The 57,274-nt window shown below is 37.9% G+C and carries 63 protein-coding genes and 4 pseudogenes (2 of these 67 only partly in view); 30 read left to right on the top strand and 37 right to left on the bottom strand.

Annotated elements, in window-relative coordinates:
- The 3 genes in view from WIW72_RS01255 to WIW72_RS01245 are tightly spaced (at most 32 nt apart) and all read left to right on the top strand, a layout consistent with a single transcriptional unit that may run on beyond the window.
- Positions 1-157: the final stretch of a molybdopterin-binding protein gene (locus WIW72_RS01255; RefSeq protein WP_337701913.1), read on the top strand. The gene continues 1,481 nt to the left of window position 1, outside the view; only the last 157 of its 1,638 coding nucleotides appear in the window; its start codon lies beyond the left edge, outside the window; its stop codon occupies positions 155-157.
- Positions 158-189: 32 nt separating this feature from the next.
- Positions 190-1,125, top strand: coding sequence for a homoserine kinase (locus WIW72_RS01250; protein ID WP_337701912.1), 936 nt, complete (start codon positions 190-192; stop codon positions 1,123-1,125).
- Entirely contained in the window at positions 1,109-2,230 is a 1,122-nt protein-coding gene (locus WIW72_RS01245; protein WP_337701909.1) for an aminotransferase class I/II-fold pyridoxal phosphate-dependent enzyme, read from the top strand. Before WIW72_RS01250 ends, WIW72_RS01245 begins: the two co-directional genes overlap by 17 nt.
- On the opposite strand, the gene WIW72_RS01240 is transcribed toward WIW72_RS01245, so the two are convergent.
- Together WIW72_RS01240 and WIW72_RS01235 are read right to left on the bottom strand one after the other, a co-directional pair.
- Positions 2,223-2,537 (bottom strand): hypothetical protein, encoded by a 315-nt coding sequence (locus WIW72_RS01240; RefSeq protein ID WP_337701907.1) that lies wholly within the window; start codon positions 2,535-2,537, stop codon positions 2,223-2,225. The two genes, WIW72_RS01245 and WIW72_RS01240, sit on opposite strands and share 8 nt — an antisense overlap.
- On the bottom strand, positions 2,516-3,061 hold the full coding sequence (locus WIW72_RS01235; RefSeq protein WP_337701905.1) for a hypothetical protein: 546 nt from the start codon (positions 3,059-3,061) through the stop codon (positions 2,516-2,518). Before WIW72_RS01235 ends, WIW72_RS01240 begins: the two co-directional genes overlap by 22 nt.
- Before the next feature lie 143 nt (positions 3,062-3,204).
- Between WIW72_RS01235 and WIW72_RS01230 the strand changes: the two genes are divergently transcribed.
- Together WIW72_RS01230 and WIW72_RS01225 are read left to right on the top strand one after the other, a co-directional pair.
- Positions 3,205-4,197, top strand: coding sequence for a DUF1152 domain-containing protein (locus WIW72_RS01230; RefSeq protein ID WP_337701903.1), 993 nt, complete (start codon positions 3,205-3,207; stop codon positions 4,195-4,197).
- Between the two features lie 64 nt (positions 4,198-4,261).
- On the top strand, positions 4,262-4,798 hold the full coding sequence (locus tag WIW72_RS01225; RefSeq protein WP_337701988.1) for a hypothetical protein: 537 nt from the start codon (positions 4,262-4,264) through the stop codon (positions 4,796-4,798).
- On the opposite strand, the gene WIW72_RS01220 is transcribed toward WIW72_RS01225, so the two are convergent.
- From WIW72_RS01220 to WIW72_RS01200, 5 genes are all read right to left on the bottom strand, one after another.
- On the bottom strand, positions 4,772-5,314 hold the full coding sequence (locus tag WIW72_RS01220; protein ID WP_443294740.1) for an RNA-processing protein: 543 nt from the start codon (positions 5,312-5,314) through the stop codon (positions 4,772-4,774). The genes WIW72_RS01225 and WIW72_RS01220 overlap by 27 nt on opposite strands.
- Positions 5,292-6,083, bottom strand: coding sequence for a serine protein kinase RIO (locus WIW72_RS01215; protein WP_337701899.1), 792 nt, complete (start codon positions 6,081-6,083; stop codon positions 5,292-5,294). Before WIW72_RS01215 ends, WIW72_RS01220 begins: the two co-directional genes overlap by 23 nt.
- Before the next feature lie 4 nt (positions 6,084-6,087).
- Complete coding sequence (locus WIW72_RS01210; protein ID WP_337701897.1) at positions 6,088-6,414, bottom strand: translation initiation factor aIF-1A; 327 nt, start codon at positions 6,412-6,414, stop codon at positions 6,088-6,090.
- 43 nt (positions 6,415-6,457) lie between these two features.
- Positions 6,458-7,645: a thiolase family protein gene (locus WIW72_RS01205; RefSeq protein ID WP_337701895.1), complete on the bottom strand. Its 1,188-nt coding sequence runs from the start codon at positions 7,643-7,645 to the stop codon at positions 6,458-6,460.
- An 81-nt stretch (positions 7,646-7,726) separates the two neighbouring features.
- Positions 7,727-8,950 carry a tRNA (N(6)-L-threonylcarbamoyladenosine(37)-C(2))-methylthiotransferase gene (locus WIW72_RS01200; RefSeq protein WP_337701893.1) on the bottom strand — a complete coding sequence of 408 codons (1,224 nt, stop codon included), beginning with the start codon at positions 8,948-8,950 and terminating at the stop codon, positions 7,727-7,729.
- Between the two features lie 177 nt (positions 8,951-9,127).
- Between WIW72_RS01200 and WIW72_RS01195 the strand changes: the two genes are divergently transcribed.
- The 7 genes from WIW72_RS01195 (at position 9,128) to WIW72_RS01165 (ending at position 16,298) form a co-directional block, all read left to right on the top strand.
- On the top strand, positions 9,128-9,481 hold the full coding sequence (locus WIW72_RS01195; RefSeq protein WP_337701986.1) for a translation initiation factor IF-2 subunit beta: 354 nt from the start codon (positions 9,128-9,130) through the stop codon (positions 9,479-9,481).
- Complete coding sequence (locus tag WIW72_RS01190) at positions 9,478-9,777, top strand: DUF424 domain-containing protein (protein WP_337701891.1); 300 nt, start codon at positions 9,478-9,480, stop codon at positions 9,775-9,777. The genes WIW72_RS01195 and WIW72_RS01190 overlap by 4 nt, the downstream gene beginning before the upstream one ends.
- A 1-nt stretch (position 9,778) precedes the next feature.
- Complete coding sequence (locus WIW72_RS01185; protein WP_337701889.1) at positions 9,779-10,489, top strand: 60S ribosomal export protein NMD3; 711 nt, start codon at positions 9,779-9,781, stop codon at positions 10,487-10,489.
- Positions 10,486-11,118 carry a ribonuclease HII gene (gene rnhB, locus WIW72_RS01180; protein ID WP_337721215.1) on the top strand — a complete coding sequence of 211 codons (633 nt, stop codon included), beginning with the start codon at positions 10,486-10,488 and terminating at the stop codon, positions 11,116-11,118. Before WIW72_RS01185 ends, rnhB begins: the two co-directional genes overlap by 4 nt.
- Positions 11,108-12,184: a TGS domain-containing protein gene (locus tag WIW72_RS01175; RefSeq protein ID WP_337701886.1), complete on the top strand. Its 1,077-nt coding sequence runs from the start codon at positions 11,108-11,110 to the stop codon at positions 12,182-12,184. Before rnhB ends, WIW72_RS01175 begins: the two co-directional genes overlap by 11 nt.
- 447 nt (positions 12,185-12,631) lie before the next feature.
- Positions 12,632-14,527, top strand: coding sequence for a type II secretion system F family protein (locus WIW72_RS01170; RefSeq protein WP_337721214.1), 1,896 nt, complete (start codon positions 12,632-12,634; stop codon positions 14,525-14,527).
- 34 nt (positions 14,528-14,561) lie between these two features.
- Complete coding sequence (locus tag WIW72_RS01165; RefSeq protein ID WP_337701882.1) at positions 14,562-16,298, top strand: type II/IV secretion system ATPase subunit; 1,737 nt, start codon at positions 14,562-14,564, stop codon at positions 16,296-16,298.
- Here WIW72_RS01165 and WIW72_RS01160 read toward each other — a convergent pair.
- The 5 genes from WIW72_RS01160 to WIW72_RS01140 form a co-directional block, all read right to left on the bottom strand.
- Positions 16,279-17,460, bottom strand: a complete 1,182-nt coding sequence (locus tag WIW72_RS01160; RefSeq protein WP_337701984.1) for a glycosyltransferase — start codon at positions 17,458-17,460, stop codon at positions 16,279-16,281. The genes WIW72_RS01165 and WIW72_RS01160 overlap by 20 nt on opposite strands.
- A gap of 102 nt (positions 17,461-17,562) precedes the next feature.
- Positions 17,563-18,081, bottom strand: coding sequence for an inorganic diphosphatase (gene ppa, locus WIW72_RS01155; RefSeq protein ID WP_337701880.1), 519 nt, complete (start codon positions 18,079-18,081; stop codon positions 17,563-17,565).
- A gap of 27 nt (positions 18,082-18,108) precedes the next feature.
- Positions 18,109-18,645: an HD domain-containing protein gene (locus tag WIW72_RS01150; protein WP_443294738.1), complete on the bottom strand. Its 537-nt coding sequence runs from the start codon at positions 18,643-18,645 to the stop codon at positions 18,109-18,111.
- A 5-nt stretch (positions 18,646-18,650) separates the two neighbouring features.
- On the bottom strand, positions 18,651-20,000 hold the full coding sequence (gene thiD, locus WIW72_RS01145; protein WP_337701876.1) for a bifunctional hydroxymethylpyrimidine kinase/phosphomethylpyrimidine kinase: 1,350 nt from the start codon (positions 19,998-20,000) through the stop codon (positions 18,651-18,653).
- Positions 19,978-20,685: a MoaD family protein gene (locus WIW72_RS01140; RefSeq protein WP_337701874.1), complete on the bottom strand. Its 708-nt coding sequence runs from the start codon at positions 20,683-20,685 to the stop codon at positions 19,978-19,980. Before WIW72_RS01140 ends, thiD begins: the two co-directional genes overlap by 23 nt.
- Positions 20,686-20,722: 37 nt before the next feature.
- Here WIW72_RS01140 and WIW72_RS01135 point away from each other — a divergent pair, with 37 nt between their 5' ends.
- Both WIW72_RS01135 and WIW72_RS01130 read left to right on the top strand, forming a co-directional pair.
- Positions 20,723-21,181: a hypothetical protein gene (locus tag WIW72_RS01135; protein ID WP_337701873.1), complete on the top strand. Its 459-nt coding sequence runs from the start codon at positions 20,723-20,725 to the stop codon at positions 21,179-21,181.
- A gap of 54 nt (positions 21,182-21,235) precedes the next feature.
- The gene (locus tag WIW72_RS01130) at positions 21,236-21,697 is read left to right on the top strand and encodes a CoA-binding protein (protein ID WP_337701982.1); all 462 of its coding nucleotides are present in this window, start codon (positions 21,236-21,238) and stop codon (positions 21,695-21,697) included.
- Here WIW72_RS01130 and WIW72_RS01125 read toward each other — a convergent pair.
- Positions 21,690-21,845: a hypothetical protein gene (locus WIW72_RS01125; RefSeq protein WP_337701870.1), complete on the bottom strand. Its 156-nt coding sequence runs from the start codon at positions 21,843-21,845 to the stop codon at positions 21,690-21,692. The genes WIW72_RS01130 and WIW72_RS01125 overlap by 8 nt on opposite strands.
- The gene (locus WIW72_RS01120; RefSeq protein ID WP_337701869.1) at positions 21,835-22,251 is read right to left on the bottom strand and encodes a hypothetical protein; all 417 of its coding nucleotides are present in this window, start codon (positions 22,249-22,251) and stop codon (positions 21,835-21,837) included. The genes WIW72_RS01125 and WIW72_RS01120 overlap by 11 nt, the downstream gene beginning before the upstream one ends.
- A 138-nt stretch (positions 22,252-22,389) precedes the next feature.
- On the opposite strand from WIW72_RS01120, the gene WIW72_RS01115 reads away from it, so the two are divergent.
- Positions 22,390-22,584, top strand: coding sequence for a hypothetical protein (locus tag WIW72_RS01115; RefSeq protein WP_337701866.1), 195 nt, complete (start codon positions 22,390-22,392; stop codon positions 22,582-22,584).
- A 98-nt stretch (positions 22,585-22,682) separates the two neighbouring features.
- Positions 22,683-24,362: a thermopsin family protease gene (locus WIW72_RS01110; protein ID WP_337701864.1), complete on the top strand. Its 1,680-nt coding sequence runs from the start codon at positions 22,683-22,685 to the stop codon at positions 24,360-24,362.
- 2 nt (positions 24,363-24,364) lie between these two features.
- Here WIW72_RS01110 and WIW72_RS01105 read toward each other — a convergent pair whose 3' ends face one another.
- Positions 24,365-25,768 (bottom strand): MFS transporter, encoded by a 1,404-nt coding sequence (locus tag WIW72_RS01105; protein ID WP_337701862.1) that lies wholly within the window; start codon positions 25,766-25,768, stop codon positions 24,365-24,367.
- A gap of 148 nt (positions 25,769-25,916) precedes the next feature.
- On the opposite strand from WIW72_RS01105, the gene WIW72_RS01100 reads away from it, so the two are divergent.
- Complete coding sequence (locus WIW72_RS01100) at positions 25,917-26,357, top strand: GNAT family N-acetyltransferase (protein ID WP_337701860.1); 441 nt, start codon at positions 25,917-25,919, stop codon at positions 26,355-26,357.
- Position 26,358: 1 nt separating this feature from the next.
- Here the strand turns inward: WIW72_RS01100 and WIW72_RS01095 are convergent, their stop codons facing one another.
- The 3 genes and pseudogenes from WIW72_RS01095 to WIW72_RS01085 all read right to left on the bottom strand — a co-directional run bounded on the left by WIW72_RS01095 (position 26,359) and on the right by WIW72_RS01085 (position 28,779).
- Complete coding sequence (locus tag WIW72_RS01095) at positions 26,359-27,246, bottom strand: spermidine synthase (protein WP_337701859.1); 888 nt, start codon at positions 27,244-27,246, stop codon at positions 26,359-26,361.
- Positions 27,247-27,423: 177 nt separating this feature from the next.
- A pseudogene (locus tag WIW72_RS01090) lies at positions 27,424-28,451 on the bottom strand (ISH3 family transposase).
- Between the two features lie 100 nt (positions 28,452-28,551).
- Positions 28,552-28,779 (bottom strand): annotated as a pseudogene (locus tag WIW72_RS01085) (hypothetical protein).
- A 520-nt stretch (positions 28,780-29,299) separates the two neighbouring features.
- Here WIW72_RS01085 and WIW72_RS01080 point away from each other — a divergent pair.
- The 3 genes from WIW72_RS01080 (at position 29,300) to WIW72_RS01070 (ending at position 31,557) form a co-directional block, all read left to right on the top strand.
- Positions 29,300-29,812, top strand: coding sequence for a hypothetical protein (locus WIW72_RS01080; protein ID WP_337720588.1), 513 nt, complete (start codon positions 29,300-29,302; stop codon positions 29,810-29,812).
- Between the two features lie 784 nt (positions 29,813-30,596).
- On the top strand, positions 30,597-30,890 hold the full coding sequence (locus WIW72_RS01075) for an antibiotic biosynthesis monooxygenase family protein (protein WP_337720587.1): 294 nt from the start codon (positions 30,597-30,599) through the stop codon (positions 30,888-30,890).
- 523 nt (positions 30,891-31,413) lie between these two features.
- Positions 31,414-31,557 carry a hypothetical protein gene (locus WIW72_RS01070; RefSeq protein WP_337702908.1) on the top strand — a complete coding sequence of 48 codons (144 nt, stop codon included), beginning with the start codon at positions 31,414-31,416 and terminating at the stop codon, positions 31,555-31,557.
- 255 nt (positions 31,558-31,812) lie between these two features.
- Here WIW72_RS01070 and WIW72_RS01065 read toward each other — a convergent pair.
- From WIW72_RS01065 to WIW72_RS01045, 5 genes and pseudogenes are all read right to left on the bottom strand, one after another.
- A pseudogene (locus tag WIW72_RS01065) lies at positions 31,813-32,621 on the bottom strand (transposase); the annotation flags it as partial.
- Between the two features lie 746 nt (positions 32,622-33,367).
- Complete coding sequence (locus WIW72_RS01060) at positions 33,368-33,691, bottom strand: hypothetical protein (protein WP_337702909.1); 324 nt, start codon at positions 33,689-33,691, stop codon at positions 33,368-33,370.
- A gap of 127 nt (positions 33,692-33,818) precedes the next feature.
- Positions 33,819-34,439 (bottom strand): hypothetical protein, encoded by a 621-nt coding sequence (locus WIW72_RS01055; RefSeq protein ID WP_337702910.1) that lies wholly within the window; start codon positions 34,437-34,439, stop codon positions 33,819-33,821.
- 92 nt (positions 34,440-34,531) lie between these two features.
- Positions 34,532-35,566: a hypothetical protein gene (locus WIW72_RS01050; RefSeq protein WP_337702912.1), complete on the bottom strand. Its 1,035-nt coding sequence runs from the start codon at positions 35,564-35,566 to the stop codon at positions 34,532-34,534.
- Between the two features lie 37 nt (positions 35,567-35,603).
- Entirely contained in the window at positions 35,604-37,094 is a 1,491-nt protein-coding gene (locus WIW72_RS01045) for a cytochrome ubiquinol oxidase subunit I (protein ID WP_337702914.1), read from the bottom strand.
- Positions 37,095-37,760: 666 nt separating this feature from the next.
- Here WIW72_RS01045 and WIW72_RS01040 point away from each other — a divergent pair.
- Positions 37,761-38,227: pseudogene (locus WIW72_RS01040) on the top strand (IS110 family transposase); the annotation flags it as partial.
- A 363-nt stretch (positions 38,228-38,590) separates the two neighbouring features.
- On the opposite strand, the gene WIW72_RS01035 reads toward WIW72_RS01040, so the two are convergent.
- Positions 38,591-38,959: a hypothetical protein gene (locus WIW72_RS01035; RefSeq protein ID WP_337702916.1), complete on the bottom strand. Its 369-nt coding sequence runs from the start codon at positions 38,957-38,959 to the stop codon at positions 38,591-38,593.
- 682 nt (positions 38,960-39,641) lie between these two features.
- Between WIW72_RS01035 and WIW72_RS01030 the strand changes: the two genes are divergently transcribed.
- Complete coding sequence (locus WIW72_RS01030; RefSeq protein WP_337702918.1) at positions 39,642-40,049, top strand: hypothetical protein; 408 nt, start codon at positions 39,642-39,644, stop codon at positions 40,047-40,049.
- Here the strand turns inward: WIW72_RS01030 and WIW72_RS13210 are convergent.
- Both WIW72_RS13210 and WIW72_RS01025 read right to left on the bottom strand, forming a co-directional pair.
- Complete coding sequence (locus WIW72_RS13210; RefSeq protein WP_443294737.1) at positions 40,024-40,239, bottom strand: glycosyltransferase; 216 nt, start codon at positions 40,237-40,239, stop codon at positions 40,024-40,026. The two genes, WIW72_RS01030 and WIW72_RS13210, sit on opposite strands and share 26 nt — an antisense overlap.
- A gap of 140 nt (positions 40,240-40,379) precedes the next feature.
- Entirely contained in the window at positions 40,380-40,715 is a 336-nt protein-coding gene (locus WIW72_RS01025; RefSeq protein WP_337702920.1) for a hypothetical protein, read from the bottom strand.
- A 474-nt stretch (positions 40,716-41,189) separates the two neighbouring features.
- Here WIW72_RS01025 and WIW72_RS01020 point away from each other — a divergent pair, with 474 nt between their 5' ends.
- On the top strand, positions 41,190-42,899 hold the full coding sequence (locus tag WIW72_RS01020) for a hypothetical protein (protein ID WP_337702922.1): 1,710 nt from the start codon (positions 41,190-41,192) through the stop codon (positions 42,897-42,899).
- Position 42,900: 1 nt separating this feature from the next.
- Here WIW72_RS01020 and WIW72_RS01015 read toward each other — a convergent pair whose 3' ends face one another.
- The 11 genes from WIW72_RS01015 to WIW72_RS00965 form a co-directional block, all read right to left on the bottom strand.
- Positions 42,901-45,888 carry a hypothetical protein gene (locus WIW72_RS01015; protein ID WP_337721213.1) on the bottom strand — a complete coding sequence of 996 codons (2,988 nt, stop codon included), beginning with the start codon at positions 45,886-45,888 and terminating at the stop codon, positions 42,901-42,903.
- A 76-nt stretch (positions 45,889-45,964) separates the two neighbouring features.
- Positions 45,965-46,318 (bottom strand): DsrE family protein, encoded by a 354-nt coding sequence (locus tag WIW72_RS01010; RefSeq protein ID WP_337702926.1) that lies wholly within the window; start codon positions 46,316-46,318, stop codon positions 45,965-45,967.
- Complete coding sequence (locus WIW72_RS01005; protein WP_337702928.1) at positions 46,311-46,583, bottom strand: hypothetical protein; 273 nt, start codon at positions 46,581-46,583, stop codon at positions 46,311-46,313. The genes WIW72_RS01010 and WIW72_RS01005 overlap by 8 nt, the downstream gene beginning before the upstream one ends.
- Positions 46,584-46,586: 3 nt before the next feature.
- Complete coding sequence (locus tag WIW72_RS01000; protein WP_337702982.1) at positions 46,587-47,810, bottom strand: YeeE/YedE family protein; 1,224 nt, start codon at positions 47,808-47,810, stop codon at positions 46,587-46,589.
- A 17-nt stretch (positions 47,811-47,827) separates the two neighbouring features.
- Positions 47,828-48,079, bottom strand: a complete 252-nt coding sequence (locus WIW72_RS00995; protein ID WP_337702931.1) for a sulfurtransferase TusA family protein — start codon at positions 48,077-48,079, stop codon at positions 47,828-47,830.
- A 72-nt stretch (positions 48,080-48,151) separates the two neighbouring features.
- A complete protein-coding gene (locus tag WIW72_RS00990) occupies positions 48,152-48,715 on the bottom strand; it encodes a TQO small subunit DoxD (RefSeq protein ID WP_337702933.1) in 564 nt (187 codons plus the stop codon).
- Entirely contained in the window at positions 48,712-49,629 is a 918-nt protein-coding gene (locus tag WIW72_RS00985) for a hypothetical protein (protein ID WP_337702935.1), read from the bottom strand. The genes WIW72_RS00990 and WIW72_RS00985 overlap by 4 nt, the downstream gene beginning before the upstream one ends.
- Before the next feature lie 10 nt (positions 49,630-49,639).
- On the bottom strand, positions 49,640-50,842 hold the full coding sequence (locus WIW72_RS00980; RefSeq protein ID WP_337702936.1) for a YncE family protein: 1,203 nt from the start codon (positions 50,840-50,842) through the stop codon (positions 49,640-49,642).
- A gap of 91 nt (positions 50,843-50,933) precedes the next feature.
- Complete coding sequence (locus tag WIW72_RS00975; protein WP_337702938.1) at positions 50,934-51,269, bottom strand: sulfur reduction protein DsrE; 336 nt, start codon at positions 51,267-51,269, stop codon at positions 50,934-50,936.
- A complete protein-coding gene (locus WIW72_RS00970; protein ID WP_337702942.1) occupies positions 51,266-51,616 on the bottom strand; it encodes a hypothetical protein in 351 nt (116 codons plus the stop codon). The genes WIW72_RS00975 and WIW72_RS00970 overlap by 4 nt, the downstream gene beginning before the upstream one ends.
- A 54-nt stretch (positions 51,617-51,670) precedes the next feature.
- Entirely contained in the window at positions 51,671-52,627 is a 957-nt protein-coding gene (locus WIW72_RS00965; protein ID WP_337720060.1) for a sulfurtransferase TusA family protein, read from the bottom strand.
- 65 nt (positions 52,628-52,692) lie between these two features.
- Between WIW72_RS00965 and WIW72_RS00960 the strand changes: the two genes are divergently transcribed.
- The 7 genes from WIW72_RS00960 to WIW72_RS00930 all read left to right on the top strand — a co-directional run.
- Positions 52,693-52,917 (top strand): sulfurtransferase TusA family protein, encoded by a 225-nt coding sequence (locus WIW72_RS00960; RefSeq protein WP_337702946.1) that lies wholly within the window; start codon positions 52,693-52,695, stop codon positions 52,915-52,917.
- A 427-nt stretch (positions 52,918-53,344) separates the two neighbouring features.
- Entirely contained in the window at positions 53,345-53,506 is a 162-nt protein-coding gene (locus tag WIW72_RS00955; protein ID WP_337702949.1) for a hypothetical protein, read from the top strand.
- A gap of 189 nt (positions 53,507-53,695) precedes the next feature.
- Entirely contained in the window at positions 53,696-54,181 is a 486-nt protein-coding gene (gene sixA / locus WIW72_RS00950) for a phosphohistidine phosphatase SixA (protein ID WP_337702951.1), read from the top strand.
- Entirely contained in the window at positions 54,178-55,434 is a 1,257-nt protein-coding gene (locus tag WIW72_RS00945; protein WP_337702953.1) for a Ppx/GppA phosphatase family protein, read from the top strand. Before sixA ends, WIW72_RS00945 begins: the two co-directional genes overlap by 4 nt.
- Positions 55,428-56,072 (top strand): dTMP kinase, encoded by a 645-nt coding sequence (gene tmk / locus WIW72_RS00940; protein ID WP_337702955.1) that lies wholly within the window; start codon positions 55,428-55,430, stop codon positions 56,070-56,072. Before WIW72_RS00945 ends, tmk begins: the two co-directional genes overlap by 7 nt.
- A complete protein-coding gene (locus tag WIW72_RS00935; protein ID WP_337702957.1) occupies positions 56,054-56,689 on the top strand; it encodes a dTMP kinase in 636 nt (211 codons plus the stop codon). Before tmk ends, WIW72_RS00935 begins: the two co-directional genes overlap by 19 nt.
- A protein-coding gene (locus WIW72_RS00930; RefSeq protein WP_337702959.1) for a CHAD domain-containing protein crosses the window boundary here: on the top strand, positions 56,686-57,274 show its 5' portion. The gene runs 35 nt beyond the window's last position; the window shows 589 of its 624 coding nt (coding positions 1-589); the start codon lies at positions 56,686-56,688; the stop codon falls past the right edge of the window. Before WIW72_RS00935 ends, WIW72_RS00930 begins: the two co-directional genes overlap by 4 nt.

The raw sequence follows: 57,274 nt of genomic DNA, 5'->3' as shown, positions 1-57,274 counted from the left end.
TGTAAAACTAAGGTATCCCTCTTCAGCCCTCAACTTCTTAGGGAAGGCTAAAATATTCGTACCCCACACGATATTAAATCAAGGGAAAGTCGTTGCTAAAGAGAAACTGAAAATTTTCTTAAGAAATACTGAAGTTAGAAAGTACTTAATAACATAATTCTTTATTAGTAATGTGTCAGCATTACGCCTATGCAAGAAAAAATTGTAATTGCTAAAGCCTATTCTTCCTCAGCAAATTTGGGTGCTGGTTTTGACATTTTGGCTATGGCCCATGACGCTTTTCACGATATAGTTGAGATAAGCTCACAACCCTCGTCCTCCCTTCAAGTTCAAGTAGAAGCCAACGGGGTACCTAAAGAACCGGAACGTAACTCCGCGAGTTTTGCTCTCATGAAGATGCTGGAAGAGTTCGGCATTAAGGCTAAAGTGAAGGTAAAGGTAAACAAGGGTGTACCGCCAGGGTTGGGGATGGGAAGTAGCGGGGCTTCCGCTGCAGCAGCTGTGATTGGCGGAAACGAACTTTTTAACCTAGGCTTAAGCAAAGACGATCTAGTAAGGTTCTCGATGCTAGGTGAGATCGCCTCTTCGGGCTCACCTCACCCAGATAACGTAGCTGCTAGCGTGGTAGGCGGAGTAGTAGCCGTTATATCTGGCGAGCCCGTGAGAGTGTCTGAAATACCCATAAATCTGGACTTCAGTCTAATACTTTTCATCCCTAAGGTGACGATAGAGGCAAAGACTAAGAGAGCAAGGGAAATGGTACCTAAACAGATCGAACTCCAAAAACTTGTTAAGAACTCTAGGTATCTCTCTTCTTTAATCTTGGGACTCATAAAAGGGGATAGGGATTTAGTTAGATTAGGTCTTAACGACGATATTGTAGAAAGGTCTAGGGGATCCCTCTTCCCGTATTACTGGAAGTTAAAAGAAGAAGTGGTAAAGTATAATGCAATAGGTGCATGTGTTAGCGGAGCTGGACCGACTATAGCTGTATTCGTTGATGAAAAATCTGAAAGGGATGAAATCATAAAGAGAGGACTTAAAATTTGTGAGTCGTATGGTTATGAATGTAACTTTAAAGATGCAAAAATAGCAAGAGGTGCTTGGGTTGAGAGACGGAACTAAGGTCACTAAAGAGGGAATAGATCAAGAGACCGGAGCTATAACTACGCCCATCTATCAGACTTCGTCTTACGCCTATCCAATCGGTGAAAAGTATAGATACAGTAGGGAAGTAAACCCGACCGTCCTTAAGTTAGCCGAGATGATCGCGGATTTAGAAGAGGCGGAAATGGGGGTAGCTTTTTCTTCAGGCATGGGAGCTATTTCCTCGACTTTACTAACCCTCGTTAAACCGGGTAGCAAAGTCCTGATTCATAGAGATATGTTCGGTAGGACTTACAGATTTTTCAATGATTTCCTTAAGAGCTGGGGAGTCAAAGTAGATGCAGCAAACCCAGGGAAAATCATTGAAGCCGCAGCTAGCGATAAGTACGATATTGTTTTCGTAGAAAACATATCCAACCCAATTTTGCGTGTAGTAGACGTAGTAACGTTGTCTAAGGTTTGTAGAGAAAACAATAGTTTATTAATAGTCGACTCCACATTTGCCACTCCGATAAACCAAAAACCTATTGTTCAGGGAGCTGATATAGTCCTTCACAGTGCCTCTAAGTTTATCGCCGGTCATAATGATGTGATAGCAGGCTTAGCTGCTGGTAAGAAAGATTATATGACTAAAATAGACTTAATAAGGAGGACATTAGGCACGTCTTTAGACCCACATGCAGCATACCTAGTAATAAGAGGGATGAAGACTTTGAAGATAAGAATGGACGTAATTAACTCAAACTCACTTAAGATAGCGGAGTTCCTGATGGAGCATCCTAAGGTGAGGACGGTATATTATCCGGGTTTAAAAACACATCCAGATTATGAGATAGCAAGAAAGGTATTAAAGGGATTCGGTGGAGTTGTAAGCTTTGACGTTAAGGGTACTATGGAAGACTCTATCAGGTTAATGAATAAGTTTAACGTGATTTTAGCTGCCCAGACACTAGGTGGAGTAAATTCTACTATTTCCCACCCAGCTACGATGTCACATCGTACGTTGTCACCAGAAGAGAGAAAACTAGTAGGCATAACTGACACAATGTTAAGACTTTCGGTAGGAATAGAAGACGTAGATGACTTAATAGAAGACCTTGACAAAGCTTTGTCTTCTATATAAGAGTTCTAATTTCATTTTTTAGTTCTTCCATTAGCATTCCTTTTATCTCTTCTTTGTGAAGCCTGGTGAGGTGCAAGTATAACCCCTTCTTAGTAAAGGGACCTTTACCGCACAGTTTACAGTATAACAAAGTCTCTTTATGGTCTACAAGCCAAAAGGCCACTTTCTGTGATACTCTCTTTGCTATGACTTTTGAAGAAAGACCTACAAGCTTTTCTATCTCCTCATCTTTAACGTTTATTTTACTAGCATATCTTGCCGTAACCTCAACTAGTTTTTCAGCCGTTATTGATAGCCCGCTATCCATTTAGAATCCCACACACTAGCTATTGCGATAGCTATTGCGAATATTGATATCAACCTGAGCTGCTGCTTAATTATATCTCCTTCCAAGAATTTTTTAATTTCACTGAGGTCAATACCCAAGACCCTTAATACCCTTTCAATCCTTACTTCTACTTCCTTGTAAAATACTGGGAGGTTTCCGTTACTCAACTCCCTCTTAGCTTCGATCACTATGTCCAAGGTCTCTCCTAACTCATCCTCCGTTATTTCAGGGAAGATTTTAGTTAGTTTCTTATTTATTTTACTCCCAACTATTTCCGCCATTCCAGGGGAATAGTCTATTGGGACTAAAAAGGACACCCAAGCGTCTACATACCTTCTTACAGTCTCTTTTACTTCTTCACTTTCACCTTCTAGTTCTTCTACAATAGATGCAGCTGCAAGTATATGAGATAATGCTTCTCCTATTCTTAAGTTCACGTCGACTGTTTGTGAATATTCATTATTAGTTATATACGAGCTTAAGTTATCAATTACATCGCTCATTTACGAACACTAATGACATTCTTACCCGTGATATTGTTTAAAGTATCAGATCAGATAATACGCGTTAACCTAACCTATTACTTTGAGTACTTCTTATTACTTAACCTCAAGTATAAAATGACATAATGGTTAAATATGATTCGATGAGAGCATTCGTTTTTGGACTGGGCGGAGGAGGGGACGTAGTATCAGCATATGTTGCTGCTCTTTACTTGAGATCAAAAGGATATGACACTATTATAGGAGCAGTGACTTGGGAAAGATATGTGGAAGACCCCGTACCGGGGCCTATATGTGACTTCGAAAACACTGTAAAGATAAATGATATAATAAGGGAACTAAACCAAAACTCTTATGCAATCAGGTTGGGTAAATTAGTAACACCACAAATCGTCAGGCTAATGAGAGCTGTTAATATGCAGAAAGGCTATGCGATATGTATTAAGGAAGGGCTGAGGGAAATAGTATCAGGTATTAACGATTTCCTTCAATCTATGAAAATCGACTTTGTTTTAGGAGTTGACGCTGGGGGAGATGTCTTAGCTAAGGGGTGTGAAGAGACATTAGGTAGTCCGTTAATAGACTTCATGATGTTAAACGTGTTAGGGAAATTGAGAACAAGGTCTCTGTTAGCAACAATCGGTGCAGGTAGTGACGGTGAGCTAGAGCATGACTATATTCTCAAGAGGATCGCTGAAATAGCGTCTCTAGGTGGATTAAAGGATAGTAAAGGTATTGACGAGGAGACGGCGAAAGAACTTGAAAAAGTGCTTAAGGAGGTTCGAACAGAGGCGTCTAGAATTCCTTATCAGGCGTTTAAGGGACTCTTTGGTGAAGTTAAGATCAGAGACGGGGCTCGAAGAGTATATGTAACTCCCGTTTCCTCGATTATGTTCTTCTTAGACCCTAAAGTCGTGATAGAAACTTCACCTATTGCTAAGGTCTTGAGCGAATTCACCTCACTTGAAGATGCTGACAGAAGGTTGAACGAAGTTGGAATCTTTACTGAATACGATCTAGAAAAAGACCTATTTTCAACTTACGGGACTAGGAGTAGTGAGGTCAACGGAGAGGATGTTATTAAAATTAGGACTGACGGTAAAAAGAGGTTGGGTGGGATAAAATTAAAGTGTTAATCATAGAAAAAATCTAAAAACGTTCTTTGAAGTCTTTTATTTAATGAAATTCACTATATATACTGTGAAGACCATTGAAGAGTTAAAGGAAAAATACGGCTTAACTGATGAAGAAATAGACTACGCTTTGGATAAGGCGAAGGGTATAATTCTAGGTTTCGCTATGGAGTTAAGGGCGATAAAAGTCCTAGAAGATATGAGCTTCACCAACATCAGATACGTGGATTTGCCTACTCATGATATTGAGGCTGAGAGATCAGGTAACAAATACTATATCGAGGTGAAGGCATCAAAGAAGTCTCCCACTAGAGAGTATTCTGCTTATAAGTTGGCTATGATAGCAATGCTCGAGGGAACTCACCTCACTTTAGTAATGAAACCTACTCCCCAATTGTTTAACACGGAGGAGATACTCAGTGAACCAAAAAAAATACTTTTACACTTCTTTCAGTACGCATACAGAGGGGATGTGGAAGGGCTGAAGAACTTAATGAGTAGTGAGAAGACGAAACTTATTCTCTCAAACTATAATAAAGTAATAAAAAGTTACTCCAGTAAATACAGCATAGATAGTTTAGAATTTATCAAGTCTTTCTTTTAATCCTTTCGATGACAAGAAGGACAGAGCCCTTTCGGCTTCATCTAGAAATTTATAAACTGTACTATGCTCCTTACCTTCAAGTAACATTTCAATAGCCCTCTTAGCAACAGACATATGTTCCACATTCCCCAAAAGGGCCACTATATGATCTCCAACTAGGATTTGAACACCTGTGTACTCCTGAATTATTTTTTTAGCCTTTCCCTTTTCTCCTATAATCCTCCCTTTAATCCTTCTTAGGGAGTCCGGACCGTTAGAGAAGTCTTTAAGTTCTATAATTTCTAACGTGTAATCATCTGACATAAGTTTCATAGAATCGTCAACAGAAAACCCTAAACCTATCGCGTTTATCACTGACCTAACCTTCATAGCGTCATATGCATTTCCCTGCTTGGGCGTGACTTTTATCGATTTAGTCTTTTCGTCAAGTTCTATGGTCGAGTTACTTATTTCCTCCAACTTTGGTATTAACTGTTTGATCAAAGGTAACTTATCATCCGGAACTGTCGTATACATCATTGCCTTTCACATTACTTATCTCTAGTCTACCTAATATATCCTCCACTGACTCCACGTTAACAGCGTGGTCTTCAAAAAATCTGTTTATATTTTCTAGATCCCTTTGTAATAATTCAAGAGCATTCGGATGCTCAATGTCAACGGATTGGCTAACATCTATTATATAAGGTCTGTTATCCCATACCATAATATTATACTCACTGAGGTCTCCGTGAACTAGGTGAGCAAGATTCACCATTTTCTCTACCTCTGCAATAATCGCATAATATAATTCTTCAGTTATGCCTTCCTCGGGAATCTCTTTTAGGAGGGGGGCCCTTACTCCTTCCTCACCTATGAATTCCATAACCAAGATATTTCGGAAAACAAAGATTGGCTTAGGAGCTGACACTCCAGCATCGCTTAGCCTTGCTAAGTTCTTGTATTCCTTCCTAGCCCAGATTTCAATAAGCTGAAACGTGGTCTTTATCTTAACGTCCTTAAAGCGGGGGTCTCCTAAGGTGTACTTCTCCAAAGCCCTCTTACTTGCAGCGGTGCTAACGTAATATATCTTTACTGCATACCACTTACCGTCTCTTGTTAAAGCTGGGTAAACCTTTGCCTCTTTTCCTGATGATATAGCCCCGTAATACTCCTTTATGTTTAATCTCCTTGCGATCTGAATAAGGGAGAGATAAGTACGAGAATCAATCGTTGAATCTACGACTTTAAAAAGATCCTCATCCTTTATCCTCTTTTCTTCCTTCCTCTTCTTTCCATCAATCAAACTGTTATCCTCTCAATTGCTCGATTATCTCAGCACTGACTACTTTTTCCTCAATCAACTTCCTCACTTCGCTCTCCTCATAGCGGTAAACTATATCGCACTTACTAGGTTGGAAGTCCCAAGGAGCTGCTAAAACTACATCACCTTCTCTTATCCACATTTTTTTCTTCATCTTGCCAGGAATCCTTGCTAACCTCTCCTTCCCGTCCAAGCATACAACTTGAATGTGTTCCGCTCCTAACATTTTCTTAACTACACATAAGACCTCTCCTTCTTCAGGCTTCGGAACTTCTCTTGTAGGCTGTGGCGATGCTGACTTCTTTTTAGTCAATCAGTTAATCACCACCATATCATTTACGGCATAAGCTTTAAAGTTATAGAGGTCTTAAAAGCTCGATTGCAATTGCTGTGGAACCACCAGTCCCGTGGCATATACTCGCTATACCTCTTTTACCACCCATCTTGGATAACACGTTAATTAGCGTAGTAATAATCCTTGCACCGCTGGCCCCTATAGGATGACCTAACGCTATAGCCCCACCGAATACGTTCAACCTATCATAAGGAACGCCTAGGTATCTATTGTATAAAGCATTATTTACGGCAAAAGCCTCGTTATTCTCGAAATAATCGAATTGAGAAATATCCATATTAAGTTTCTGTAAAAGCTTCTTCACGGCAAACACTGGTGCCTCAGTAAACCTCCAGCTCTCTATACCTACCCAACTGTATCCTATAATCTTAGCTAACGGCTCTACCTTATATTCCTTTACTGCTTTCTCACTCATAAGAACGAGTGCAGCTGCACCATCGCTTATTTGAGAGGAATTTCCTGCTGTGTGAACACCGTCAGGAGTAAATGCTGGTTTCAATTGGGATAACTTTTCTATAGACGTATCTCTCCTTATACCTTCATCTTGGGTAATTTCCTTACCGTCAATTGTCACCTTTACTATCTCGTCCTTGAAATAACCTTTGTCTGTAGCCATTGCAGCCCTTTTGTGACTCTCGTAAGCTATTTCGTCTAATTCCCTCCTTGTGAAATTATGAGACTTAGCTACCATATCCGCTTCTTGACCCATCAATTTCATGTTAAAGGGGTCTGTTAACCCGTCCATTAACATAGTGTCGATGAATGACAACTGCTTGCCCAGAAGCATTTTTACGCCCCACCTCGCATCACTCTTAACTGCTAGCATTGCTTGACTCATGCTCTCCATTCCTCCTGCCACAACAATATCAGCATCTCCGCTCTTGATCATCTGTGAAGCGTTAATAGTGCTTATCATTCCCGAAGAGCATACCATATCTACACAATACCCTTCTATTTCCATAGGAACACCAGCCTTTACCGCAGCCTGTCTTGCTAGGTCTTGACCATGACCTGCTCTCAGTATATTGCCCATTATTGTTATGTCTACTTTATTTGGTTCTACTCCAGCTCTTTTTAACGCTTCTTTTATTACTACGGCTCCTAAGTCAACCGGAGGAACGTCCTTATAAGCTCCTCCGAACTTACCTATAGGAGTCCTTACAGCCGAGACAATGTAAACGTCTGGCATATACAAACATTATGTTTAAAGTAGTTTAAATTTTTTAAAACTTAACTTATTGTGAAGTTTAGAATAATTAGCCAACATCGTTTAATGAGTTGCCTGAATAGGGAGACCCACTAGCCTTCCTCGTAAGTCAAAGAAGGACGCTTCCGTAATTTCTACGTCTACCCATTTACCCAATTCAACTTTATCACTTATCACCACGGGAATATAGTTTAAAGTCCTACCTATAACAGACCCTTTCCTGCCTAGTTCCGTAGTGATAACTTTAGATACTGAACCCACATACTCACTGTGTACCTCGCGAGCTAATTCTTCATAAAGTTTATTTGCAATTTGCATTCTGATCTTCTTAATTGGATCCGGAACTTGTTTCATTGAAGCACTTCTGGTATTAGGTCTTATTGAGTACATTGCTAAATGAATTCTCTCAAACTTTAACTCTTTCATGAGTTCTAACGTGTTCTTAAATGCCTCTTCGTCTTCCCCAGGGTGACCAATTATAATGTCTGTAGTTATATTAACTATAGGTATTTTCTTCCTAATCTCATTCACCATCTCTTTGTATTCTTCTACTGTGTACTTCCTATTCATTAACTTCAATACGTTATTGTCACCGCTTTGCACTGGTAAGTGAACGAACTTAAAGACCTTCTTGTTCTTCAAGACCTCTATTAAACCGTCTAAGTCCCTCATTGCTAGCTCTGGAGTCATCATACCTATCCTTATCATAAAGTCACCTTCTACGTCTACTACTTTGTTCACCAAATCCGAGAGCTTAATTCCTCCTAAATCTAAACCGTAAGCAGCGGAATCTTGGGCTGTCAGTTCTATCTCTACTGCTCCTTTCCTTACAGCTTCTTCTACTGCACCAACTACGAGATGTGGAGGGTAACTCCTCAATTTTCTTCTAGCCAACTTAGTTATACAGAAGTTACAGTCTCCAGCACATCCGTCAGCTATAGGAATTATAGCGATCTTACCCTCGAAAACCTTGGGTGTAAATAATGGTTTTTCTCCCTCCAAAATTATCTTCTTCTCGTCGGACTCTACTACCTCTACTACCTTCTCGACTGATTGAGGACCTATTAATGACGCCTCTGGAGCTAATGAAATCACCGCTGCTGGTTCTGCTCCCGCAAAACACCCGGCTACTATAAGCTTCTTGTTCAGCTTTTTAAGTTCCTTAATCCTCTGCTTCATTCTCTCCTCAGTCTCAAGCCTAACAGCACAAGTGTTTAGGATAATTGTGTCTGCCTCATCAAGTTCTTTCACTATCTCGTGTCCGTTCTCTCTTAGTAAAGTCATCATTATGTAACTATCTCCTTTATTCAATGCACACCCGTAGGTTTCAATATAAACCTTCACTGTAAATCACAAGTAATATAAACCTTCGAATTCTTAAGATTACTTGTGGACTCACAACAAACGGATAAACAATATGAGGCTTTACTAGACAGATTGTATAAGAAGCTACCCGAAAAAGATATGAAAGTGGGAGGACAGACTCTACCTAGCTTAGTGATCCTTCACATCGGAGCTACTACTATTATTAAAAACTTTGCGGAGTACTGCGATAGGATCAGGAGGGATAATAAGATATGTATGAGGTACTTACTCAAGGAGTTAGGTGCTCCAGGTTCAGTCAATGAAAACGGACAACTTGTAATTCAGGGTAAGTTCACTTCATCGGTGATAAACGCATTGATGGACAGGTTTTTGAGGAGTTATGTGCAATGTAGCACTTGTAAGAGCTTAGACACCGTGTTGAAGACGGATAAAAAAATATGGTATATCTCTTGTCTCGCATGTGGAGCTCAAACACCGGTGAAACCCATATGAGAAAAGTTCTTTTAAACGTGATAAGGGAACAAGGTTATGTTTTTGTTAACGTATGTGAACCCGAACTATTGGGAAAAATATTCAAGAAAGGAGATATATCGCTAGAGATAAATAAGGAGTTTTATGCGGGGGAAGAAGTCAGCTTAGACTACGTTTTTACATTGTTCGATGAAGCTAACGTAGTAAGTTTGGTAGGTAAAGAGATCGTAGATGAAGCTATAAAGAGAGGGTATGTTGCCAAGGAAGGAGTATTGGAAATAGAAGGAGTTAAATTCGCTCAAGTTTATAACATGTAAGATGACAAGGTTCTGCGTTAAATGCGGTAGGGAAAACGTTGAACTGATCGGTCCCCTCTGCATTGACTGTTATCTAGAAACCAAAGAACTCGTAGATACGCCGAGAGAGATTAAGGGAAAAATCTGCAAGATCTGCGGTTCGGAATGGGCTGAGGGTAGGTGGATTAAGCACCGAGACTTAACAGTTTCACCAGTGGAGTCAGTGATATACAGAGAGATGAGCAAAAGAACAAAGCTCGATCCCAACATCGAGGAGTTTAACTACAGTATTGCTAATCAGTATTCAGACCCTAACGGTCACTCCTTTGTAGATGTAGAATTCAAGGGAAGAATAAAGGGAAAAGAATTCAGAGCCATAAAGACTGTAAGCCTTAAAGTAGATAAGGTAGTTTGCCCTGATTGTATAAAGAAGAAGTCAAAATATTATGAAGCAATTATTCAATTGAGAAGTAAAACTGAGGGAAGTTTATCACCTGAGAAGAAGAACGTTTTTGAGTCATTCTTTGATCGTGAGGCAATTGAAAACCTATCGGACATAGCTGAAGGTAAAGAAGGCATAGACTATTATTTTATTAAGAAAAGCGTAGCGAGGAGAGTCGTCTCAGCTTTTACTTCAAGTGTTAAAGACGTAAAAGTGATCGAGACTTATCAGGACGAGACAATAAAAAACGGTAAAAAGTTTGCTAAGCTTGTGATTTCAGTAAGAATATGATCCTTCTAGGAGTAGACGAGGCTGGTAGGGGCTCACTAATAGGACCGATGATAGTAGCCGGTGTTGTGATAGAAGAAGATAAGGCAGAGCTCTTAGCAAAATTAGGAGTTAAAGATAGTAAAAAGCTGAAGAGGGAGAAGAGAGAAGAACTATTTAAGTTAATTCTATATTATAGTTTAAGCGTAACAATAGTCAAGGTCTTTCCCGAGGATATAGATGCGAAGAACCTAAACGAATTAACATATGACAGCGTCATAAAAATAATTCAATCCGCCCTCCCTTTCAAGCCTGGCAGAGTTACAGTTGATAAAGTAGGAAAAGAGGAAAGAGTTATTAGGTTCATTAAAGAGATAGGAGCTGAGCCTAATGTTATACATAATGCTGACGTATTATACCCGGAATGTAGCGCAGCAAGTATTGTAGCCAAAGTGATACGGGATAAATACGTTGATATCCTCAAACAAAAATACGGTGATTTTGGCAGCGGTTACCCGGGAGATGATAAAACGGTAGATTGGATTAAACAAGTTTACTCTGTTTCCTCAACTCCACCTCCGATCATAAGAAGGTCGTGGAAAATTTTACAAGAGATAGCACCTAATTATTATATTAGTAAATATGGTTACTAACTTACCGGCTGAGGCTAAAGCTAAGTGGATTAAATACATGGATGCTAAGACTACAGAAGAGAAAATTAAAGCTTTACAAGATTTCCTAAGTGCAGTCCCAAAACACAAAGGTACTGAAAACCTAGTTTATTGGGCTAAAAGACGACTCGCCGAGCTTAAGGAGGAAGCCCAGCTAGAAAGGAGGAAGTCCTCCTCTGTCGGGAGAGGCCTACAATTTTTTATCGAGAAAGAGGGAGCCGGACAAGTTGTAATGATAGGCGATAACCAATTAAAGAACGAACTAATGAGAAAACTGACTAATGTGAAGAACGATCCAGAAGAATTACCCGTTCCGGGTATGATGAAGTATTTAGATGTTCAGATCCAGTTGGTTAACACGCCTCCATTAATATTCGAGGCAAGAAGCTTGATAGGACGAATACTCGGTTTAGCTAAGAACGCCGATGAATTACTGATAGTTGTCAGAGATAAGACAATGTTCGATAACATAAAAGCGTATCTCGATTCTAACGGTGTGACATTACGTAAACCTAAAGGCAAGATAGTAATAGATAGGGCGAGGCAAGGTAATACTGGAATAAGGATTGTCCTAATGGGCAAACTTGTTAATACCACAGAGGATGAAATTAGAAGGTACTTAGAGAGTTTCGGCATAAAGAATGCTCTAGTAAAAATCTTCGGTGAAGTAACACTTGATGATGTAGAAAGAGAAGTATTTCAGACTACTATCTATAAACCGTCAGTGACAGTGACTTTAGAGGAATTTTCAGACCCAGATACAATAGTGGTGAAATGGAAAGACTTAGAGAAGTTAAAAGAAAGCATATTTAGAGCCTTAGACGTTATAAGAGTTTACACCAAAGAGCCTGGATCTAAGCCATCCGGTGAACCCCTAGTAGTAAAGAGAGGGTCTACTGTTATCGATGTTGCAAGAAAGCTCCATAATGAATTTGCTGAACAGTTCAAATATGCGAAGATTTGGGGGAAATCTGCAAAATTCCCTGGACAAAAAGTAGGTGCGGATCACATATTGGATGACGGAGATATAGTGGAGATACATACTTGACAGAGAGACACTGAAGCCCAAGGAAGTATAACTTAGATATATCTCGTGAAATATAATGGATAAACTTCTATAACGTCACTTATCACTTTGCCGTCGACAAAAGTTCTAGATAAACCGTGAATTTTATGTCTTATGATATTATTTAACATTCCTAACTCTTCTCGTGAAGTTTATAAATTTTGTAGTTACATACCAAAATGTAGAAGAGAGCCCTACAGTGAACTCGATGAGCAATGTGAGGGGGAGGATGGGTTCGATGAGGCTCCCTATGTCCTTGAAGGGAGTGGTTCAACTACCGCTCCCGTAGACGGCATGGGGAGCCGGACAAGGGGAATGAGGACGAGAGGTTGAATACAAATTCATGAAACATCGATGAAAGTCCGACCCCTACTATGTTGTAAACCATCTATAAAGGTTTATATTTCACACATAGTCTAAATTATCTTAATGGCAATTTCAATCGGAAGAAAAAAAACTAATAAAAATAACTCGAACTCACCTTCTAAACCTAATTATAGTGCTATCGACTTAATGTTTTATAAATCATCCTTTGCCAAATTCTTTGCCAAATCATTAGGAAAGAAGCTTGAAAAAGCTGGGCTACCCGATGACCCTCAGATCTTAGCTTCGAGATTAATATTCTTTCTAACAATTTCTATAATATTTATGATAGTTCTTTTAGTTGCAGGCGTAATTTCTATCAGAGACTTTGTGCTAACTGGTGATCGTAAGTTCGCAGTACTCGGAATAATGAGCTTCATATTCGGCGTTATAATTCCGCCAGTAACCTACCTTTTGTTTAACCTTAATATTTCGCAGAAGATCGATAGTAGAAGAATAGGTATAGAAGCTGAAACACCTGCATTTGCAGCATTGTTCTTGGTATTCCTTAGATCTGGCTTATCACCAAAGATATTGTTTGAAAACCTTAGCAAGACCAGAGCTTTTACTTACATTAATGGAGTTTCCAAATACATCGTAAAAAGGATGAACTATCTAGGAGAGAGTGTGGAAAGAGCTGTTGACAGCTCAATTAGAATTGTACCCTCAAAGCTCTACGAGGAGCTAATGACTACATACATAACAGCTGTAGTTAGTGGGGCGCCCGTTTACGAGACTATGACTACTAAGGTTAAGGATATTATAAAGAAAATTGAGTTACTCGCTGCTGTAGCTGCTGACAGATTATCAGGTGTGGGGGAAGGATATGTAACGTGGTTAGCTTCAGGTTTCATAACCATATATCTTATTCTAATTCTAGAGTCAGTATTTACGTTACTCCAGTTACTACCACTACCTATCATCGGTATTTTAGTAGTAATATTTGTCCCAATGGTTAACGTACTTTTCATATTTGCAGTTGATTCAATTCAATTTAAATTCCCAGAGAAACCTTTGAAAGCAGATAAATTATTCTTAGAGCTATTTCCTGTTGGATTTATCTTAGGTATTGTTTTAATGATAATTCTAGAGCCATTAATGTCAAGAATTTTCCACTATCCATCCGTGGCTCCCCAATATTTGATAATTGGAATGTTCACACTGAGTGGGACGACTTATTACGTTCCTGCAACTGTGATAGGATTAACACTTGGATTCATAATAGCAATGATACCGCCTACTATAATGGCACAGAGGGAACTGAACGAAGGCACAGGCTATGATATCTACGTAGTGAGACTTCTCAGGGCCATTGGTGAAGGAGTCAGAGCCGGTTTATCCCCAGAGACTATTATTAAGAACTTGAAGGACAATAAAGAGATGGGTAAATTACAGGGCATTTTGAAGAGACTTTATGCTTATATAAAGTTAGGTATGCCCGTGAAGGACGCATTTAGGAAGGCATCTCAGACAATAGTAGACTTCCCCACACAAGTAGCGTTTAACTCCTTAGCCGACATGGTGGAAATAGGAAGTTTAACGCCAGAATCGGTAGAGATATTAGCCGATCAGCTTGATTCACAAATAAGAATTAGAAATGAATATTACTCTAAGATAAAGGTATTATTATACATGCCCTACATAGGTTCGATTCTAGCCTTAATTACCTCAGTAATATTGTCAAGTGCCATATTATCCCTGATAAGTACTGGTGGTTATGCTTTCACATACGGACCTCTAGCAGTAGCCACTACTTTAGTTCCGAGAGCAATATACATGACTGCTTTATCCTCTGTGTTTAACTCTATGCTAGCGGGCCTATTAGTTGGAAAATTGGCTAGAGGTAGAATAGCCAACGGTTACAAACACTCTATCATTCTCATGACAATAACAATGTTGCTACTCTTAATGACCCTACTGCTACACTTCTCATTTATATCGAATCAAACTCCAACATTATGAAAGCTTATATAGAAGAGGAAGTTAATATATGATAATGAGTTCACAAAAATTAAAGTTAAAATTACCTAAATTTTCCAGCGGGAACAAAAAAATCACCCCTAAAATAGACGACTTAGATCTTCCCTTCTCACTTTACCCGTTATTTATACCGGTACAAAGCATTGAGGGAGAGGTTTATTCTCAGTATGACATCGACTTATCCAATATAATTCCAGAGCAAATAGCAAACGACTTTAGCCAGAACAGAATCGAACTCTCGATAGCAAAACCAAACGTCTTCATAACTTATGACGAGGAAAAGGGAATATACAAATACAACTTGATCGAACCTTTGATGGACGTCAACACGTTCAATTTATACCTCTTGCTAATCGACGAAGTGGAAAGGAGCTTACTATCTGATGCAGACCACGTGCCTTTAGGGAAAATCTTAGTAGACCTTAATGCTAAGAGACCGGAACTCAAGGTATTCCAAGGTAAAGTAGGAGAACTAAACGTATTATCAACACCGTTTAAGGTAGCGCTCTATTATTTGCTCAGAAACATGTTCGGTTACAATATACTTACGCCCTTACTATTAGATCATAATGTTGAGGATATCTCCTCTAGTGGACTTAATCTACCCATTTACGTATACCACCGACAATTCGAGTATACTCCAACAAACATAATAATTACGAAGCAAATGAACATGTTCGACAGGGTAATCGACGGTGAACAACTTATTGACGAACTAGTCTTAAGATTCATATCTTTAGCTAATAAGACCATTTCAGTAGCAACACCTATAGCTGACGGTATATTACCTAAAGGAGATAGAATTGCAGCAACTTTTAGGAGAGAAGTATCGGCTAACGGTTCTTCCTTTGTAATAAGGAGGTTCGCCGAGAGTCCGATCACAATATTGGACTTAATAAATAGCAAAGTCCTTTCACCAGAGGCTGCAGCATACTTATGGTATGCTATAGATATGAAGCTGTCATTCATGGTCATAGGAGTAACCGGAGCTGGTAAGACCACCGTAATGAACGCTATCCTAAACTTGGTCAAAGAGTCGATGAAGATAATGTCTATAGAGGATATCCCCGAGATTAGACTGGCACAAGATAACTGGGTACAATTATATGCAAGACCTGCTTACGGAGGTTTAGGAAAAGAAGTAACATTAATGGATCTACTAAAGTTATCCCTGAGATATAGGCCTGATATAATAGTAGTCGGTGAGATCAGAGGTGAGGAAGCATATGTATTGTTCCAGGCTATATCAACTGGACACGGTGGAGCTACAACATTCCATGCCTACGACGCTGAAAGCGCAGTAAAGAGGTTGATGAACGAACCGCTAAATATTCCTTCCGAGTGGATACCAATGATGAACATAATTGTAACTGTAAGGAGATTACCAGTATATGTGGGCGATAAGATACTCTTAAGAAGAAGAGCTGTCGCAATAAATGAAATAGTGTCGTACAACGACCTAAGGCAAAGTGTAAGATGGGATCCTAATACAGACACACATATAATTGACTACAACGCTGCTGTGGTATTAAGGGCTAGAGTAGAGGAAAGTGGAAAGAACTTTGATGATGTGAAAGCTGAAATCGAAAGGAGAGCTACTTACTTGAAGATCTTGGCAAGCACAAGGCAGATAATACAAAGTAGGGATAGCTATAAGCTACTAAAGAAGTATATAATTAAATACTCTCTAAGACCAGAAGAGGCCATGAGAGAAGTACAAGTGATGTCCGGTGCTAAGCAAGTGACTCCATAATCGCCAGTCCCAATAGAATCAAGCTAGACAACCAATATCCACATAGGGAGTTGATGAAGCTCAACAAGAAAATTGGCAATTCTTTAGATGAAGATTTTTGACTTTCTTCCTCTCTTCTCTGTTTCGGAGTAACCCTCCACTTATACGGGATTTTCAGAAGTCCTTTCCAATATCCTGAAGTTGAAGCATTTATTATAGTTACTACAATGCTAAAATCTCCCTCCTTCTGACCTAAAGATAAGGCATAAGCCGCTGTAGATACTCCGTAAATGATTAGCGGTAATAAGAGGATTGATTGGTTTATTCCAAGTAGAAATTCCATTCCGTTGAAGAACAGCAAAGTTAATAAAAACAAGGGATAGATTCCCCACTGCTGAGCATAGATGAACCCCTCAACTCCCTTAAATCCTTTCCCTAACATCTTTAAAGACAATAAGAGTATTTGCGAGGAACCGTAAGACCACCTCTCGATCTGTTTGAAGAGGTCGTGTAAAGTATAAGGGGCTTTTGATAAGACTGTTATATCGTGGAAGTACTCGACCTTTACCCCTTTAAGGAAAAGCCTTATTCCAAGTTCTAAATCCTCTGCTATTACGCCCTCCTTCCACATACCCACATTCCACAACATATCTCTCTTTATGGAGAAAGCAGAACCGTTGGGAAAAATCGGTAATCCTAATGAATTCCTACCCCTAAACAGAGATATCATGACCTTGTCTGTGAAGTCCCTATAATACTTCTGTAACTCTGTCTCAACTCCGTATATTGAAATTTTAAAGGCTGCAGCATTAAAATCCTCTTTGTTTAACCTCTTCAAGAATTCCTTATCTACTCTCGCATCTGCATCAAGAAAAACAAAATAATCGCCTATTCCTTTACTACAAGCGAAATTTAGCGCTCCAGCCTTACCCCCTTTAGGATTATCCCTTCTGAAGATTCTGAAGTTTTTAGGCAGGGTGAGATCACCAAATATTTCCTTAAAGTGAGTCTCATCGTCATCTGAGACTATAATCACTTCATAATTTCGATAATCTAAAGAGGACAAATTATCAATCAGTCCTTTTATAGTCTCTCTGTCTTCTCCTTTTACCGCAATTATTACGGAAAAGAACTTTTCTCCTCTACCTTGTGGTTTTATATCACTAGTAGCTTTCAAACCCACTCTGTAATAATAGACTTGTAAAAGGTTCCATAAAGCTGGGATAAATGATAGGAGTAAAATAATAATTATGAGGAAAGAATCAGGGATAAAAAACCACATTATTCATTTTCCTGAAGCCCTTTTAATTGCAGCATTTATTCTAGCCTTGGCTTCGTTTGTAGATCCCCAACCGGAAACTTTTACCCATTTACCTGGCTCCAGCTCTTTATAGTGCTCGAAGAAGTGTACGATCTTGTTCTTTACAGCCTCAGGCAAGTCGATTATATCTCTTATGTTCGAATAGCCTGGGTCTATTTTGTCCTTTGGAACTGCAATGATCTTTGCGTCTTCTCCCTCCTCATCCCTCATGTAAAGAATCCCCACAGGTCTAGCTTCAATAGCAGTACCAGGCATTATAGGATATGACGTTATCACTAAAACGTCTATAGGGTCTCCATCCTCCTCTAGAGTACCGGGTACGAAACCGTAATTGAACGGGTACATCATAGACGTATAAAGAACTCTGTCTACCTTTACTACGTCCTCCTCTTCGTCGTATTCGTATTTTATATTTGAACCCATTGGTATTTCTATTAGTACGTTTACTTCATCAGGTGCTTTTTTACCTGGACCCATTTTCATAATTTCTCCCTATTAAAAATAAGGGAGCTACTTAATTAAATCATTTATTAGAAAATCTATATGATTTTCTATTAAATTGAAAGGACTTCTTCTCTTCATCTCTTGTAATACACTGAAATAGGTCTCCATAATTTCCTTGACATCATAACCTTGTCTCAAGTACCTCTTAGCTTGAAGATAAGTAGCTAACATCTCGCTCAACTTCGCTATTTGTCCCTCCAAAGACCTGTTTTTATACTCCTCGAAAAGCTCCTCTCCAAGACCTAACTGTTTAATTGCTTCCTTCTCAATTTCCTCCTTTTGAGGAAGTCTATCAGTAGCCCATTTAGGTAGATCGCCTAAAAGGCTCTCCCCTATGTCGTGAAACACTGCTATTGCTACCGCTTTCTCTGGCGACACATTGACTCCTTTCTCTTTCAGCTTTTTAGATATGTAGTAAGCCAATATTCCTGCCTCCCAACTGTGTTGTGCTACGGTCTCACCCACTGATGGTGGAACTCCCCTCTGCATCCATCCAGTCCTGACTAAATTCTTTCCTCCTGAAAGTATTCTTTCTAGATCTATGTCCGTCATAGCCTATCACTTAAATATTTTAGCGCACTTAATATTTCTTCTACTGAACTAGTCCAAAGCCTTATCATCGCCTCTTTACCCTTAACACCTCGGTCGAATATCACATTAGGGACATCTCCGTAAGTCATGTAAACATGATTAACCAACCATTCCATGCTTTTACCCTCTATTTGGGGGTTGGGCTCTAGCTCCTTGTTTACTTCAATAACCTCATATCCTATCTCCTTGAGAAGTCTTACTACCTCGTCTGTGAACTTGATGTTAATTAAAACTCTGGCGTCCTTCTTGAACTTCATGATCGATAATAAAAGCCTTGCCGTATGGGTAGGTTTACCGAACACTACGGGTAAGCCAACTTTTACTTTATTGTCCCAGTTTCTAACTAACCTATCCCTGAACACCGCTATATCCTCTAAGCCAGTTACGAAATCAGGATCTATTGAATGGGCTAAGTTAGATTGTAATTCGGGGATTAACTTATAAAAGTTCTTCCATTGTTCAACTTCGTAGGCAAATTTATGCATTTCTTCAATTACCTCGAACTTCATAGACTTTACAAGTGCGGGAGTAATCGGATCAACGGGACCTATACCCTTTCCGATATTAAGCCCGTAATATATAGCCTTTTGGAGTAGCTCTCTAGCGGATCTGAAAGAGAAAACAACGTCTTTTCCTTTTGCTAACCCGGCTGAAATTGCCGTAGCGAAAACACTACCTGTCCCATGAGTGTTCTTGTTATAAACTATTCTCTTGTAACCTATTTTGAAGTACTGATCTTTCTCGCCGTCGTAAAGGACGTCTATACTATACTCTCCTTCTATGTGGCCACCCTTCACTATGACATACGGGATGTTGTACTGCCTCGAGAGCTCTTTACAAGCTTTTTCAGCATCATTAATTCCCATAACCTTAACTCCAGACAGAATCGAAGCCTCAACAGCATTAGGTGTCAAGACTGTTGTTCTCGGTAATATGACCTTTTTATAATCCTCGATGTCTTTTATTAAGGGAGTGCCGTCTTTTGCGTATATCACGGGATCTGTTACTAACGGAATTTTGTCCGCTAACAACTCAACTACCACGTTAAATTGTTCTTTAGTATAAACCATCCCCAGTTTCGCAGACTTGACTTCGAAGTCAGAAAGCAATGCCTCTAATTGCCTCTTGACAACTTCAGAAGGTATGGGAAAAACGTGAGAGATGCCGAGGGTGTTTTGGGACGTAATCGCTGTGGTTACCCCTACTCCGTGAACACCCATGATTTCATAAACCTTAATATCCGTCTCTACTCCAGCACCGTTACCGCTGTCAAAGCCAGCAATACTAAGCGCTACCGGCTTTATCATTCCTCTTCACCCTTGTATTACCAGCAACTACCCAGAACTCTCCGTCGTCTCTTACCTCAAGTTTCCATATACCAGTCGAGTGCTTTACCATTTCAACGGCATCCTCTACAGCTCTAATTGCTTCTTTCCTCCCTCTCCCTAAGGCCATGACTAAGAAAACGTCCTCACCAGGCTTTAATTCATCGATTACGTGAATTATCTTAATCTTCACAAGATCCTTATATTTCTCCTTGAGAGAGGAGATTATTTCCTCGAACCTTTTTTTCGTGTAATCCTCATAAGCTTGGTACTTTAACTTGTATACCTTATGCCCTTCTACAACTCCTTTAACAATACCCAAATAGATTACCATTGAACCTACATCTTCTCCCGCTTCCTCTCTGAACTTCCTTATTTCCTCTAATATATCCAACGTCCCACCTATCCTCAGTTCCCCTCCAGCAGGCGGGGGAAAGATTGCCACCTCATCACCGTTATTGATTTCTTCTTGTTTCTTACCGTTGACTAAGATCGAGATTTTTATATTTCCTAGTCCTTCTCTGACTATTTTTCCGAATTCCTTACCGTATTTCGCCTCTAACTCTGAGATGAGACATTCCACGGTCTTGCAATCTGTTTCCACTATTTCGTACTCTTTACCGGTGAAATCTAATAGAAAAGCGAAATATCTAACCGTAACTTTCATCTCTCCCTTTCCTCTTTTTAATCTTTAAGGTTAAATTGTGGATGACGAGTTTTTAAATTATCTACTTGGTAATGAAAGCAATAGGAGAAAAATTATAGAAGAGAAATACTTAAAGAGTGACGTTGAAATACTGAGAAGACTGAACGATATCGAGAGCATGTTAAGACAAGTTATTAAAAGCGTTGGATCTAGTGACAAGAAACTAACGGAAAACTCTTTATGTGAACAAGTCCTCGAAAAGGGATTCGTGATACTTGAGGGGCATGGAATTAACAAAAACCTCCACCCGTCGTTGTTTGTTTTGCCCTTAGATGAAGGAAGGATATTAGTGACTTTTAAAGATACCATAGACTTACTTATTGCGTTATTTGAAAAGTTCGGGGAAAACGTTGAAACTAATATTCCGAAAAGGCTTTTACCTTTATTCTCTTTCTTACGTAGATCTGGTTTGATTTATTATAATCACGTATCACGAAGGTATGAATTAATAAAATAGATTACATGATTTTGCTTAATAACCTAAAATCAAATAATCTCTAGGGTGATTGTTATAAGTTCAGAGGAGCAGGTAATTGAAAGCGTGTTGAGAAATTACAAGAACATTGCCACAGTGGGCTTTTCTAAAGACCCTTCTAAACCTTCACATCAAGTACCAAAGTTTTTGATGTCCAAGGGCTATAACGTGATCCCCGTTAATCCCACAGTAGATGAAATTTTGGGTAGGAAGAGTTATAAAAGCTTACTAGATATCCCAGATAAAATAGAAGTAGTTGAGGTTTTCAGACCCTCTCAAGACGTTCCTAGAATTATAGATGAAGTCCTAGAGAGAGTTAAGAGGAAAGGTGACGTGAAGGTAATATGGTTACAAGAGGGGATAAGGAACGATGATGCTGCGGAAAAAGCAAGAAAAGCGGGGCTCATAGTAATTCAGGATAGATGCATGTACAAGGAGTATATGAAAAGGATTGAGGGAAATCCTCATCCTCCACCTGTAAGTCAAGTTGTTAGCTAAGTAAAACCTTAAAGGACTTGTCGTCTAAGTTGAACTCATCGTTAACGTATAATTGGAATAAAGTTAAAGGAGGTAGTTCCAATTCCTTACAATCTGAGAAAATCTCATTGCCAACAATTGTTACGTGTTCCCATTCCTCAAGTTTCAACACTTTTTTTTAGATATTTTATCGAAGACAGTACTTCCTCCTTTTTCTTTTCTATAGCTCTTTCAGGACCGTAGAAGAATATCTCGGAGTCTGTGAGAGGTATGCGTTCATGTAACTTTACACCCATGACAGTGATACTGACCTCATTATCACATATACATGTACCTCTTTCAATTGTGTCCCTAGTTAGCACGTTAATTCTCATTGCCAACTCACTAAGCCCTAATCTTTCAGACCTCTCTTTTAGGAGTTTTAAGGATACTAAAGGAAAAATATAGTAGATTTCTCCTTGAACGTTCAAAGGATAAGCTAACAACTCCGCATCTTTTTCAAAGACCTTTACTCTGGGTATTATATTACACTCCCCATTTATCGAGGTCAGAGATTTAAAAACTATGATTTTCACATTATTATATAGACTAATAATCGATTTAAACTTGACTTGCATTTTATTATAAACTTTGATAATTTTCCTTTTATTTATTGATTTAGCTAAAAGCGTAAATTTATAAACTAGTTAAACTTAATTAATATATGAGGAAAAATGAGAAAAGGCATAAGGTTCTGTAGTTGTAGTGCAGTAATAGGCATTGGTGCTTTCCTATTCGCGGGAGGACTCATGGGAATAGTAAAAATCGCGTCACCTGAATTCCCGCTCTATCTTGGAATGCTCTTAATGATTCTTGGCGTTCTAAGCAGTTCTTTGACCTTAGCCCCTGACCAGAATGAGTATGAATAGGTTAAATAATCAGTTATTGTTAATAGAAAACTAATTTTTTATTCAAGTTAACCGAGCTTAAGAGAAGTTTTATTTAAAGGTATTATACAAATATATCGATGCGGAGATTTATCTTATTTTTATTGGTTTTAACCATTATAGCTGCTGTTCCAGTACCTGCAATAACTCCACAAGCACAAATTTCTCCTAAACCTATAGGTTTAGCCTCTTATGGAATCTACTCTAAAGGTGCTAATTCTACATATACAATAACTACAAACCAAATAATAGGTTACTTCAATATATCTTCTATTAATTCTTTCAATCCAAACTCCCCTGAGCCTTATTACGCTACGTTACAACTGGGAGGGACAGTTAATAACTCAATGGCCGTAAATTGGTTACAAGAAGAACTGGTATTTAATACGCTTAATGATACCTTTTTCATAGGATGCTATTATAACGGTAATCAGAAATTTAACACGACCTTATTACATTTTTCGTTACCCTTAGCAGGGTATTTAATCATATCTTTGATCTACAACCAAACCTTCACTATAGTTAAATATCAGTACGTAATAATACAAAACGGCAGTAGGTTTTTACCACCTGAAGTTAGAACTGCTATTGTTTCAACTATACACGGTAGGGCTTTTTTCACTGTAAATTTTCCTACCAAGGAAAACGTTGAACTCGTCTTCGGGGGATTTAACAGTGTTACAAACTTCACTTCCTTGAACTCTGAACTTGGGTTATTTTATAACCAGAGCGGACTTAAGCCCTTTCCTTCAGTCTTTAACTTTGGAATGAATGCCACGGGTTCGGCTGAAGACTTAATTACAATCCTTGAGCCAGACGGAAACGTAGAAGTAACGACAGGTAGTCCGAGTTACGGTCTAATAACCAGTAACTACAATCCTCCTATACCACCCTTAACTTTTGTGAACGAGAGTTTTATAATAAACAGATTGGGCATATATCAAAGTAAAGATTTCTATATCGACAAGCCTTACAATATAACTATACCTAACGTTCTGGGAATTAGCAGTAACGTGTACTTATATCTGGAAAAAGTTATAGGACAAACTTACATAATCCCTAACAACAGTACATTCCAAACTTTCGATATATTATTATATTATGACGAGAAAGTAATGGTCACGATCGTCTACCCTAACTCTTCAGCAATTACCTACAACCTACCCGTGAACACTACTGTAACGTTACCGAGGATAATAAATATTAGCAATAACGAAATTCTAGTTTTACAAAAAAACGTCCAAATATTAGTGACTAACTCAACACCGTCAATAATAAATACTTCAACTTATTACGTCCCTGAATATTTAGTCAGGATAACTTACCCTAACGGTACAACAATTATGAATTGGTATCAGAAAGGTACTGTCTTACAGTTACCACAGTATATATACGAAACACCTCATGAGAGATTTGAACTAGTAGGAAAAAACATTATTAATGTATCCTCTCCGTTAAACGTACTGCCTCCTTATCAGCTGGAGTATGAAGTGTCCTTAGACTATGGGAACTTTAATGTTACCTATTGGGCAAAGAACGGTCAACTGGTTACTCTTAACGCGTATATTCCTTTGTTCTACGAAGGAGAATGGGAAGGAACCTATAATGTCCCTGTAGGAGGCACTGTAGTTGTAAACCAATATATTATTGAAAGACTAGTCTTAAGCCCGAATATAGCGCTTATCTCCTTACTGGCGTTGATATCAGCCTCGGTAGTGTTAGTATTAATCTTCTGGCATAGAATTAGAAAAATTCTATGAAGTTAGTTCTTTACTTTAATGAATATTGTGAGAGCTGAAAGTACTAGGGATATGAGGATGAAAAGAGATGATACTAGAAATGCAAAGTGAAGACCCTCTGTGAAAAATACCATAGTTTTTTTATCCAATGAACTAGTACCGAGGAATATTTCAAACGCTACATATCTGGGGATGGACAGAGAGGCTACAGTTATACTTATCACATAACTCAATACAGTGCCTATACTGGAAAAAGTCCTTGCTAACCCTGATACACCTCCATAATATTCTCTAGGCGCACTAAACATAATTGCAGTGTTATTTGAAGGCCAAAATAGGGAAGAACCTATCCCCGTAACTGTAGATATAGCTGATACTAGGTAAGGTGAGGAATAAGGAGTGAGTAATGCAAAGTATAAAATAAGCGAGGCTAATGTAACCAGTAACCCTAAGGAGGCTAATAATCCAGGTTTAGTCCTCTCAGTTCTCTTACCTACAATAGGTGAAAGAACACTGGCTACTATGTACCCCGGAACTAGAACAAGGGAGGCATATAAAGGTGAAAGACCCTTAACCCCTTGAAGGTACATGATGAGTAGGAAAGTTAGAGAGAGACCTCCTATCCCTTGGAAGAATAAGGCATATAAAGAGAGGCTTAATAACCTGATCTTTAGTAACTTTAAGTTTATTATCGGTTTTTCCACCCTCATTTCATTAAATACAAATAAAGGTAGAAGAGCTAAGCCTAGGATCACATAGAGCAGATCGGTAGGATTTACACCTACGCCTGCTATAGTGACCAGTCCATAAGATATGAAGAAAAGGATTAGAGCTAGAATACCGCTACCGGTCACGTCAAGCTTACTCCTTGTAGGGTTCACGTCCTTAATCTCCCTAAGTCCTACAAGTATAGCGAAAATACCTATGGGAACATTAATATAAAATATATATTGCCAACCCAATAGTGTGGTTAAAATCCCTCCAAGTACTATACCGATTAAAGCACCAATATTCCAACCCAAAGCAGTTAGACCATAAGCTCTACCCCTGCTGCTAGGAGAAAAGAGATCTGCAATCAGGGCAGTTCCGTTAGAGGATATCAAACTTCCTCCCAAGGCTTGTATTACTCTGAAAAATATAAGTAGGTCTATACTAGTGGATAGACCACAAAGCGCTGAAGCTACGGTGAAAAGGGCGAAACCCAAATTATATATTTTCGACCTTCCGATTATGTCTCCTATTCTTCCTGCTTGCGTCGAGATGACTGCTTGGACTAGCAAATAAGACAAAAGTACCCATACGGAAGTGTAAAGGTTCGTTTTTAAGTCGACCGTAATAGTAGGCAAGGCTAAAAGAACTATAGTAGTATCTACAGCAGCCATTAATGTACCTAGAACTATAATTGTAAGAACAAGATTTTGTCGCATAGAATAGTTCATAGCCGAACAAATATAAAAAATTGTTAGAGAGTGTCTTATGCTGGACCTTATAACTGAGCCTTATGAACAGATTACAAAGGCAATTTTTATTAACTGATTATCACACATTATCAAATGAAGATAAGGCATCGGGAATATGGATATAGATGAATTAATAAGTAAGTCTCTTTCTACATTCGATAAATACTATGCATTAAAAAACGTAAATTGCTCTAAAGTCCTCGTTGCTAAAGTAAATGGAAAAGAAGTAGGGTTTGCAGAATTAAAGAGAAGAAAGAACATAGGTGCTATATTCTATTTGGGAGTTCTGCCGGGATATAGAGGCAAAGGAATCGGAAAAGACATGGTGAGAAGAGCTGAGGAATATTTCAAGGCTAAAGGGCTTTCACTAGTTGTAGCTTCTACGAGAAGTTGGAATATAGCAGCTGTCAGAATGTTTTCTTCTCTGGGCTACAAAATAATAAAGAAAGAAAAGGTACAGAAATTTATTATAGAATTACTAGACGCTACGGAAGATGACCTAATATTATGTAAAGAATTAGGACACTCCAGCTGTGACGAAATAAAGAGAAAGTAAGTCAACCTTCCCGAATGTTAATAGGATTTGACAAAGTCACTACAGTTTTTTCACTATCTATGAGTTTTCTAACGTCCTTAGGTAAAAGAAACATGTTCTTGTGAGTTATTTCATCGTAATACCTCAATTCACCCATTACTCTGTTAAGTCTGTTCTTTACGTTTAACTTACTGACATTGACCTTGTCTGAACAGAAGATAAAAGCCCACACAGTATCAAAGGAAGGGACAAAAGATAAACCCACAGACACGTAGTTATATATTTCCCTCAACGTCTTTACAAGCCTTGAAAACGAATGAGGAGATTGATACGGAGAAGTGCCCTGAGTTACCATAACGTCCTTTACTAACTTCTTCACCTCTCTATAAAACTCTATAGTATATAAGTTTCTGGAACGAGAAGTCTCAGTAGGGTCTGTAAGGTCTAGTACTACTACATCAAAAGGCTCTCCCTTGTATTGTCTGACAAAATCGAAACCGTCTTGGAAGATCAACCTAACTCTTGGATCCCTAAATGAGCCCTTGTGCCATGTCTCTAAATGCTTCTCAGCAATCTCGACTGCCTTTCTATCCACATCAACCGCTACAACTTCCTTCACGTTATATTTCAGAACTTCTCTAATCGTGGCACCTTCTCCAGCCCCTATTATTAATACTCTCTCAGGATCATCTGAAGCCACCATTGCTGGATGAATCAAAGATTCGTGGTAGATGTATTCATCATGTTCCGCTGATTGTATCAGTTGGTCTATTATTAGCATTTTACCAAAACTATATGATTCTGCTACAATCACGTCCTGAAGACCTTCAACATCAGCTATTAAGTTCTTTATAGCATGGGCATGATAAGAATAATTAGATTGTTCATCAAAGTACCAAAATAACCTCATACTTAATATCACCTATTTTCAATTTTAATATCCTACTCTCTATATACACCGTGTAATCTATATAATACGATATAAAGCTATAAGTAATAATTGATTTATATAGAAGAAAATATTTATTATAAACTTAGATTAGATGCAGTTCAGACTTTCTCCCCGCTTTAAACGGTAGACCCAAAATCACCTCCTTGAAAATAAATCTATAGTGTAAATAAGTGTCTCTACTAGATTAATTGTAAAATTCTCCGGATTGAATAAATCGGGATATAAAAGAATTAATAATAATCTAAACTCCTCTCTCCCCACCTCCCCCTTGATTACGGTATATAAGGAGTAGAATACAAGGGCAAGAACGAAGATCAACGTGCGGAAAACAAACTTAGTAGAACTAGTAAATGGGAGAAAAGCCTTAATGTTCCTATATGACGTCTCTATAGGACCTCTCACCTTATTGTACAAATCCAACACTTCCCTCTTTGGTATCTCGAGGTAAGTAGCCCTAGCAAAATAAACAAGCCTCTTCTTCCTCCTCGCTTTTTCCTTGCTGTACACGAGGAGCCTGAACTTAACTTGCTCATTCCTCCTATGCCTCTTACTATTAGTCTTATAATCACCATCAAACTCCTCATAAACCTTCACATCCCCAACTGGGACGGCAACTATGTAATTAAACTGTGAAATGAAGTTGAGCACGTCGACAGTGTAGAAACCGGCGTTAAGAGTTATCAACCTTATCTTGAATCCCATTGCGACAACTTGCTCCACGAGGTTTTTCACTATCTCGTCCTTAGTCATACCGTTCACTTGCGGAATAAAGGCAAGTAAAAGCACTCTCCCTACTTGGTTGTTGCAGTTGCGTAGTTCCACGAGTTTCCCTTCTCTGAACTTCCGAGTCCTTTCACTGGTTTCCCATACCACGTCTTTGTTGTCCAGTCTATTGAGAGGTCTACCTCCTTTACTCCCTTCAGTACTTCTAAGGATATTTTCCTAGCATTTTCCAATCAATTACTTCTATCCCTTGTTTCTCTACGTAGTTTCTCACGGTTTGTGGGGATACGTCATACGCTCTGGACTTGTTCTCTACTGAATCGTAAACACGCGGAGATGAGAGTTTTTGCCACCTCTTCTCCTTTCTTTCCCTTAAAGCATGGAAAGTAATTTATATCCTATTTGTTGAATGTTTGGTGAGGGAGACCCGGTGTTACCATCTTCCTATCTCACGTGGTAATATTCTATCTCCCTCACCTTAAACCCTTTCTTCAATTCTTTACACTCTTATAAATTTCTTTATCTTTCACAGATTAGATATTATCCTATCAGAAATATTTTTTCTAATATGATTTTGGGTCTACCGTGGAAGGGTAGAGGGTTCCCTTCCAGAGGGCTCATCGTTCCCACCATTGATTCGGGATTACATCTGGTGGGCAGTCGAGTGGATCAGAGAACCGCTCTCACTTGAAAGGGGGACTTTCATTGCCAGGCTCTAGTCCCTTGAAGGAAAAGGGAAGATACCGATTGCTCCTCCCACAGTCCCATTAAGCTGGGGAGCTTCCGGTATAAAAACTTTTCCTTAAAAATTGAGCATAGTCCACACTACTTACGCCATGAAACCTGCTTTACTCACTAATGTTAAACTGCTTATTATAGTACAATTAATTTATCTTTTGATACGTCTATTCCTGCAACTGGGGGCCTCCACTTACACTCACCCTTATGTTTTATTCGGGCTTTTTGCCCAACTTCCGGTCCGAGTTGGAGGCGGCCAAGCTCCCCACCGGGCTTTAAGCCCAAGGAAGTCAACGGCCTACACCCCAGTCAGATCTGTATTACCCAGATCTGACTAATATGTTTTATATAAGGAGCGTCATTAGCATCACTAAGGGATATTAAGAAAAAGAGATATTTTAAACTTTCTATAAGGGGACTATCCATCCTCTTGGTGAGGCTTTCCGCCCTCTCAACCCCCCTAATTTTGTAATAAAAGCACTGGTTCCTATAACAACGCCAATCACTCCTACGCTTTAGATATTTTATACTTCAAGCAAAATAGTTAATTATGTGTATTTACAAATTTTTCATCATTACTAGAGATATAATCGATGAGGACGGAATAATGCTTAAGAGTGAAGATTTCGATAAGATTTCCTCGGACGTCTATTTACGTATTCTAGCTGGAGATATTCCAGTAAGCAGGAGCTACTATTACAGACTGTCGAGAAGGCTCAAGGAGTTAGGACTTATCAAAGATAAGGCTATAAATTTTAAGTTCGTCTTATCTTTCCGTGTGAGTCAGGGAGAGCTGAGAATCGAAAAAAAGATAATACTGGTGGACAAGAAAGAAGGAGTGCTGATATTCGTTAACCTTTCCTCACCTCATTGCCCCTCTTGCCCGTTACTCGACGAATGCATTAAATCGGTAACAAAGACCCTGGGTAGAGTTAAGGGATACCCGTGTTTATCTTGGAATGAGCTTATAACGTATATTATGTCAAAGTTCCTTTTGAGAGCTAAAAGTTTTAAAGGAGAGCTTATACACAGAACTACTTGCCGAACTCAATGGTTCTCATAGCTACCTTGTAATAGAGTTCAGCCTTCATCGTGACTAATAGTCACTTTTCGTGACTATTAATCACTCTGCCTCATTACTCCTTCTCCCTCTCCATGCCGTATACGGGAGCGATAGTTAAACCACTCCCTTCAAGGACATGGGGGAGTTTCATTGGGTGCCTTCCTCCACCTCGCGATTGCTCATAGATTTCACAGTGGTACCCTCTGATTCAATGTTAACGGAAATAATATTTACAAATCTTTCCGTAACTAAATAGCATTAAAGGGATTAGAAGTAATTAAAAATATTGTAGTCCTAGCACTATTCGTAATGAAGTTTTTAAGGAAACCTCAGAATTTGAGATTATCTTAGACTTTAACATATTATATTCCTTGTTAACTCCTATTAGGAGACTATTTAAATGCCTAGATTACTTAAAATCTAACAGTCTTTTCCATGTATAGACTCATATTATATATATTATTAAAGAATTTTATTTTGCCTTTGATTAATATAAATTAAGTTGAAATTTTAAGGTCTTCAAACGTCCATAGAAAATATACATTGATTTTAATTATTAACGCTATTGTAGAATACTTTTTATTTTATTGTTGAAAAGCATTTATACATATGAATAGAGAAATTACTTTTTACGTCAGAAATAAAATACTTTTCACTAGAAGAAAGGAGAAATCTAACGCGGATATATGACCAAAGCGACCATTGCCCTCAATTTTGTAGTTTTTTAATTATATATATGTATATATGGTTAAAAATATAAACTGGCCTTTATTTATGATTAAGTATGATAAACGTAGGTCTTTATTATAGGGTAAAGAAAGGACATGAAGAGGAGTTCGAGAAAACGTTTAATACAGTCTTGGAGTTTTTAAAGAAGTTCCCTGGTTTCAGAGATGCAAAACTTTACAAGAGGATCGACGACCCGCAAGAGTATCTAATTTACAGTGAATGGGATTCAATCGATGCATTTAAGAAGTTTATAACGAGTAGAGAGTATCGTGATACCACTACTTATGGGAAAACTATACTCGAGGGAATACCCAGACATAAAATACTCCAAGAAGTTAATGAGGCATAAAAACACCGTTTCGTTGCCTTACAAATTTTGTAAGCCAAATCCACCCTTTCACATTTCTCCAATGCTATTTTTCTATCACTAAAATATGAAAAAACTTGGAAACACTTATTTACTCTAAGGTGTTTACAAAATTAGGGGGTTAAGGAGGCGAAAGCCTCGCCAAGGGGATGGATAGCCTTGTGTTTAAACATTTCTTTGTTGAGATATCTCTTAGTGGTGCTAATAACGCTCTCCTTAGCTCGCTTGAGGGCTTAATGTGAGTTAGGAGCATCTAGAATCCCTCTTCTCTCCTAACAAACTAGAGCTCGGCATTGAAAGTTCCCTCCTCAAATGGGAGTGGATCTCTGATCCAACCGACTGCCCCTCAGATGTACACCCGAATCAATGGTGGGAATGATGAACCCCTTGAAAGAGAACGTTAGCCCTTCCATGGCGGGAAGGAGTCAGATATTGGCCCGATCCATTTCTCTACAGTCTCAGAGACAAATCTCTATTTTTATAATATAAAAGCCTTGGATTATGTTTGTTCATAGACGCGGTAATAGCCTTGACTAAGGGAAGGCCTTTTCAAGGAATAGCATTACTTGTATTGGAGATTAAAGGATTAATGGGCTTTACCAGAACTGATAATATTGAAAAGTTTTATAGATCGACATCTGTTAGATGAGGACAAAGTATTCAAAAGTAGTCTTCAATATAGAAATTATAGTCATCTTTATATGGTTATCAGGACCTTAAAAAGAATAATAAATGATAGAGTATGGAAGATAGTTACTGTATAGTCTGAGTTAAAAAACATTATTAGTTAAGTTATAAGCTTTTTCGTTAACTCTGCTTTGTTGATATCTTCAATTTATTTCATAAGCATGATATAATACATTGAGAATTTTTCAGTAATTAATATTTAACGTTATTCGCAAGCTCACACCCTAATACCCGGAGCTCTACCAATTAAAGAATTAGCCAAGTGGAGCATCCATGCATAAGCCCAGAACTTGAGCTTAGCCTCAACCACTTGTCCTAAAAAACTTGTAGCCCTAACAGATTCCCCAAAAGTACAGCAGAGATAAGGACTCAATCCTCCACCTAACACCGTAACCCTTCTCCTCCCTCCAACGATTATAACCTCTTGAACTCTTTTACAGTCTTTCTCCTAGTAGGATGGCCACGCTTAGTAGAAGCGTTAGGTGGGACAACAACCTCAACCCCGGTCTTGTAAACCTCATTAGCATCATAAGCTTTCCATAAAATTTCTTGACTTTCTTTCCCTTGTCTTGTAAATCCTTAACTGTCTTGACTGCTGTCTCAACCTCGTTGGTGGTTACTTCGGCGTTTATTATGTTGTATTGGTCCTTATCCATTGCTATTTCGATCTTGAGGAATTTTGAGTCCCTAGTTTTACCCCATTTTGCTATGATGTATTGTCCTCCCTTGTTTGTGCTTATTCCCGTTGCGTCTGCTATTACTTCCAGCTCGTCGTTTGCTTCTGGGAATTTTATGTTCATGTTTCTTACTCTTTCCCATATTGTTGAGTAGTCTAGGCTTGTTGGGATGATTTTCAGTCTCTCTAGTGCTCTCAATACTCCTTCAATAGCCCTATAAGGTAAGAACAAGTGGAGGAATGCTAGGAATTCGTTGAACTCCTTTGGTGCCTTGTAGGTTTTCTTTGCATATCTATTCTCCTCTTCAAGTAAACCAGTGTTCGAAGACGTAGAAGGGCTGAATCCTTTTTCACGTTAACAGAGATCTTTTTATATTTGTTTATAACAAACCCCTGTTAATAAATGATGATCTCTCACACCGATGCGGACTATGTCCAAAAGTGTGGGAGTGATTGCAGAGATGTGAGCCCCGCCGTTGGGCTCGAAGGAGTCCCAAGACCCACCTACAGTAAGTGGATGGTTGAGGGCTAAGTCCCTACACTCGACCATGAATGAACATAAAATGATTGAAATGAAAGTGTAGGGGCAAACGGAACATTAGGGTATATCTCGTTATGACGTTCCCGTCGTACTTTTGCCAATCCCTCTTGTACTTACTCTTTCCCATGGGTAATACTCGTATAATTATCTATAAATTTAAGTATAATTCTGAAGTAGCCCACAAAGCATTTTGTTGCGTAAGCATTTTAATCATCAACTATTACACACTGGAGTTATTATATGTTCTAGCTTCCTACTTTTACCTCTAATTCGGAGGCGGGAAACACATACTAGGCATTACTGAAACTACTTATTACCCTAAGGAAATCGTATCCCACCCGTTAATCTGGTAGAACTTCATCCAATATTCTTGTGCTTATCACTGCCATCTCAAAAAATCCTATTGCTTACTTGTTAACGCACCATGATCTATCGCAATTATTATCTCTTGGACTGGCGTAAGCCGTTGTTGGATCGTGGTACTAATAATTGGCTATAATTAATCTTTACTATCATCTATTGTATAGAGAGCGAGTAAAGCTGTCTTAAGTGCTGTTAATCGCTGAGCCAACCGTGTACATAGCCAAAGATCTGATAGAACGGATTTAACCCTAGAGGTATTGCGATAACAATCCATATTATAAATCCATAAAGTAAATATAATGCCATATCTTTAAGATAGGAGTTCTGCTTGTCATTCCTTAATAAAAAGTACATCATTAACGAACCTATTGGCCCTACAAAATAAAGTAACCCTAACCACCTTTCTGATCCTTTTCTAGCAATTAATAAATAAAAGACCCCAATAATATAACCTACACCAGCTAAAGCCCCACCTAACAACCATAAAAAACGATTACCTTTAACCCCTACTCTCATAAATAATAATTATTTTTTAGTAAATTTAAACTTTTACCACCAGTTATGTCCGTGATGCATCATCATTGGATAATAGTGGATAAGTTAGTAACATCTCTCAGAGTCAGTAACCTTTACGAATTCTTTACTAGTAAATTCCGTATAGAAATAAACTCATGCCCATGATCTCCGAAATATACAATGCTATATAAAATCCGCTAGCCGCTAACATACCGCCGAAGGCTAGGATTACTATTCCTAAAATCACCATGCCCATTTTTAAAGGATTGGCCTTAAACAGTATAGCCCTAGCTGCTAAGAACAAAATAACTCCAGTACCGGGGATTGTGGCTACTGAAGAAGCACTTACCACTAATGGTGGGTAGTTCATTGGTAAGTAATCCTCTACTACATTAAAGCTCTGAGCTAGGATTGCAATTACTATAATGATACTCGCTACAACACTATATACGTAATATAATTTCACAAACTTTTGGGGTATCTGTTGTATAGACCCTAAGGATAGAATTAGTACTAATTCAGCGACTGCAAACACATATATTGCACTTAACGGGTAATTACTTATTCCAAATGCGAAAAGCACTTGACATAGAGTTCCTACCGAAAAGAGCACGAAACCTAAGAACCAAAAGAGCCACATCTTACTTTTACTTCTGTCATATTTGCTCCATACTAGGAACGTTAAACCCAAGCTTAATATGAACGTTATTAAAGACCATATAATAGCCTCGAATTGAACCCCGTTCATATACGAAAATTGAAATTATACCTTAAAAAATTTTCTGATGAGATTTAAACTGTAAATAAATATAAATTAAATTTTAATAAAAAGGAAAAAAATTATGCCTTTACCTTTCTGGCAACTTTCTCTAGCGCTTGCCTGTACAAGATTTTGTATGAAACTGCAGTAACACCACCTATAGTTAATATTCCACCCATTCCCAATACTACAGCACCAGCGGCCAAAGTAGTAGGATTAGTTAATAGTAAAGATGCTGGAACTCCAGCTAGGCTTCCTTGAATTGCCGGTACAGTACCGGCGGGTACAGCATCTTGCAATATCCTACCTTGAGTAAACACTCCAAACATTAATGCACCTATATAAGTCAGCAGGAATACCCATGTCTGTCTCCATGGTATGTTCTTAAATGTTGATAAGTATAATAATACATAAGTTAGTATTACGAATATCCAATAGCCCGGATTACCTACAGCACTCTGAAATACTACTGGTAACCATATTGCAGTACTAGCTAAGAATATTATATGCGCAAGCGTTAGTCCAGCAACGCCTAAATACCACCTCTCCTTAACACCATAGAATGCTACTGTGAAGTATACTACATAAAATACAACTCCCAAGAAGAACACTATATTAAACGGATTGAATAACATTTGCACGTAGTTAGGAGTTACTTGCAATTCTAGTAGGCTTTTTAAAGTGAATTGGAAACCGTAACCGCTAAATACTGAAGTGAACAATGTGTTACCCAAAAAGGCAACTATCAGAGCTATAGGCATTACTAATGTTAGAAACTTCTCTTCATCCATATGTAAACCTAAGCTTCCAGCCCCTTCAGCACTACCTATTAAGAAGTGATGTAAGCCAAGAAATATAATTAGGACGAGTAATGGTGCTACTAAAACCTCACCCGTTACAAACATTATTGGGGCAAAAATCGTGTCTAACGACACTACTAAATATACTAAAGAAGTTGCAATAATAGCCCATAGAGCTCCTAATACTGCAATCATTCTCTGCTTATAACTCTCTATTCTACATATAGGAATCATTACGATTGAACCGGCCTCAATCATAAATATTGTTACAAACCACGCAAGGGGTACGAAGAAGAATAATGTATATTCATTCATTTAACCCAACCCCCATGAATAAAATTTAAAAAAAAAATTACTTCCCTTTGTCAATTATCTTATCATTTCCTATACTCGAGTCCTTAGAAGTTTGAGTAGCCATTACTCCTGCGGCATAGCCGCTTGAGACTGATAGAGAGGCGGAAATATCATCAGCAATTCTTCTCGTCGAGAATAACTTCTTCAACATGTATACGGTTCCAGCTACAGCAGTAGCTAGAACGACCATTATAGTTATTCCTATTGGCAAGATCTCTGGACTGTTATTAAATGCATCTGCAGTAGCCAGACCGGCTTGAATAGCATATAATCCAGAGGCAGTTTGTACCATTGGTCCCCACACAACCCATGGCTGTCTTCCAGTTTCAGCAGCTACCCAGCCAGCTTCCCATGCTATTAGTTGTAACCAACCAAATAAGAATGCGGCACCTAAGGGTATAATATTCTCTGTAGGATTATCTAAACCTAAGAAGCTTAACCACTTTGGCCTTCTCCATACCGAGTAAGCTAATACCCAGGCTACTAATGCACCAATTATTCCTAAAGTAGCGTGGATATCATATGCGGGATGGGAGATCCACAATACTGGATCCCAGTCTTGACTCACGAAACTCGAGTACCCTAAGACTACAGTGTTAGGATTAGGTGGCCATGAGACTAACAAACTCAATAAACCGGGTATTTTAATGCCGAGGAAACCTAATGGAGCGTTGGATTGAGTAGTCCTCAAACCCTCCAAAGTTGCTAGTTTAAGAGGTTGGGCCCAGTATAAAGTCTTTCCAGCATTATCACCAGCCCATGCTAAGAATATAGCATCACCAGCCCATAAGTAAGCGGAAAGCTTAAACCCTCTAGTGTAATACTCCTTCTCCTCATGATCCATATTCTTGTTAGTTAACATTCTATAAGCGAAATAACCTAATATACTACCAAATCCTACAAACCAAGCACCCGCGACACCCATAGGTACTTCAGCAATTGCTGCCGGTGGTGCAAGTGCGCCTAATGGATCCACATCGGTTATTTGCCCACTCTGTGCGTATTGTGCAACGTTAAATCCAGTAGGAGTGTTCATCCAAGAGTTAACCAATATTATTAAAATCGCAGATGCTACAGAACCTAATGAAATTAATAGTCCTATAATCATGTGCGCTCCTCTACTCAGCCTATCCCAGCCGTACATGTAAAGTGCTAAGAATATTACTTCAGTAAAGAATGCTAAAACCTCAATATCAAAGGCTAAGATATCAACCTGGTTTACTACATACATCCACTTGTACCATACGGTTATGAACTCAATAGCGATAGCCGCACCAGCTGCAGAACCAACGGCAAACAATACAGCCATAACAACTGACCATCTTTTAGCTATTGCCATGTAATATGGGTCGTTCTTTCTATAAGCTAAATACTCAGCTGCCACTATGAATATTGGTAGCGTTATAGCCCAATATGTAAACAATACGTGTGTTCCCATTGTATACGCTGCAAGAATACGGTCGAATATTTCAAGAGTCACTTGATTCACCAATTATAATTACGAATTCATACCATTTAAATGCTTCCTTTTATTTAGATACTAAGAGTAAAATTTTATTTTGATAAAAGTAATTTAATTCATTAATCGAAATGATTATTTAACTTTTTTTTACATGTTTAATTCTCCAGAAAGCATGATTTATGATATAATGTAAATAAGTACTGAGAGTTTGTATTCATGTTTAAACTATTATAAATCTAATCTTCTATTTAAATTTACCTAAATGTTTAAATACTAGTTCTAATTAAGTAATAGTTTTAATAATAGTTTAATTATTTGTTTATTGGTTAATTTTTATTAATTTTCATCATAATTTGAGTTTACAGTGAATTATTGGAAAGATTCTTTTTTATAAAAAGATAAGGGGAATAATATTTGAATTCGCGTTAGAAGTTGTTGGAATTTATGAAGGAAAAGGTTAAATAGACTGTTATCACTTCTACTTTCAAAACTTTTATAGATACGTATATAATTCCTAGATCGGATTGTGTTTACCCGTGACGTAACTTTTCCTTACTTTTAATTACTTCTAATTCCGCCACGAGCACCCGTCTTAAGGGATCATACTCAGTTACCCATAGGGGCTGGTCAAGGGAAACACCTATATAGGTTTTATTAATCGAGGAGAGTGATACTCTCCTCGGCTGGGGAAACATGATCGAGAGGGAAATTGAAGTGAAATCTTCGGGTAGTGGCGTGACAAATCCCTACCATCGAACTGAACATTGTGATAAAATTCACGCATATAGGTGTGATAAATAAGTAGGGGTAATAGGGATAGATGTATCAAAAGATCATTAGGGGGAGGGTGAGAAAATACGAGAACAAAAAGGAGGGTTATGAAGAAATCCTCAAGATGAAACCCTGCAGAATAGTCCTAGAGCCTACTGGAGTATACCCAATAAGACCTTCACTTCAAGGAGAATAGGGATAAAAATAATACAAGTTAGTCCAAACGCGTTATCGAGGGAAAAGAAGTTTAGGGGAAAGAAAACAGAATTTTACGACGAGAAAAATTAGAAAACATGGTTGATAAGGCTAAGGAATACGATTACAACCCCTTAAAGGAAATGACAACACTCTACCTCTTCCTAAAGGACATAGAGGTAAAGTACAAGAATACCAATTCTCCTCTTCAAGTAAACCAGTGTTCGAAGACGTAGAAGGGCTGAATCCTTTTTCACGTTAACAGAGATCTTTTTATATTTGTTTATAACAAACCCCTGTTAATAAATGATGATCTCTCACACCGATGCGGACTATGTCCAAAAGTGTGGGAGTGATTGCAGAGATGTGAGCCCCGCCGTTGGGCTCGAAGGAGTCCCAAGACCCACCTACAGTAAGTGGATGGTTGAGGGCTAAGTCCCTACACTCGACCATGAATGAACATAAAATGATTGAAATGAAAGTGTAGGGGCAAACGGAACATTAGGGTATATCTCGTTATGACGTTCCCGTCGTACTTTTGCCAATCCCTCTTGTACTTACTCTTTCCCATGGGTAATACTCGTATAATTATCTATAAATTTAAGTATAATTCTGAAGTAGCCCACAAAGCACGTTAACTCCATCGAGCTTACAACTAACCATCTAATAATGTTCTCATCAAGCGTTTTATCTCTATAAGTTAAACTAATTAATACCTTGTTTTCTCCTATTAAAGGTTCAATAACGATTTCCTTATAATTTATGCTCTCGCTAGAGATATCGGATCTACTGTCAATCAGTCTGACTCCCATTAATTTAGGAGAGCTTAATATGTCGGTTTTGACTTCTTGGGGAGGTTCCAGAAGCTTTATTTTTCCCCTCAACTGCCTTAAAAGAGAACTCATAGCCAATTGTTTCCTTCTCAAATAACTTCAAGTATTTATCTTTAAATTCTTTATAAATTTCTGCTATAATCTCGTCGCTTATCGGAGGTTTGAAAGATACGGAAAAAAGCTGATTTTACCTCGATTTAATAATGAAACATTGTTCCCTTTTATATTATTAAAGATCAATAGATCCTGAAATCGTGTTTTTGTTGCTAGAAAGTTTAAAAGCAAGTTAACTAAGTCTTTATCTACAAGCCCGGCATTTATAAGATTTGCCACGTCCTCATTGACGAACCTTCTGTTGAGTATTCCACTTATACTTGCTGAAGTTATCATAGTTAATTAATTTAATTTTTGAATTAAAAGATTATGCAAAAAGACTTTACATATGAATTGGTTTTTTCCTAAAATTTACTTCTTTACATGCATATTTGAACAATAAAAGGATATTACGATAATAACTTTGAAGTAATTAATAAGATAAAATATTTATTATTTAAGGTCAAGAGTGTTATATTGAGAGTCAATATGTTTAGTACATTGATTTTAGTAGGAATGTTAATGCCTTTTTCCCATATCTTTCATTACAACCTTATATAGTTATAGATATTACAGTAATAATAAAGATACAATAAATTCTGTATATATAAACTATAAATTATCTTATCTAAGATAAATAGTTAAACTTTCTGAATATATAGGTTATGTCTCTAACGAATCAATGGAATTATGGAGAAAAATAGTATTAGGAGATACTTATGATGATAAAGGTAAAGAATTCATGTTGACTTTAATTAACTTCTTGGATAGTCTTACTTTAATTAATTCGGTTTACTACAAAGAGGAATTTACAAGAAAATTGTTGGTGTATCTGCTATTGATAAATAACTTCTTGTTTATAGTTAATGTATTGATGATGTTTACAAGATTGTTTATTGACTTATCCTCTCTTATGTGGGGTATAAATATTGTTATATTGTTTACTTTCTATTATTGGAAAAACTATACAAATAAATTACTTGACTTTAAGAAAATTTTGTCGGGAACAGCATCTGGATTAACAGTTATGAAATATTTTGACTCCTTAGAAGCGTGTCTAAATGCTAAATTATTTCCACCGTTGAAATAGGTATTTTTTCAGACCTTATCAGCTTGAACCTACTGTCACTGCTAATTAAGTTCGACAATATTTTGAAAGTGTTATCAGATGAGGCATTATCTACCATTATGACTTCGTAGTCAGGGTAATCGAGATTTTTTAAGGCTTTAACATGTTCATACAATAAGCTTCCTTCTTTTTCAGAGTTGTAATAGACGATGAATATTAAGATTTTAGGATAAACATTTAATCCTTATAAACTCTACATTTTAAAATTTTTCCAGATTTTGACAGATATATTCAAAAACGTTCTACTCAATTCACTTAAAATGAAGTATAGTCTTCATACTTTTAGAAACTTCATATTAGTTTGCCCATTAATTTCCTATTTAGATAATTTCTAAATTCCGTACTATTTTCACCGTACTTAACTAAATAAGAAAAACATGAAGAGAATACTGGTTTATTGTTATATTGATTAGTAGCCGTGTCACCGCAGAAGACGCATTGACTTCTGGATGACTGCAAAGGAGCAATTTTAGCCTTAGATATGAGCTCATCAGCTACGTTTTTATACCTAGTGATAGTTACGACCTTACTTTTGATCTCATCTTCTACGTTGATCGGCTTCACTGTAGGTCTCTCATCTGTAGGAACATAAACGTGAATTATTGTAATTGGTTCTTCTGTTCTCACAAATTTGTAATGAGCATAATTTTTATTATTATTTTCATTTTTTATTACCTAAATTTTACTTAACTCTATTTCCTCTTCCTTACCGGTATCATATGTAATTTTCACTTTCATTTAATTACTGGCATATGAGTATGAAATTATAAATTTCATGGTATACATATATTAACAGAGAAAATTTTCTTAAACTTAATGATCAATATGTAGAATTCATGAAACAAACATAACCTAAGCTGGTAAACAATTAACGAACACTACGATATAAGTGAAATTATCATAAAAGATTTAGGAATTGTTAAAGCAATTATTTGATAGATATCTAAAATTCTAGGTTTTTAATTATATAATTTTCACACAATTACGGGATATAAGTAAATTATCTTCAACATCCTACTTCCTTAATACGGCTAATCTTAAAAATTTTTCAGCCAGATTATTCAATAAAGCTTTTTACATAAAAACGGTTTAGAGAATTTAATGGGAACCCATTTGTGTAATGCTAGAATAGTGTTTTCTACTGTCTTTTTGCTGGTACTGCTCTTAATATCTATGAGTATTAAATCAGAAGCTCAGATATCAGCTGCATTAACTGCCGATTTTATAGACGCGTCTCAACAAAGCGTTAGCGGAAATAGTATATTTTACTTAGTTATAGAAGTAAGCGGGAGTGCTAGTTTGTCAGGTTCGTATTCTATTAGCTCTATCTCAACCTACCTGAGTGGTTACGGTATCCCTTCATATTCCCCTCCTGAAGGAATGGTTGTATCCAAACCGTACGTTTTAAATGACACCGTCTACTTTATTTACGCTCCTAATATAACCTCAATTAACCCATCATCACCAGATATTAAATACGCGTATTTAGCCTCAGTGGATTACAGCAACGGGATTTGGGGAAATCTTGATCTGGTCATAGATTACGGTTTCACCGAAGCTTTCTCGTTGTACAAAGGGTATATATACGCTATATGGTACCCTAACATTTCCTCCTCAACGCCTTACTTGATCGTGATTTCACCCTCACATCAAATAATTTACAATAACACTATCCCAGTGAATAATGTAATCTTAATATGTGTTCTCTCCAGTGACATAATAGCTATTGCTAATTCAACTAGTAAGTTATCCCTCCTACAACTAAGTAGTGGTTCGATATCCTCAGTATCATTACCTCCTGAACAACTCTTTATATATAACTTATCTACTAAGGCTTTAACTCACGTTCCTAATTACAAAGATATAGAGCCAACTTCCTTCCAAAGAGTTAACAACCACACATTCTTAATTGACTTCTCCTCTAATAGTTATTCTTACATAGCTGAATATAACGTATTAAACGACAGTATTTATAATGTAAAGCAAGTACCCGGTACTGCAACAGTGAGTTATCATAATGGTTTGGTCGCAGTTAGCTCAGTGTATAGAAATAGTCAGACTCAGTATACTTATTATAACTATGTCTTTAAACTATCCGACTGGTCCACAGTCTATTTCAATAGCGGTTCCACTACAGCCCCCAGTATTTCTCTCAATGTAGGTGAAGCATTAGTAGGAAACACCACTATATACCTTTTTACGGTAAAGGTCGACGGTTACTTAGCCTCGATATTCCCACCTACTTATCAGTTAACATCAAGCCCGACCTTGGTATATATTGGAGGAATACCTCAGCCTTTCTCAATTCATTCAAATCAAGAGCATTACAACGGATACACTATAGTGACATTATATTGGTCGGAGAGCGTTCCATCAACGTATTCGGTTTTCGTGAATGGTACGCTTTTAGGCTCTACAACGGATAACATTTATTACCTTAACTTCACTAAGAATGAAACTGCTTATATTACAGTGGAGGCTCAAAATTCTCTAGGATCTATAAATGAGAGCATCATAATCTACATCCTAGTTTATAAGGAAGTATCTACTTCAATTACCACTACTACTGTAATTCCATCAAATACGACAACTAGTATCCCCACAACCACCTCTCATCAGTCCACGACGTCTTCGACAACTTATTCCCAGACGGTCACAGATAGTACGACACCCAGCACATCAACTATCATACCCACCAAATCTGCGAATTCTTCAAAGCAACTTTCTATACCGCCTATGTACCCCGTCGAAATAATTATAGTAGTAATTACCGCAATAGTTATAGCTTTACTTGTAGCGAGAAAAAAGTAAATTAATAAAGTAAGCCTCTTGGTCTACTACCCGTAATGTGCCACATACCTATATACGGGATCAACCCCAGTACAGCCCTTCTCTTGTCTGTTAATACTTTAACAAGGACCTCCAACATGGCAGAGTAGTAGTTATCCTTCATTTTCTCTATTTTCTGTTCCAGCCGCTTTTTATCTTCATTAATTAAGGCATCGATTAATTGCACTAGAAGAACTTCCAGTGAGTCTGGAGGATGTCTTTCTTCGATTTGTTTTGCTATAATGTTAAAGAAATATTGTTTATCCTTACGGCCTAAAAGTATTAGACTACCAATATATATCGCGAGATCTAAGGAAGTCCCCGAAATGATTAACTCCTCCTGACGGTCGTTAAGTATAACACCAGAAAGATTAGTAATTATATCTATTGCACCCTTTATATCCGAGCTTTTTACTTGATTACATATATTCTTTAAATCCATAACATCTTGTAATATAGTCTTATACTCATACTTCTCTCCATTAGCCAAGCTCTTCATTAACTTAAGCTGGTACATCTTAATTAAATCCATACAATCCTCATCCGTATAATCACCTTCCTTTACTCTTTTCCAGACTTCAGAAAACCAGTCATTACTCAGTTTTTCCACTAGTTCGATTGTAGTCCTCACAGACTCAGTCTTAGGGTGTGTAAGTAGTAATGTATATCCAATTCCGGCGTCTAATCTCTTCTTCAATAAGGCAAGCTCTTTGTAGATTAACGATGAGTTAGTTGTTGGTATAGTCATTAAAAAGTCTGAGAGAAGTAAAGCTTCATCCTTATTCAGTGGTATCTCTTTCACTTTTGTAGCTGACCGCCTAAATTTTTCATATAGAAAAGCAAACTTTATTAGATCCTTGCTTGACAGTGCGTAATCCGCAAGACTTCCAAATAAGATCGTGGCCCACAAGGGATCTTGAACTTCCAAATGTGCTAGTTCTCCTCTCTTATATTTAATTAAAGATTTAGGAAATATTGAATATGCATCTTGTAACCTTTCTATTTCTTCTTCTAGTCTTTCATCTTCTTCATTCATAAGGTAATAATATGCTATGACAGAGAAGAGTCTTGCAAAAACCGTGTTCTCTTTTGCCCTCTTTATCAGGTCGGGTATTACACTCTTAACCCACTCGGTTCTACCGCCTTTTACCGCTGAAACCGTTATTTGTATTGCAGTCTCAACACAATCCGGTGGTGATTGTTTACTACTCAAAACCAGCTTTATTTCAGAGACGAGCTTATACGGAGCTAGCAATGTATCTTCTAAAATCTCATTCATTTTCTCCTTGTCTATTTGTGAAGTATTCTTAAACGTTGAGATTCTAGTTCTTAGAGACATACAGATTTCTTCAACTCTTTGTGAGGAATTTTCTATCAAATTAGGTAATAATTCTTCCAGAATTTCCTTAACCATCCTATTTACTTTTTTCCCTGAGGTGAGATAGTCCCTAAGTTCTCCAATATTCGGTACTTGTAGGAAGTTAAAATCCATAAGAGAGTAATAATATAACTCAATCAGAGACAGAGAGTTTTCAGGTTTTAATACTTTAATTATTTCTTCTTTGAGGACTTTCTTTATTTTATTTACATCTATCGTGTCTATGAGATCTGTTCCATATTCTTCTGAAATCTTTATCTTTATATCCCTGTTTACTACAGAAAACCACTTCAGTATTAGATCTTTGTCATTATCAAGTTTCCTTCCGTTAATCTCTAAGGAAATTCTACTTAACATTCTAGGTATCGGCAGACCATAGTCTTTAGCAAGTTTCAGTAGCGGTAAATACCACAAGACTTTATTAGGGTCAGCATCAAATATCACGTTAAACATATAATCGAAAAAGTAATCGTCAAAGTCCACGTTCTCTGAAGTTAATAGGAAACTGAGAGGAACATCGTATACACCCTTATCTATCTTTACTGCTAAATCTTTTCTTTCAGTAAGCGAGAATATCACTCTACTGCCTGGCTTTATCATTAAACCCTTTTTAGGGCGAATTACACGGTATAAATCATAGGTCAAAACTCCAATCAACGGTTCTTTATCGTTTAGTTCTTCTGCTAACTTCTCAATATATTTATAACCTTGGGGAATACCGTGATAATCCACTATCTTAACCTTGAACCCGAGTTCCTCAAACCTTTTTGCAAGTAGAGATGCGAAAGTTGACTTACCCGACCTCAAACTACCTATGACGTAAACGTTTTTCCCGTTCAGTAGATTCCTTAAACTTAGATCTAATAAATCCACAAACTCTGGATATTTAGGACTTGAAAGCTCCAAGTCATAGCCAGAGGAATAATCTGATAAATTCTCTAAAGCTCTCTCGCTCTCCCCAGGTAAAAGACCAAGAGAGGAGTCTAAGTAATAGTGTATAACCTCCTTCCACTTGGGGGTTAACTTTTCCCAGTCTTCTTTTAAGTTGGATCCCCTATAAGACTCCTTTAGAGCGTCGATCGGATCCTTTGATGTCGGTCTTTTGTAGAGTAGTAGCTTAAACTTATTTAACACTTTAATTTGGTCATTAAGTTTATCCCTTTCCTGAAGCCTTATTGCCTCTGCGATTAAAGAAGGCACATAAGTTACACAATTATCGAAAGGGAGAGATGAATATTCTAAGACTTTTACCTTATCCGAAACCTTGTGTTTATCTAGAATCTTTAACGCTTTCCTATAACCAAATATTAGTACGTTACCGCTTAAAGTTGTCGAACCCTCACCCAGTTTAACTTTACCTCTTATTAGGTCTATTACGTAACCTCTACCTAGTATTATGCCTTCCTTTTTACTCCTAACTTCTTTGGAGTAATTTTCAAGCTCATCCTTACTACTAAATTTGGTTGGTACAAGTACTATTCTGTCATTAGTTACCTTCTTAAACAAGGGTTCCATGAGCGGGGGCATTGAGATGAACATTAGTCTCTTCGAAAGGAATCGTTCTAAATTAGAGATAGACGTAATTTTTTTCATATCAATATAAACAAAGTGACGTTGGTATATAATAGTTAGCCAAAAACAGTACGTGATGCGGAAAAGAAAAAAAGACTTAGAAAACGAGGACAATTTTCGCTTCACTACTTTTTAGAGCGAACTCCGATACGCCACTTATTTTCACCGGGTAAGCGAGTTTCTCAATACCCTTAACCTTCATTCCAAGCTCGCAAGCAACAATTTCTAAGTCTTCTCCAGCCATATCCATTAAATTTTCCACATAGTATTTCAACGGTTTAGTGTTAGGTAGAGTTATTTTCTCGTTCTCTTCAGTGAGTGCCTTTAATGCGTCCATAGTGAAGAACATGTAGATCTTATTTCCACTCGCAGCATAGCCTATCGCCGTCACTATACCCATGTACATCTTCTCGTGGTCTCCCGATACCATCATAATAGCTACGTCAACCATTTCTCTCCTTCGCCTCCACTATTTTTACAAGGTTGTACCAGAATAGAGCTAGACCGACATACACGACCACGTAGCATATGTATCTTGTGGCCGTCAAGTATCCATCATACTGTGTTTGCTGAACGTATACTGCAAAATTAGCCGTGTTCAACGCTATCTGATTTGCATTGGCTAAAGTGCTTTCACTGAACTTGTACCAGCCTATCACAAAAAAGGAAAGTATAAGGGGAGCTAATAATCTTCTAAGATATCTTGACTCCAACATAGCTCACAACCTCTCTTGAACTTTCACGGCTAAGTAAATTCCTCCCAACATTCCGAACAAGAATATTATGCCGTCGTAACCTAACTGGGCGAAGTTAGTCCACATCAATCCCACGTTGCAGCCTAAAGCCACTCTAACTCCTATTCCCACTAACATCCCTCCCAAGAACCCTATCAGTAATCTCTTCTTTTCTCTAGGTATTCTAATCTTAAAGTCCCCACTAAGGAATGAGGCTGTAAAAGCACCAACACATAACATTATTACCATTAGTGTGCTCGGATCTACGATAGGTAATGAATCGTTAAACCACGGTGTATTAGTGAATAAGTTGACACCGAAGAGCATTAGAATATACTCGAAGAACCTTCCTCCATCAGAGGAAGTTATGACTAGATAGTTGAACGTATAGCCTGCACCAGCGATATATACTAAAATTATATCTAACGCAAGTAAAACAGTAGCTAAATTAGTTCCGTAAGGTTTCTTAAGAAGTAATAAGTCCTTTACCTCTTTCTTCCAGCTAGTTTTAGTCTTTTCCTCTCCTAGTACTTGACCTTGAGGACTAATAGTCATTGAAATAGGTAATCCCTGAGGTGCAATTCTCAAGTTAGCTAACCACTTCTTTTTAGTGTACTGCTGAAGATATATGCCGAGGAGAACTAAAGGTAATCCTAACATCAAAGTAGTTATATAGATCGCCATGGGAGAGACAGAATGAAATATATCGTAAGGTAAGTATTCTACGTAACCCCCCATAGTTGTGGAGAATATACCTTTCTCCATGGTATATTGTTGGAAGGGCCAGATACCTACGGCGAAAACGTAAGTGCCTATCATCATTCCGAATAACTCTATCCAATTTTGCACGTAACCGCTAGCAGCTCTATACAACATTGATAGATTGCATCCTCCGGCTAATGCCGCACCAAAACCAAATATGAACGAGCCTACGAGTATGTACCACCCTGCAAAGTAGTTGAAGTAATATTGATCAACAGCGGGAATGACTCCGAAAGCGACGAGCAAACCACAACCTAAGGCCGAAAGTCCGAAAAGTATAAGAAGTGCCCCGAATCTTTCAAAACTTCTAGTTGTAAAAATAGATGTCATAGCGTTAACAAAACAGTAGTTGCCCCTTTGGGCGACCCAACCTAAAATAAAACCACCAAGTGCAAAAAATGCATAAACTTCAGCCCAGCTTTCTGAAAAAACTGGGCTCAACACCATTGGAGGGTTTGCCACTTTTACTTCACCTTTAATATCCTTACCTTGTATGTATCACCGTCCTTAATGACGGTAAACGGGTATCCTAAATTCTTTGCGAGCGAAGGGAGAGTGACGTCAACTGCGGGCTGGTGGTCTGTCAGCACTTCTAATACCTCTCCTGCCTTCATCTTCTTAAGCTTCTTACTCGCCTCCATTTCCGGTACTGGGCATGACTCCCCCCTTACGTCGATCACTACATCTGGATTTTTCGTCTTTAATTCCTCACTCATAGTTTAAACCTCAAATAACTAATTGAAATTAACGCATAAAAAAATAATTCATTTATAAACCTTTTAATTATTTTATGTGATATAAAGGTAAATAACTACTGCAAGATAGAAAATAGAGCCGATAAAGAACCAAATCTTCCAATCGTTTATCTTCTCCCACTTCTTACCTATCAATGAGTCTACTGAAGGACCGGCAACGCCGTTAAACACAATGTAAAGGTCTAGAATCATCATGAGAAGGTTTATTCCATACTCTTCAGCATCAGCCCAATATGCAGAGAGGAAATATATCAAGTTTAGATAAAAAGCCACAGTATTAACAAACCTTGACATTGTCCCAGTGAGGGTGAGCACGCCGAAACATATTTCTGCGATCATTACAAGGATTCCAACCAGATAAACGTGGGGTAAGACCACAGATTCGAGGAATCCCCTCATTAAAGGACCTTGCAGTAAGACTTGAATTGTAACCCCAACATAAGATGTAGAAGCAGGGTTAAGATAACCTGGGTTCAAAAGCTTCATGAATACACCAGCATATATCCACGTAGTTGCTAGTCCTAATCTAGTTAGTATCGGGAATAGGTTGTTATAACGAGTAGATACCTTCTCTTCCCTTCTTATTCTCCTAGTCATAATCTCACCCTACTTACAATTAAATGAGATATCCTGTAAACCTCATACGCACTAATACCAATCAACACCAATCCGACTATGACCGGAGAACTTAGGAGCACCGCTTGAAGAATGCCTCCCGTCCAGGTTCCCAAAATGAAAGTCCCGTACTTCCACATAATGCCCTTAGTTACTGCAGGGTAGGATGAGGATAGGAGGAAAAGTAAGGAATTCACCGCAGTAGGAGTTAAACAACACACTCCTGCTATGGTACCGAGAGTAGGAACAGATGCAGTAAGAAAGCCCCCGACAGTGTTTGTGGATGCTAACCTAAAGCTATTAGGTATCTTCCATTCGAAGGCATTTAGTGATACGTAAATCAACGACATAATATAATATCCGAGCATAAGTGCAATTGAGAGGACTATGTCGTTGATGATACCCAGCAGAAGCATCCATGTGTTGATAACGAAATAACCAAGAAGGGGTAATTGGAAAACTGGGATACCACTACCTTTATATGTGATTACTGTAAGGCATAAGAAGTAAGAACTTACGTTAACGTTAGGTATCAACCACAAGCCAGACACTATGAGATAGGAAAGGAAATAAGATATACCAAAAGACAAGACTAAGTACCTTCCCACTTTGTCTTTAAGAGTGGCTTTAATCACGCTCCTCACCCTCATAGGTCCTGAGACCAGAATGAATCTCCCTTTTTTCAACTTGTAGATATAATAACCTAGACCCGTAGTTACGACTATGTAAAGGCATGCAAACAATAAGAATGGGTCTAAAAAAGTTACCTGCCCCGTATCAGCTAGCGGGGAGTACCATAAAAGGTATATTCTTAAACCATTTACTACTATGGGCAGGAATACTGTGGAGTTGAAAAATATAAAGACGTAGAAAAAAGGATTTATTTTTAGCGACACTGTACATCCCTCAACAGTGAAGACCCGTAATAGGTGGCAACATCACGTTATCTACTAAATAGCCTCCAGTAGATTCACTTATGGGCAATACAAATGCTGGAGCAGTAGTCAACGGGACTTCATAAGCTATGCTCATAGTGTTCAAGCTTATCAAGACGATCATGCCTCCGCTACTCACAGAGCCGTGAATTACGACATAAGCATAACTCCCTCCGGGAGTAATACCAATATCAGCTAAACCTTGAGGAGATATGCTAGGTAGGGATATGGTATTAACGATACTGAAAGACGAAGTGGATATGACCACAACTTCGTTTTTATTAATTGGCGCCTCTAAATAATACTTACCATCCGGAGTGAACGTTCCCCTCTGAGGGGTTACACCGCTAGGCATTGCTACCATTCCCATATATTGTAAGTTAGGTAAGGAATAGAAACCTACTGAGTTATTTCCAGCGAATTCTACGGCTACCATTGTGCCCTGCATATTTGGACTTACCATATAAGGTTGAGACCCAGGGGATGTAGTTAGCACATTCATCACTTTACCGGTCATTGCATTTATTGTGTCGACACTATTGTTGAATTTCATAGGTACTATCAAATATTGCCCGTTGGGAGCCCACCTCACATCACATGGATAATATGTTCTACCGGTTGGGGATAAGAATTGGTCTTTCCATACTACTTGTAAATTGCTTAAGTTTATAACTTCAACAACTCCAGAAGGACCATCAGCTATTGCAGCATACTGACCGTTAGGAGATATAGCCACTCCTATAAATCCTATCTTATTTCCTACCGAGAAATTTTTGACGGCTTTCATGGTAGATGAGTCTACAACATATACTGACCCGTTATTTACGGGTGCAAATATATACTTGCCGTCGAACATTTGCATAGCTGGAACCTCTACCCAATAATAGACTTGTTGTGGTAAGTTAACGGATATGTTAACTACATGCTGGAATCCTAAGAACTGGGCAGACGTCGAGAACGGGTTGATCACTTGTGAGAGTCCCTTTTGCGTAAAGACCAAGAAGTAGAAGTTGTTATTAGCTGTCGATGAGGAGCTTGTCGACGTAGAGACCACTGGAGTTGAGACAGATGATGGTGATGAACTTGTCGAACTTTTCATCATTATATAGGCTGCACCTACACCAATCAATATAATTATCAAGAATCCAGCTAACAACCATATTTTATAGGACATATCTTATCATGTATTCCTCGTTACTAAAAAATAAAAGAATTATTGATTTATAAACCCTTTATACATCATTTAAAAAATTTACGAAAAAAAGTTAAATAGTTATAATCAGATCAACTTTGTGGACGACCGCTTTATAGAAGTCCGGGAAGCAGCCTATCTTTGCAACTTTGATGATTTTATCAGCTAAGTTCCTCATATAAACGCACTGATCACATACTTGAAGATAAATCCCCTTCTCCTTGCTTAGTTTCTCTAGTCTTTCAGCCAGAGGGTTCCCTTCCATCAAAAGGTAAACATTATCATGAATGAAAAACATCCCAACAACGTTCACACCATGTCTGTCTTCTTCCAGTTGGGGCACTATCATGTTGCCCAGTATGTAAGAACCTAAGTTAGACTCTACGATATAAGCTACATTCTTGGTCATATCTTTAAACACTCCGAGAACTCCTTTGCAATTACGTCAGAGATTTGGTTAATTTGAAATCCCTTTATGCTCCTGAGCTTTTCTATAGCTTTTTCATAAGACAAGAACTTTTTGTTGTCTTCGTAAGCTTCACAAAGTGCTTCTAAACAGATAACTACTATAGGGCATTCTGAGGATTTGTAAGTTATTATTCCCTCAGAATTACGGTAGAGCTTGAACCATCGTGAGCTGTCAATCTTGACATTGCAGATCTCTTTTCCCTTACTAGAATTATATAATCTTTTAACTAAGTAGTCTGACGCAAACTTCCTTTCTACAACACAGCCGCATTCGTCTTTCTTTAACATAAAAAACTTTTAGCGTGAGTTTTTTAAAAATTTTCTTATTTATAAATCTAATTTCTAATTATTGTGAGATAAATAAAATATATTTACCATACCTTCTTTCGGGAGCCTGGCTAAAGCTTCTTCATCAAAGTATACTCCTTCGTCTGTATCGAGCCTTAAGGCAATCAATCCGTCTTTATCAACAAGGGCAGTTAGTAGCCATCCCCTTCCTATTGGGGCAGCCGTAATTAAACCGAGCACGTCCTTTTTTAGTTGATCCCTTCTTATACCATTAGACGTAATACTTTTCTCAATTTTACTGAAGTAAAAATATAGGAAAGCTCTAAACTCTCCCTCTCTGAAATATTCCTTAATTTTCTTTAAGTCTTTGTTCTCAATTGCTTCAACATATTCTGTTCTAGTCGGAGTCGCCGAAAGTTTGTAAAACACGAAGGAAACGTAATCACCCATATTGAACACTTCATACCTACAGCGGAATAACTTGGCAACTTCAGGAAAAGTTATTTCTACCGCAGCAGGGTTGTCTACTAGTACCTCCAGGCTTTCCCCAATCCTCAGTTCCATCAGTTTTTTCTTCACCTCTATTTCCGGAACGGGGCACACTAAACCTCTTAAGTCGAGAATATAATCGCCTACGCTTTTCATAAATACGACCCTCTTACTCTTGCTTGGCTTCTCGTCCTTGACTACCTTAACAATATCCTTATATTTCTCAAAATTCTTTTCTAACCTCAGTTTAAGAGTTTCTCTAATTAGAACATTGGATGTGCGTATATCTACGTTCACTTTATTTTGACTTACTAATACCACGATAGTGAACTTCCCGTTCTTTTCAACTATATTTAACTCATTACCCTTCACGTATATCAAACACTTAAAATTTAAAAAACGGGTAAGAGATAGCTCTCCTTCATAGCCCCAGTCTAATTTCCTGATATTCTTAAGCATATAAAGCCTTGAAAATTTCTCTACATCTAGCAATTTGTCAGCACGATTAAATTGTAGCTCCATGAACTATAATTATAATATTTAGGTTAATTAACTTTTAATTTCATATTTCGAAATAACTGATAAAGATGAAATCAGAGGTGAACTTAATAGGACTATGCTGTTCAGTTCCACATTTGATAGTGTATAACAAGCTTAGGAAGATGAATAGAGGGGATGAATTGACCGTAATAACAGACGATATAACCGTTGTTCAAAGGGATATAATACCGTTAGCAAAAAAGTTTAAATGTATGGTTAATATCGCTAAGGAAAACGACGTTTTTAAGGTAACATTAACACTAATGTCCTAGTATACAATTGTATAGCTCTGTTTTTAAATGGTTTAGTAATATCCCTATTTATATGAGAATATCTCTACTATCATTAAGTTTGTCCTTCTCTATTTCCTCACTTTTAGTTGGTGAAATGTTTAACGAGCAAGGTTACATTAGGATTAATAGGGAATTAATACTCATAGGTGGTGTTATTACTTTATTATTGTGGTTAGGTTTCTATCTCAGTTTCAAGAAAATAGCTCATTTTATCTAGCCAAAATTGAAACTTGTCGAATTGTTCACATTTATCATTTATAATAACATTTTTTATTATTTACAATAACTTTCGAACTTTACTGTAAATAATTGAATAATATAAAACATTAGATATCATGTTAATACTGACTTGAACTTTGCGGATTACTTTTTAAATATTTCAAAGCAAATATAAGTTGATCAGGAAATGTTAGGAATTTCAAGGACTCAAAAAAAGGGAGAGGAGGTAAATATACCTTTATACGATCTGAGTAAACTACCTGAGGAATACTTGAGAAACGAATTTCCAGAGGTCTATAATAGCTTAAGAAGGAGAAAGTACGATGTGGCTTATCCATACTTTCACTGATTTTTTGTACCTATCTCCTCTCGGTCTTATTTAGTTTATATTTCAAAATTTTGACGGAAGGGATAATAGTAAATATCTTTCGGTCTAAATTTTCCTCGTTACCTAAATTATGTATCACGGCATAGCCTATATAGTGTTATATATTCCTGATGTTTAAATACTTATTAACCTATGTGGAGTAAACCGCATATGTTACATCTAATAATTGTAAGACACGGAGAAGCCGAACCGAAGGTAGAAAACTTACCAGATAAGGATAGAAAGTTGATTAAAAAGGGAATAAAACAGATGAGAAGAGTCGCTAATTTCATAGACATTATGGGTTACAAAATAGATAAAGTGTTTTCAAGTCCGTATATAAGGGCTTATCAATCAGCAGAAGTCATTCTTGAGGAACTTGACGAGGACTTAAAAATAGAGACGATTAAAGAATTAGAACCAGACCAAGATGTAAGCACGATCATTGAAAAGTTGAAGGAAACAAACTCCTCTCAAGCGGAACAAGTAATTATGTTAGTAGGGCACGAGCCCCACTTGTCTACATTTATAAAGAGTGTTACGGGCGGTGAAGTTGAACTGAAGAAAGGTGGAGTAGCAGTTGTAGAGGTAGATCCGGCCAGCTTCAAAGGAAAACTTACTATACTCCTAACACAGAAATTAATGAAGAGACTATGAATTATAAGGCAGTGATAGACGCTGGATACAACTCTTTTAGGCTTTCTCTTTATTCTATATTCCCTAACCTTTCCTTTAGGCTCACAGCCTCGCTGAAGGATTACGTAAGGTTAGGATTAAGTGTAAGCGAAGGAAAACCCATACCCGAGGAGAACGTAAAGAGAGCTGAAATTACCTTACGTAAATTTAAGGAATTCCTAGATAGAAAAGGGATAAAAGAAGCTAAAATCTTGGGGACTAGTGCCTTTCGTTACGCCAGTAACGGAACGGAGGTCTCAAACAGGCTATCTAGTATTATCGGATTTCCAATAACCGTACTGTCAGGAGAGGAAGAAGGTAAGTATTCAGCTTTAGCCGTAATCAACACTTTACCAATAGAGGATGGAATAATCTTCGATTTAGGGGGTGGATCCTTAGAAATAGCCTATGTATCTCAGAGAAAGATAAGGGACGTATACCAGTTCCCCTTGGGAGGACTGAGAATGATGGACAAAAACCCCGAGGAAATAAAAAAGGAAGTGAGGATTGCCTTAGCTTCCCTGCCCTCATCAAAGGGGATACTTGTTGGTAGCGGTGGAAATCTGAGGGCCATTGCTAAAATGGATTTAAAACTTGAAGGAGAAAAACTGGATCAAATTCACGGTTACTCTGTTAGTTATGAAAGAATTGCGAAATATGCTAAGATCCTTCCATCAATGAGTATAAGCGAGAGATCACAACTACCGGGAATTGATAAAGAAAGAGCTTTAACTATTCACTCAGCTGCAATCGTCATTAAAGAGCTCATGGAAATAATGGGGAAAGATAAAGTGATGATTTCAGCCTTCGGACTACGTGAGGGGATTCTAATGGACTCGGAAATAGAAAATGTCGACAAGCTAAGGGAATTTTGGGTAGAAGGAGTATCTTACAACTTCAACGTAGAACCGTTCGTAGACTCATATAGAGAAGCACTTAAGGAAACAAAAGACGTAGCTGTAAGTACAGCTTTTTACCTCTTACAACTCATGAAGGCCTCTAACTTCTTGGATCCCTACATGGCATGTTATAAGGTTTTTAGGGAGATCACTACACCTGGATATACTGCGGACGAAATTAACGTTATTACTACCTTATGTGCTTTAGCAAAGAAGTTCAAGAAAAAGTACTATAACAAGGTGAAGAAGTTAATAGATAAGGACACAATCCTCGTAAAGGCAAAGAAAGTGAAAGAACTTCATGAGGCTTATGAGTTAGGAGTGAGAAAATGGTAGGGCATATAATAGCATTTGAGGGGATAGACGGCTCAGGTAAGTCGAGCCAAGCCAAACTACTTAGAGACTGGTTAGAAGCTAAGGGAGTTCCGGTCTACCTCACAGAATGGAACTCTTCAGAGTGGTTACACGAGAGTATAAAGGAAGCTAAAAAGAAGAACTTGCTTACTCCTTTAACTTACAGCTTAATACATGCTACAGACTTCGCGGATAGATACGAGAAATACATTTTGCCTATGTATAAAGCTGGTTACGTAGTAATTTCTGACAGATACATTTACACCGCTTATGCTAGGGACTCCGTAAGAGGGCTGAGCATAGATTGGGTAGCTAAACTTTACTCATTCGCGATCAAACCAGATATAGTCTTTTTCATAAGAGTTACAGCTGAAGAGGCTTTGAGAAGGTTAAAAGAAAATAGAAGAAAAATAAAACCGAACGAGGCAGGAGCCGACATTTTCCCAGATTTGAAACCTGAGGAGGGATTTCTTAAATATCAGGGTGCTGTTCTCTCGGTATACGACAAATTAGCCCCCATAGAGAATTTCTATGTAATCGACGGTCAAAGGGATCCTAAATCGATTCAGATAGAAATAAGAGAAAAAGTGAGTGAGATCTTATGGAAAGAGGAATCTTAATAGCTGTAGAGGGTGTAGAAGGCTCCGGTAGGAGTTCACATCTACAAGGTATTAAAAAGTACCTCGAGGAAGAAGGTTACGGAGTAACTACTATAGGACTACAGTCGAGCCAGCTGTTAGGGACTAAGTTAAGCACGATTAAGAGAGACCTCGTTTTTCAGAGGATAACTTTATTCCTTGCTTATGCTACAGACCTTGCAGACCAGATAGAATACACCGTTAAGGAAGCCCTTAATTCTGGCTTTGTTGTACTGGCTGACGGTTACGTTTATACCCTCATGGCATGGGGTTTAACAAGAGGGCTCGATAGGAATTGGATCAATGACGTATTGTCGTTTGCAATAAAACCCGACCTAGCTATTTCACTTGTAGCCCCAGTAAGTACTATCAGTAGGAGAGTTATAATGAAAAACGGTAAGATAGACCCCTTAACATCCTCCATAGACCTATGCATTAATAAGGACTTATACACATCCTTCCGCACCCATGTTAAGACTTTCCAAAAATATCTTCTTGAGATCTCAAAAACTTACGGACTGAAAGTGGTTAAAACTAACAGAAACTACGAGGAAGCCCACAAAGAAATCATCAAATACGTGAGGGAAGTACTGAAATGAAACCTGAAGAGAGACCAGAGTTTTACGCTAATAATAATTTGAGAAAAGCACTGAGATTCAACCCCTCACCTGAATCAGTCCATGATACCAGAGTTTACTTGAGAAAATACCTGACATTATCCTTAACATTAAGCAGGCTTTACCATAACTCGGATTGCATATACTACTCTAAAGAAGCCGTAAGAATTCTAGGAAGAATAAGAGATGCCGATGTATCAGGTTGTATTCCGATAAACAGAAAACTGCTAGCATTAAAAGTAACAAAAATACTACCTAAAATTTCTAGTTGTTACTTGCCTAAAATATACGGTAGTAGGCTAGTAGTTTTTGAAAAGATACGTGAAATATATAACCACATTCTAATAGAAGACTTCCATGAGTTCAGGAAGAAAGTTAGAATCCTATACTACCTTACGGAAAGTGTCGGGGAAGACCCTAAACCTCTAAAGGACATAAGTAGGGAATTGGGAGACATAAGGGACCAATACTTAAAGGAGGTATGCACGTCTACCTTTAATAAAAAATTGAGTTTTGACCCAAGACTGGTCGAAGAGACTAAAGCTATAGTGCGTGAGATAATAATGA

This window comes from Stygiolobus sp. CP859M, from assembly GCF_037389975.1.
Taxonomy (GTDB): domain Archaea; phylum Thermoproteota; class Thermoprotei_A; order Sulfolobales; family Sulfolobaceae; genus Stygiolobus.
This window is presented reverse-complemented; position numbering and strand designations above follow the sequence as displayed.

What these genes read in the sequence shown, in the direction of transcription:
- WIW72_RS01250 (WP_337701912.1), top strand. Translation starts at nt 190, where the DNA reads ATGCAAGAAAAAATTGTAATTGCTAAAGCCTATTCTTCCTCAGCAAAT.
- WIW72_RS01240 (WP_337701907.1), bottom strand. Translation starts at nt 2,537, where the DNA reads ATGGATAGCGGGCTATCAATAACGGCTGAAAAACTAGTTGAGGTTACG.
- WIW72_RS01235 (WP_337701905.1), bottom strand. Translation starts at nt 3,061, where the DNA reads ATGAGCGATGTAATTGATAACTTAAGCTCGTATATAACTAATAATGAA.
- WIW72_RS01230 (WP_337701903.1), top strand. Translation starts at nt 3,205, where the DNA reads ATGAGAGCATTCGTTTTTGGACTGGGCGGAGGAGGGGACGTAGTATCA.
- WIW72_RS01220 (WP_443294740.1), bottom strand. Translation starts at nt 5,314, where the DNA reads ATGTATACGACAGTTCCGGATGATAAGTTACCTTTGATCAAACAGTTA.
- WIW72_RS01205 (WP_337701895.1), bottom strand. Translation starts at nt 7,645, where the DNA reads ATGCCAGACGTTTACATTGTCTCGGCTGTAAGGACTCCTATAGGTAAG.
- WIW72_RS01200 (WP_337701893.1), bottom strand. Translation starts at nt 8,950, where the DNA reads ATGATGACTTTACTAAGAGAGAACGGACACGAGATAGTGAAAGAACTT.
- WIW72_RS01195 (WP_337701986.1), top strand. Translation starts at nt 9,128, where the DNA reads ATGAAAGTGGGAGGACAGACTCTACCTAGCTTAGTGATCCTTCACATC.
- WIW72_RS01190 (WP_337701891.1), top strand. Translation starts at nt 9,478, where the DNA reads ATGAGAAAAGTTCTTTTAAACGTGATAAGGGAACAAGGTTATGTTTTT.
- WIW72_RS01185 (WP_337701889.1), top strand. Translation starts at nt 9,779, where the DNA reads ATGACAAGGTTCTGCGTTAAATGCGGTAGGGAAAACGTTGAACTGATC.
- rnhB (WP_337721215.1), top strand. Translation starts at nt 10,486, where the DNA reads ATGATCCTTCTAGGAGTAGACGAGGCTGGTAGGGGCTCACTAATAGGA.
- WIW72_RS01175 (WP_337701886.1), top strand. Translation starts at nt 11,108, where the DNA reads ATGGTTACTAACTTACCGGCTGAGGCTAAAGCTAAGTGGATTAAATAC.
- WIW72_RS01170 (WP_337721214.1), top strand. Translation starts at nt 12,632, where the DNA reads ATGGCAATTTCAATCGGAAGAAAAAAAACTAATAAAAATAACTCGAAC.
- WIW72_RS01165 (WP_337701882.1), top strand. Translation starts at nt 14,562, where the DNA reads ATGAGTTCACAAAAATTAAAGTTAAAATTACCTAAATTTTCCAGCGGG.
- ppa (WP_337701880.1), bottom strand. Translation starts at nt 18,081, where the DNA reads ATGAAAATGGGTCCAGGTAAAAAAGCACCTGATGAAGTAAACGTACTA.
- thiD (WP_337701876.1), bottom strand. Translation starts at nt 20,000, where the DNA reads ATGATAAAGCCGGTAGCGCTTAGTATTGCTGGCTTTGACAGCGGTAAC.
- WIW72_RS01140 (WP_337701874.1), bottom strand. Translation starts at nt 20,685, where the DNA reads ATGAAAGTTACGGTTAGATATTTCGCTTTTCTATTAGATTTCACCGGT.
- WIW72_RS01115 (WP_337701866.1), top strand. Translation starts at nt 22,390, where the DNA reads ATGAGAAAAGGCATAAGGTTCTGTAGTTGTAGTGCAGTAATAGGCATT.
- WIW72_RS01110 (WP_337701864.1), top strand. Translation starts at nt 22,683, where the DNA reads ATGCGGAGATTTATCTTATTTTTATTGGTTTTAACCATTATAGCTGCT.
- WIW72_RS01105 (WP_337701862.1), bottom strand. Translation starts at nt 25,768, where the DNA reads ATGCGACAAAATCTTGTTCTTACAATTATAGTTCTAGGTACATTAATG.
- WIW72_RS01100 (WP_337701860.1), top strand. Translation starts at nt 25,917, where the DNA reads ATGGATATAGATGAATTAATAAGTAAGTCTCTTTCTACATTCGATAAA.
- WIW72_RS01095 (WP_337701859.1), bottom strand. Translation starts at nt 27,246, where the DNA reads ATGAGGTTATTTTGGTACTTTGATGAACAATCTAATTATTCTTATCAT.
- WIW72_RS01080 (WP_337720588.1), top strand. Translation starts at nt 29,300, where the DNA reads ATGTGTATTTACAAATTTTTCATCATTACTAGAGATATAATCGATGAG.
- WIW72_RS01075 (WP_337720587.1), top strand. Translation starts at nt 30,597, where the DNA reads ATGATAAACGTAGGTCTTTATTATAGGGTAAAGAAAGGACATGAAGAG.
- WIW72_RS01060 (WP_337702909.1), bottom strand. Translation starts at nt 33,691, where the DNA reads ATGAGAGTAGGGGTTAAAGGTAATCGTTTTTTATGGTTGTTAGGTGGG.
- WIW72_RS01055 (WP_337702910.1), bottom strand. Translation starts at nt 34,439, where the DNA reads ATGAACGGGGTTCAATTCGAGGCTATTATATGGTCTTTAATAACGTTC.
- WIW72_RS01050 (WP_337702912.1), bottom strand. Translation starts at nt 35,566, where the DNA reads ATGAATGAATATACATTATTCTTCTTCGTACCCCTTGCGTGGTTTGTA.
- WIW72_RS01030 (WP_337702918.1), top strand. Translation starts at nt 39,642, where the DNA reads ATGGAATTATGGAGAAAAATAGTATTAGGAGATACTTATGATGATAAA.
- WIW72_RS01020 (WP_337702922.1), top strand. Translation starts at nt 41,190, where the DNA reads ATGGGAACCCATTTGTGTAATGCTAGAATAGTGTTTTCTACTGTCTTT.
- WIW72_RS01015 (WP_337721213.1), bottom strand. Translation starts at nt 45,888, where the DNA reads ATGAAAAAAATTACGTCTATCTCTAATTTAGAACGATTCCTTTCGAAG.
- WIW72_RS01010 (WP_337702926.1), bottom strand. Translation starts at nt 46,318, where the DNA reads ATGGTTGACGTAGCTATTATGATGGTATCGGGAGACCACGAGAAGATG.
- WIW72_RS01005 (WP_337702928.1), bottom strand. Translation starts at nt 46,583, where the DNA reads ATGTTGGAGTCAAGATATCTTAGAAGATTATTAGCTCCCCTTATACTT.
- WIW72_RS01000 (WP_337702982.1), bottom strand. Translation starts at nt 47,810, where the DNA reads ATGGTGTTGAGCCCAGTTTTTTCAGAAAGCTGGGCTGAAGTTTATGCA.
- WIW72_RS00995 (WP_337702931.1), bottom strand. Translation starts at nt 48,079, where the DNA reads ATGAGTGAGGAATTAAAGACGAAAAATCCAGATGTAGTGATCGACGTA.
- WIW72_RS00990 (WP_337702933.1), bottom strand. Translation starts at nt 48,715, where the DNA reads ATGACTAGGAGAATAAGAAGGGAAGAGAAGGTATCTACTCGTTATAAC.
- WIW72_RS00980 (WP_337702936.1), bottom strand. Translation starts at nt 50,842, where the DNA reads ATGTCCTATAAAATATGGTTGTTAGCTGGATTCTTGATAATTATATTG.
- WIW72_RS00975 (WP_337702938.1), bottom strand. Translation starts at nt 51,269, where the DNA reads ATGACCAAGAATGTAGCTTATATCGTAGAGTCTAACTTAGGTTCTTAC.
- WIW72_RS00970 (WP_337702942.1), bottom strand. Translation starts at nt 51,616, where the DNA reads ATGTTAAAGAAAGACGAATGCGGCTGTGTTGTAGAAAGGAAGTTTGCG.
- WIW72_RS00965 (WP_337720060.1), bottom strand. Translation starts at nt 52,627, where the DNA reads ATGGAGCTACAATTTAATCGTGCTGACAAATTGCTAGATGTAGAGAAA.
- WIW72_RS00960 (WP_337702946.1), top strand. Translation starts at nt 52,693, where the DNA reads ATGAAATCAGAGGTGAACTTAATAGGACTATGCTGTTCAGTTCCACAT.
- WIW72_RS00955 (WP_337702949.1), top strand. Translation starts at nt 53,345, where the DNA reads ATGTTAGGAATTTCAAGGACTCAAAAAAAGGGAGAGGAGGTAAATATA.
- sixA (WP_337702951.1), top strand. Translation starts at nt 53,696, where the DNA reads ATGTTACATCTAATAATTGTAAGACACGGAGAAGCCGAACCGAAGGTA.
- WIW72_RS00945 (WP_337702953.1), top strand. Translation starts at nt 54,178, where the DNA reads ATGAATTATAAGGCAGTGATAGACGCTGGATACAACTCTTTTAGGCTT.
- tmk (WP_337702955.1), top strand. Translation starts at nt 55,428, where the DNA reads ATGGTAGGGCATATAATAGCATTTGAGGGGATAGACGGCTCAGGTAAG.
- WIW72_RS00935 (WP_337702957.1), top strand. Translation starts at nt 56,054, where the DNA reads ATGGAAAGAGGAATCTTAATAGCTGTAGAGGGTGTAGAAGGCTCCGGT.